This is a genomic window from Coprococcus sp. AM11-30B, assembly GCF_027674365.1.
Classification (GTDB): Bacteria; Bacillota; Clostridia; order Lachnospirales; family Lachnospiraceae; genus Allocoprococcus; species Allocoprococcus comes.
On sequence record NZ_JAQDVB010000001.1, the window covers coordinates 1 to 57,671 of the forward strand.

Annotated in this window: 57 protein-coding genes and 1 rRNA gene (1 of these 58 running past the window's edge); 10 read left to right on the forward strand and 48 right to left on the reverse strand. The window is 40.5% G+C overall.

Annotated elements, in window-relative coordinates; all coding sequences use genetic code 11:
- The 17 genes from PGU50_RS00005 to PGU50_RS00085 form a co-directional block, all read right to left on the reverse strand.
- Positions 1-77: ribosomal RNA gene (locus PGU50_RS00005) — 16S ribosomal RNA — on the reverse strand; the annotation flags it as partial.
- An 881-nt stretch (positions 78-958) separates the two neighbouring features.
- Positions 959-2,317, reverse strand: a complete 1,359-nt coding sequence (gene radA / locus PGU50_RS00010) for a DNA repair protein RadA (protein WP_117557034.1) — start codon at positions 2,315-2,317, stop codon at positions 959-961.
- A gap of 157 nt (positions 2,318-2,474) precedes the next feature.
- Positions 2,475-2,885 (reverse strand): hypothetical protein, encoded by a 411-nt coding sequence (locus tag PGU50_RS00015; protein WP_008368562.1) that lies wholly within the window; start codon positions 2,883-2,885, stop codon positions 2,475-2,477.
- 103 nt (positions 2,886-2,988) lie between these two features.
- Positions 2,989-5,436, reverse strand: coding sequence for an ATP-dependent Clp protease ATP-binding subunit (locus PGU50_RS00020; RefSeq protein WP_270245888.1), 2,448 nt, complete (start codon positions 5,434-5,436; stop codon positions 2,989-2,991).
- 25 nt (positions 5,437-5,461) lie between these two features.
- Positions 5,462-5,836, reverse strand: a complete 375-nt coding sequence (locus PGU50_RS00025) for a GntR family transcriptional regulator (protein WP_008368566.1) — start codon at positions 5,834-5,836, stop codon at positions 5,462-5,464.
- Positions 5,837-6,032: 196 nt separating this feature from the next.
- Positions 6,033-7,583 (reverse strand): hydroxylamine reductase, encoded by a 1,551-nt coding sequence (gene hcp / locus PGU50_RS00030; RefSeq protein WP_442872525.1) that lies wholly within the window; start codon positions 7,581-7,583, stop codon positions 6,033-6,035.
- Between the two features lie 198 nt (positions 7,584-7,781).
- The gene (gene glmM, locus PGU50_RS00035) at positions 7,782-9,128 is read right to left on the reverse strand and encodes a phosphoglucosamine mutase (protein ID WP_270245890.1); all 1,347 of its coding nucleotides are present in this window, start codon (positions 9,126-9,128) and stop codon (positions 7,782-7,784) included.
- Between the two features lie 34 nt (positions 9,129-9,162).
- Positions 9,163-10,248 carry a tryptophan--tRNA ligase gene (gene trpS, locus PGU50_RS00040; protein ID WP_270245891.1) on the reverse strand — a complete coding sequence of 362 codons (1,086 nt, stop codon included), beginning with the start codon at positions 10,246-10,248 and terminating at the stop codon, positions 9,163-9,165.
- Positions 10,249-10,290: 42 nt separating this feature from the next.
- Entirely contained in the window at positions 10,291-10,746 is a 456-nt protein-coding gene (gene mscL, locus PGU50_RS00045) for a large conductance mechanosensitive channel protein MscL (protein ID WP_270245892.1), read from the reverse strand.
- 56 nt (positions 10,747-10,802) lie between these two features.
- Positions 10,803-11,666, reverse strand: a complete 864-nt coding sequence (locus tag PGU50_RS00050; RefSeq protein ID WP_118219488.1) for an arsenic efflux protein — start codon at positions 11,664-11,666, stop codon at positions 10,803-10,805.
- Between the two features lie 166 nt (positions 11,667-11,832).
- Positions 11,833-13,713 (reverse strand): heavy metal translocating P-type ATPase, encoded by a 1,881-nt coding sequence (locus tag PGU50_RS00055; protein ID WP_118198696.1) that lies wholly within the window; start codon positions 13,711-13,713, stop codon positions 11,833-11,835.
- 32 nt (positions 13,714-13,745) lie between these two features.
- Positions 13,746-13,964: a cation transporter gene (locus PGU50_RS00060; RefSeq protein ID WP_117557045.1), complete on the reverse strand. Its 219-nt coding sequence runs from the start codon at positions 13,962-13,964 to the stop codon at positions 13,746-13,748.
- A 182-nt stretch (positions 13,965-14,146) separates the two neighbouring features.
- Positions 14,147-14,710 (reverse strand): TetR family transcriptional regulator, encoded by a 564-nt coding sequence (locus tag PGU50_RS00065; protein ID WP_117557046.1) that lies wholly within the window; start codon positions 14,708-14,710, stop codon positions 14,147-14,149.
- Positions 14,711-14,790: 80 nt separating this feature from the next.
- Positions 14,791-16,197, reverse strand: a complete 1,407-nt coding sequence (locus PGU50_RS00070; RefSeq protein WP_117557047.1) for a radical SAM protein — start codon at positions 16,195-16,197, stop codon at positions 14,791-14,793.
- A 19-nt stretch (positions 16,198-16,216) separates the two neighbouring features.
- Complete coding sequence (locus tag PGU50_RS00075; protein WP_117834638.1) at positions 16,217-16,807, reverse strand: manganese efflux pump MntP; 591 nt, start codon at positions 16,805-16,807, stop codon at positions 16,217-16,219.
- Between the two features lie 272 nt (positions 16,808-17,079).
- The gene (locus PGU50_RS00080) at positions 17,080-18,258 is read right to left on the reverse strand and encodes a phosphoribosylaminoimidazolecarboxamide formyltransferase (protein WP_008373294.1); all 1,179 of its coding nucleotides are present in this window, start codon (positions 18,256-18,258) and stop codon (positions 17,080-17,082) included.
- Positions 18,259-18,287: 29 nt separating this feature from the next.
- Positions 18,288-19,001 carry an IMP cyclohydrolase gene (locus PGU50_RS00085; protein ID WP_008373293.1) on the reverse strand — a complete coding sequence of 238 codons (714 nt, stop codon included), beginning with the start codon at positions 18,999-19,001 and terminating at the stop codon, positions 18,288-18,290.
- A gap of 214 nt (positions 19,002-19,215) precedes the next feature.
- Between PGU50_RS00085 and PGU50_RS00090 the strand changes: the two genes are divergently transcribed.
- The 5 genes from PGU50_RS00090 (at position 19,216) to PGU50_RS00110 (ending at position 23,732) form a co-directional block, all read left to right on the forward strand.
- The gene (locus PGU50_RS00090; RefSeq protein ID WP_270245893.1) at positions 19,216-19,962 is read left to right on the forward strand and encodes an AzlC family ABC transporter permease; all 747 of its coding nucleotides are present in this window, start codon (positions 19,216-19,218) and stop codon (positions 19,960-19,962) included.
- The gene (locus PGU50_RS00095; protein ID WP_117824547.1) at positions 19,952-20,263 is read left to right on the forward strand and encodes an AzlD domain-containing protein; all 312 of its coding nucleotides are present in this window, start codon (positions 19,952-19,954) and stop codon (positions 20,261-20,263) included. Before PGU50_RS00090 ends, PGU50_RS00095 begins: the two co-directional genes overlap by 11 nt.
- A 38-nt stretch (positions 20,264-20,301) precedes the next feature.
- A complete protein-coding gene (locus tag PGU50_RS00100; RefSeq protein ID WP_243002787.1) occupies positions 20,302-21,564 on the forward strand; it encodes a sensor histidine kinase in 1,263 nt (420 codons plus the stop codon).
- The gene (locus tag PGU50_RS00105) at positions 21,565-22,422 is read left to right on the forward strand and encodes a response regulator (RefSeq protein WP_117557052.1); all 858 of its coding nucleotides are present in this window, start codon (positions 21,565-21,567) and stop codon (positions 22,420-22,422) included.
- A 245-nt stretch (positions 22,423-22,667) separates the two neighbouring features.
- Complete coding sequence (locus PGU50_RS00110; protein WP_117834639.1) at positions 22,668-23,732, forward strand: PTS sugar transporter subunit IIC; 1,065 nt, start codon at positions 22,668-22,670, stop codon at positions 23,730-23,732.
- A 149-nt stretch (positions 23,733-23,881) separates the two neighbouring features.
- Here the strand turns inward: PGU50_RS00110 and PGU50_RS00115 are convergent, their stop codons facing one another.
- On the reverse strand, positions 23,882-24,016 hold the full coding sequence (locus tag PGU50_RS00115; RefSeq protein WP_243034477.1) for an AsnC family transcriptional regulator: 135 nt from the start codon (positions 24,014-24,016) through the stop codon (positions 23,882-23,884).
- 413 nt (positions 24,017-24,429) lie between these two features.
- On the opposite strand from PGU50_RS00115, the gene PGU50_RS00120 reads away from it, so the two are divergent.
- A complete protein-coding gene (locus tag PGU50_RS00120) occupies positions 24,430-24,633 on the forward strand; it encodes a cold-shock protein (RefSeq protein ID WP_008373270.1) in 204 nt (67 codons plus the stop codon).
- A gap of 88 nt (positions 24,634-24,721) precedes the next feature.
- Here PGU50_RS00120 and PGU50_RS00125 read toward each other — a convergent pair whose 3' ends face one another.
- From PGU50_RS00125 to PGU50_RS00175, 11 genes are all read right to left on the reverse strand, one after another.
- Positions 24,722-25,723 carry a dipeptidase gene (locus PGU50_RS00125; protein ID WP_270245894.1) on the reverse strand — a complete coding sequence of 334 codons (1,002 nt, stop codon included), beginning with the start codon at positions 25,721-25,723 and terminating at the stop codon, positions 24,722-24,724.
- Positions 25,698-26,522, reverse strand: a complete 825-nt coding sequence (locus PGU50_RS00130; RefSeq protein ID WP_270245895.1) for a class I SAM-dependent methyltransferase — start codon at positions 26,520-26,522, stop codon at positions 25,698-25,700. The genes PGU50_RS00125 and PGU50_RS00130 overlap by 26 nt, the downstream gene beginning before the upstream one ends.
- A 22-nt stretch (positions 26,523-26,544) precedes the next feature.
- On the reverse strand, positions 26,545-27,777 hold the full coding sequence (locus PGU50_RS00135; RefSeq protein WP_195251060.1) for an MFS transporter: 1,233 nt from the start codon (positions 27,775-27,777) through the stop codon (positions 26,545-26,547).
- Entirely contained in the window at positions 27,731-28,597 is an 867-nt protein-coding gene (locus PGU50_RS00140) for a zinc dependent phospholipase C family protein (RefSeq protein WP_270245896.1), read from the reverse strand. The genes PGU50_RS00135 and PGU50_RS00140 overlap by 47 nt, the downstream gene beginning before the upstream one ends.
- Positions 28,598-29,012: 415 nt before the next feature.
- Positions 29,013-30,569, reverse strand: coding sequence for an ABC-F family ATP-binding cassette domain-containing protein (locus PGU50_RS00145; RefSeq protein ID WP_270245897.1), 1,557 nt, complete (start codon positions 30,567-30,569; stop codon positions 29,013-29,015).
- A gap of 123 nt (positions 30,570-30,692) precedes the next feature.
- A complete protein-coding gene (locus PGU50_RS00150) occupies positions 30,693-33,191 on the reverse strand; it encodes an ABC transporter permease (RefSeq protein WP_270245898.1) in 2,499 nt (832 codons plus the stop codon).
- Positions 33,184-33,885 (reverse strand): ABC transporter ATP-binding protein, encoded by a 702-nt coding sequence (locus tag PGU50_RS00155; protein ID WP_117557068.1) that lies wholly within the window; start codon positions 33,883-33,885, stop codon positions 33,184-33,186. Before PGU50_RS00155 ends, PGU50_RS00150 begins: the two co-directional genes overlap by 8 nt.
- Positions 33,886-33,995: 110 nt before the next feature.
- Positions 33,996-34,925 carry a sensor histidine kinase gene (locus PGU50_RS00160; RefSeq protein WP_270245899.1) on the reverse strand — a complete coding sequence of 310 codons (930 nt, stop codon included), beginning with the start codon at positions 34,923-34,925 and terminating at the stop codon, positions 33,996-33,998.
- Positions 34,913-35,581, reverse strand: a complete 669-nt coding sequence (locus PGU50_RS00165; protein ID WP_117557072.1) for a response regulator transcription factor — start codon at positions 35,579-35,581, stop codon at positions 34,913-34,915. Before PGU50_RS00165 ends, PGU50_RS00160 begins: the two co-directional genes overlap by 13 nt.
- 163 nt (positions 35,582-35,744) lie before the next feature.
- Positions 35,745-35,894, reverse strand: a complete 150-nt coding sequence (locus PGU50_RS00170) for a hypothetical protein (RefSeq protein ID WP_270245900.1) — start codon at positions 35,892-35,894, stop codon at positions 35,745-35,747.
- A gap of 23 nt (positions 35,895-35,917) precedes the next feature.
- Positions 35,918-36,169 carry a hypothetical protein gene (locus PGU50_RS00175; RefSeq protein WP_270245901.1) on the reverse strand — a complete coding sequence of 84 codons (252 nt, stop codon included), beginning with the start codon at positions 36,167-36,169 and terminating at the stop codon, positions 35,918-35,920.
- A gap of 13 nt (positions 36,170-36,182) precedes the next feature.
- On the opposite strand from PGU50_RS00175, the gene PGU50_RS18050 reads away from it, so the two are divergent.
- Positions 36,183-36,329, forward strand: coding sequence for a hypothetical protein (locus PGU50_RS18050; RefSeq protein ID WP_271813960.1), 147 nt, complete (start codon positions 36,183-36,185; stop codon positions 36,327-36,329).
- Between the two features lie 301 nt (positions 36,330-36,630).
- On the opposite strand, the gene PGU50_RS00180 is transcribed toward PGU50_RS18050, so the two are convergent.
- From PGU50_RS00180 to PGU50_RS00240, 13 genes are all read right to left on the reverse strand, one after another.
- Positions 36,631-36,918, reverse strand: coding sequence for a hypothetical protein (locus PGU50_RS00180; protein WP_101883545.1), 288 nt, complete (start codon positions 36,916-36,918; stop codon positions 36,631-36,633).
- A complete protein-coding gene (locus tag PGU50_RS00185; RefSeq protein ID WP_270245902.1) occupies positions 36,896-39,265 on the reverse strand; it encodes a hypothetical protein in 2,370 nt (789 codons plus the stop codon). Before PGU50_RS00185 ends, PGU50_RS00180 begins: the two co-directional genes overlap by 23 nt.
- A 67-nt stretch (positions 39,266-39,332) precedes the next feature.
- Entirely contained in the window at positions 39,333-39,767 is a 435-nt protein-coding gene (locus PGU50_RS00190) for a very short patch repair endonuclease (RefSeq protein WP_270245903.1), read from the reverse strand.
- A gap of 1 nt (position 39,768) precedes the next feature.
- Positions 39,769-40,737, reverse strand: coding sequence for a DNA cytosine methyltransferase (locus tag PGU50_RS00195; RefSeq protein ID WP_270245904.1), 969 nt, complete (start codon positions 40,735-40,737; stop codon positions 39,769-39,771).
- Positions 40,725-42,188, reverse strand: coding sequence for a protein NO VEIN domain-containing protein (locus PGU50_RS00200; RefSeq protein WP_270245905.1), 1,464 nt, complete (start codon positions 42,186-42,188; stop codon positions 40,725-40,727). Before PGU50_RS00200 ends, PGU50_RS00195 begins: the two co-directional genes overlap by 13 nt.
- A 2-nt stretch (positions 42,189-42,190) precedes the next feature.
- Entirely contained in the window at positions 42,191-43,243 is a 1,053-nt protein-coding gene (locus tag PGU50_RS00205; protein ID WP_270245906.1) for a DNA cytosine methyltransferase, read from the reverse strand.
- The gene (locus tag PGU50_RS00210) at positions 43,233-43,415 is read right to left on the reverse strand and encodes a DNA-binding protein (protein WP_270245907.1); all 183 of its coding nucleotides are present in this window, start codon (positions 43,413-43,415) and stop codon (positions 43,233-43,235) included. The genes PGU50_RS00205 and PGU50_RS00210 overlap by 11 nt, the downstream gene beginning before the upstream one ends.
- A 102-nt stretch (positions 43,416-43,517) precedes the next feature.
- Positions 43,518-44,948, reverse strand: coding sequence for a MobA/MobL family protein (locus PGU50_RS00215; RefSeq protein ID WP_270245908.1), 1,431 nt, complete (start codon positions 44,946-44,948; stop codon positions 43,518-43,520).
- Between the two features lie 185 nt (positions 44,949-45,133).
- A complete protein-coding gene (locus tag PGU50_RS00220) occupies positions 45,134-45,394 on the reverse strand; it encodes a hypothetical protein (protein WP_270245909.1) in 261 nt (86 codons plus the stop codon).
- Between the two features lie 169 nt (positions 45,395-45,563).
- Positions 45,564-46,868 carry a DNA primase family protein gene (locus tag PGU50_RS00225; RefSeq protein WP_270245985.1) on the reverse strand — a complete coding sequence of 435 codons (1,305 nt, stop codon included), beginning with the start codon at positions 46,866-46,868 and terminating at the stop codon, positions 45,564-45,566.
- On the reverse strand, positions 46,858-47,511 hold the full coding sequence (locus tag PGU50_RS00230; RefSeq protein WP_270245910.1) for a CHC2 zinc finger domain-containing protein: 654 nt from the start codon (positions 47,509-47,511) through the stop codon (positions 46,858-46,860). The genes PGU50_RS00225 and PGU50_RS00230 overlap by 11 nt, the downstream gene beginning before the upstream one ends.
- A 99-nt stretch (positions 47,512-47,610) precedes the next feature.
- Entirely contained in the window at positions 47,611-47,871 is a 261-nt protein-coding gene (locus PGU50_RS00235; RefSeq protein ID WP_270245911.1) for a hypothetical protein, read from the reverse strand.
- On the reverse strand, positions 47,864-48,073 hold the full coding sequence (locus PGU50_RS00240; protein ID WP_270245912.1) for a helix-turn-helix transcriptional regulator: 210 nt from the start codon (positions 48,071-48,073) through the stop codon (positions 47,864-47,866). Before PGU50_RS00240 ends, PGU50_RS00235 begins: the two co-directional genes overlap by 8 nt.
- A 144-nt stretch (positions 48,074-48,217) precedes the next feature.
- Between PGU50_RS00240 and PGU50_RS00245 the strand changes: the two genes are divergently transcribed.
- The gene (locus tag PGU50_RS00245; protein ID WP_270245913.1) at positions 48,218-48,829 is read left to right on the forward strand and encodes a helix-turn-helix domain-containing protein; all 612 of its coding nucleotides are present in this window, start codon (positions 48,218-48,220) and stop codon (positions 48,827-48,829) included.
- A gap of 23 nt (positions 48,830-48,852) precedes the next feature.
- Complete coding sequence (locus PGU50_RS00250; RefSeq protein ID WP_270245914.1) at positions 48,853-49,950, forward strand: tyrosine-type recombinase/integrase; 1,098 nt, start codon at positions 48,853-48,855, stop codon at positions 49,948-49,950.
- Between the two features lie 202 nt (positions 49,951-50,152).
- Here the strand turns inward: PGU50_RS00250 and rpsI are convergent, their stop codons facing one another.
- The 5 genes from rpsI to PGU50_RS00275 form a co-directional block, all read right to left on the reverse strand.
- Positions 50,153-50,545: a 30S ribosomal protein S9 gene (gene rpsI / locus PGU50_RS00255; RefSeq protein WP_008373223.1), complete on the reverse strand. Its 393-nt coding sequence runs from the start codon at positions 50,543-50,545 to the stop codon at positions 50,153-50,155.
- Positions 50,546-50,572: 27 nt separating this feature from the next.
- Positions 50,573-51,001 (reverse strand): 50S ribosomal protein L13, encoded by a 429-nt coding sequence (gene rplM, locus PGU50_RS00260; RefSeq protein ID WP_022220779.1) that lies wholly within the window; start codon positions 50,999-51,001, stop codon positions 50,573-50,575.
- Between the two features lie 185 nt (positions 51,002-51,186).
- On the reverse strand, positions 51,187-53,730 hold the full coding sequence (locus PGU50_RS00265) for an HD domain-containing phosphohydrolase (protein ID WP_270245915.1): 2,544 nt from the start codon (positions 53,728-53,730) through the stop codon (positions 51,187-51,189).
- Between the two features lie 9 nt (positions 53,731-53,739).
- Entirely contained in the window at positions 53,740-55,356 is a 1,617-nt protein-coding gene (locus PGU50_RS00270) for a GH3 family domain-containing protein (protein WP_118198708.1), read from the reverse strand.
- A 17-nt stretch (positions 55,357-55,373) separates the two neighbouring features.
- Positions 55,374-55,946, reverse strand: a complete 573-nt coding sequence (locus PGU50_RS00275) for a hypothetical protein (RefSeq protein WP_270245916.1) — start codon at positions 55,944-55,946, stop codon at positions 55,374-55,376.
- A 253-nt stretch (positions 55,947-56,199) separates the two neighbouring features.
- Between PGU50_RS00275 and PGU50_RS00280 the strand changes: the two genes are divergently transcribed.
- On the forward strand, positions 56,200-57,504 hold the full coding sequence (locus tag PGU50_RS00280; RefSeq protein ID WP_270245917.1) for an alpha-amylase family glycosyl hydrolase: 1,305 nt from the start codon (positions 56,200-56,202) through the stop codon (positions 57,502-57,504).
- 67 nt (positions 57,505-57,571) lie between these two features.
- On the opposite strand, the gene PGU50_RS00285 is transcribed toward PGU50_RS00280, so the two are convergent.
- A protein-coding gene (locus PGU50_RS00285) for a Maf family protein (protein ID WP_270245918.1) crosses the window boundary here: on the reverse strand, positions 57,572-57,671 show its final stretch. The gene runs 503 nt beyond the window's last position; 100 of the gene's 603 nt are visible here — the last part of the coding sequence; its start codon lies off the right edge, out of view — the gene reads right to left on this strand; it ends in the stop codon at positions 57,572-57,574.

Here is a 57,671-nt window from a genome sequence, read left to right on the forward strand (position 1 = left end):
AAAGTGCTTCGTTCGACTTGCATGTGTTAAGCACGCCGCCAGCGTTCATCCTGAGCCAGGATCAAACTCTCGTTAAAAATGTTTGTATCCGGGTCAGAATCGCTTGGCAATTCTGTTCCTGTTTACTGTTCTGGTTTGACATCTTTCGATGTCCGTTCTTGAAAAATCTCTTGTAAGAATTTTCAGGGTTTGTTGTCTATTGTTCAGTTATCAATGTTCTTTATTCATGCGACAGCTTTTATATTATATCAAAGTGTTTCATGTTTGTCAACAACTTTTTTATTTCTTTTTTGCTGTTGTGAAGCAGTTCCTCACGCGACAGCTTATTTAGAATAGCATATTCATCAAGGCTTGTCAACAGCTTTTTGATTTCTTTTTGCAATTTACTTTTTTCAAAGTTTTCGTCTGAATATTCCCATACTCATGCTCGAATTTTTATGCAAAACTTTTTATTTTTCATCCGCTCTGCCTCTGCATGCCACTCCTTAGTCTCTGTCTCGACCAGCGAACGATGTTATCTTACCACGGCTTTCCTGAATTGTCAATGTTGTTTTTATATTTTGCGCAATTCAGAATATTCTGACATTTTTTGTGTCTCAGTTCAGTCCTCCGTTTAAGTAAGCTATTTCCTTACTCGCCAGAATCGGAATCTTTAAAGACCTTTAACTTTTATAATTTCGTAATTGCTATGATACCAGGGTCAAAAGGTCAGAAAGCCGATGCAAGCTTGCTTGCAAGAGGATTTTTGACCTCTTGACCCGCCAAAAACATGAGTAAGTAGCCATTTTTCAAAGAAAAATGAGCGGATTACGAATGTTTTTGAGGATTGCGAGAGTGCAAAGCACGTAGCAATCTGGTATCAAAGGGGTCAAAATACCTTTTGACTCCAACATCATTGCTATGTAAAAGAGGGAACAGAAATTATCACATCTATCCTGTTTCCTCTTTAGATGTTCTCCTACTCAATCAGTCCGATTGCCTCGTTAATGCTTTTCACTCCAATGATTTTGATCCCACCAATGCTCTTCACGCTATCCAAAGATACTTCTGGCACAATACACGTCTCAAATCCAAGCTTCTTCGCCTCTGCCACCCGCTGTTCCGGCATATTTACCGCGCGGACTTCTCCGCTTAATCCTACTTCCCCAAACACAATTGTCCGTTCATCAAATGGTCTGTTCTTATAGCTTGATACGATCGCCATCACGATTCCAAGGTCTATCGCCGGTTCATTGATCTTGATACCTCCGGCAATATTTACATAGGCATCGTAATTTCCAAGATGATATCCAATCCTTTTTTCCAAAACCGCCATCAGAAGGTTCACCCTGTTGTAATCTGTTCCTGCTGCTGTTCTTCTTGGCATTCCAAAATTGCTTTCGCATACCAGCGCCTGGATTTCCAGCAAGATCGGACGTGTTCCTTCCATCGAACATGCCACAACAGATCCAGATGCATTTTCCGGGCGCCCATTCAGCATAAATTCTGATGGATTTTCCACCTCCCGAAGACCATCTCTTCGCATTTCAAATACACCAATCTCATTCGTCGAACCAAAACGATTTTTCACTCCTCGAAGAATCCGGTAAGATGCATGCCTGTCTCCTTCAAAATACAGAACCGTATCTACCATATGTTCCAATACTCTTGGACCGGCGACAGTTCCTTCTTTTGTAACATGTCCGACAATAAAAATCGAAATCCCAAGCCCTTTCGCAAGCTGCATCAGCGTATTTGTTGCCTCTCTGACCTGCGACACACTTCCCGGTGCGGAACCGACTTCTTCACTGTACATTGTCTGAATCGAATCAATGATCACGGTATCTGGCTTTTCCTTTTCAATCACATTACGGATCAGTTCCAGATTAGTCTCACAAAGTAAAAGCAGATGATCATTAAATTCTCCCATCCTCTGTGCACGCAATTTGATCTGGCGAAGCGATTCTTCCCCTGATATATACAAAACCTTTCGTTCTTTTTTTGCCAGTTTCTGACACACCTGCAGGAGCAGCGTTGATTTACCGATTCCCGGATCACCACCTACTAAAATAAGGGAGCCCGGTACGATTCCGCCTCCCAGTACACGGTCCAGTTCTTTAATCTCGGTTGTCACACGCTCTTCATTCTCTGTCTTTACTTCGGACAATGGTACAATATGAATCTCTTTTGCCGCTTTAACCGCTGCCGTTTTCGACGTTGTCACACGCTCTTCCACGAAAGAGTTCCATTCCTTGCACATCGGGCACTGTCCCAGCCATTTTGATTCTTCATGCCCACAATTCTGGCAGAAAAAAACCGACTTTTTTGCCTTCGCCATATTCCAGCTCCTTATCTATCTTAAAAAATTACCAACTGCTTCTCTTGCCTGTTCCCAGTTTATATACTTTCGGTAAAGAAAGAGCCTGCCGAAGCAGACTCTTTTACTTTTCTTAAATACCTATGTACTTCAGACAACCCTTGTTATAATCATTGTCCTACTTTCTTACGACCTTGATCTCAACGCTTTCTTTTCCAAGTTCTGCACTTACACTGAGCTTTGCGCTTAAGTTTGTCTTCATATCACCAACATTCATATCATTCATATATACGATATAATCGGTATCCGGTTCAAGTTCCAATGTGATCTGTGCATCTCCTGTCCCTGATACTTTGAATGAGATCACATCCTCTGATACTTCAAAATGCTCTACTGCAGTTCCCGGAACAGATTCATATACGAACATTCCATTCTTCTCAAGCTTTGTAATCTCTTTGAATGTCTTTACTTTATATATATCTCCCTGAAATTCAAATCCATCCTTTTTTGTCTTTGTATCCAGAGTGTAATCACCGAAACTGAGTGTTCCGTCTAATTCACTTCTGATGAGCTCTTTGACTACTGTCATTGTTCAAATCCTCCTAATGGTCTTTCTCTTTCGACTTGCGGACTGTGAATTTTCCACACATCCGAACCGTTTTTCTTATTATATAATAAAACTTCTTCTTTTGCTAGTTGTTTATCTCTCTGACTGTAAATTTTATTTCCTTTTTAGAAATACCGGCTTCCACATGGTCTCCACGTTTGATCTCTCCATTCAGAAGTGCTTCTGCAAGTTTGTCTTCCAGCTGGCTCTGTACCGCCCTTCTCAGCGGTCTTGCACCATACTTCTTGTCACTTCCGGTCTCAACAATATGCTTCTTAACAGAATCACGCACAACCAGTGTAATTTCAAGCTGCTCTTTTGCTCTCTGCACAACTTCTTTACACATCAGCCCTACGATCTTCTTCATATTGTCCTCATTCAGCGGATGGAACACGATGATCTCATCAATACGGTTCAGGAACTCGGGACGGAATAACTGCTTTACTTCGTCCATCACATTTGCTTTCATACGCTTGTAATCCGCCTTCTGGTCTTCCTGCTGGGTAAATCCAAGCTTCTTCGGTTCAATGATCGCCTTGGCACCTGCATTGGACGTCATAATGATAACCGTATTGCGAAAATCTACTTTTCTTCCCTGCGAATCTGTAATATGCCCGTCATCCAGTACCTGAAGTAAAATATTAAACACATCCGGATGTGCTTTCTCAATCTCATCAAACAAAATGACAGAATATTGATTTCTGCGTACTTTCTCGCTGAGCTGTCCGCCATCCTCATGTCCCACATAACCCGGAGGCGATCCGATCATCTTGGATACACTGTGCTTCTCCATATATTCGGACATATCTACCCTGATCATGTCTTCTTCATTTCCAAAAAGTGCTTCTGCAAGAGCTTTGGAAAGCTCTGTCTTTCCAACACCGGTAGGTCCGAGGAATAAGAATGAACCGATCGGACGTGCCGGATCTTTTAATCCCACTCTTCCTCGTTTTACTGCTTTGGAAAGTGCCTGGATTGCCTCTTCCTGACCGATCACACGCTTTTCCAGTGTCTTATCCAGCTTTTTCAGGCGTTCGCTCTCAGATTCATTCAGTCTTGTTACCGGGATCCGTGTCCACATGGAAATTACATCCGCAACATCTTCTTCTGTTACCGGAACCTTTTTCTTTTCATTCTTTTTATTGAAACGCTTTTTCGCCTGCTCTAATTTCTTTTCTTCTTCCTTCTGTTCTCTGTGAAGCTCCGATGCCTTTTCAATATCTCCTGCTTTCAGCGCCGCTTCTTTTTCCTGTTCCAGCTTTCCGCAACGGATTTCTGTCCCAACAATATTCTCCGGCACTTTAAATCCGCGGAGTTTTACTTTTGAACAGCTTTCATCTAACACATCAATTGCCTTATCCGGAAGAAAACGGTCATTGATATAACGGCATGACATATGTACTGCCGCTTTCAACGCGTCCTCTTCGATCTCTACATCATGATGAGCCTCATATTTTTCTTTCAGACCTTCCAGGATCCGGATACACTCGTCTTCTGTCGGTTCTTCAACCGTAACCGGCTGGAATCTTCGTTCCAGAGCCGCATCCTTCTCAATATACTTGCGATATTCCGTAAGAGTTGTCGCACCGATCAGTTGCATCTCCCCTCTTGCCAGAGATGGTTTCAGAATATTGGATGCATCAATCGCACCCTCTGCACCACCGGCACCGATAATGGTGTGAAGTTCATCTAAGAAAAGGATAATATTGCCCGCCGTCTTTACCTCACGGATCAGTTTTTTCATGCGCTCTTCAAATTCACCACGATACTTGGAGCCTGCAATCATCCCCGGAAGATCCAGCACCATGATCCGCTTATCTTTCATGCTTTCCGGAACAATTCCTTCCGCGATCTGTCTTGCAAGTCCTTCCACGATTGCTGTCTTACCGACTCCCGGCTCTCCCACAAGGCACGGATTATTCTTGGTCCGTCTGCTCAGGATCTCCATGATACGTGCAATTTCTTTTTCACGTCCAATAACCGGATCCAGCTTTCCTTCTCTTGCTTCCTGTGTCAGATCCGTACTGTACTGGTCTATAATTCCGCCAACAGTTTCCCCATCCTTCTGATTTTCCATATACTCTTTCGGATCAATTCCCGCCGCAAGCAGAAGATCCTGAAAAAGTTTTTGAATATTTACATTCAGGGTCATCAACATACGGGTAGCCACACAATCTCCATCTTTGAGCATTGTAAGCAGAAGATGTTCGGTTCCGACTTTTTCAGATGCAAGCTGCGCTGCCTCATTCTGGCTTTCTTCCAGAATATATCGAAGTCTCGGACTGTACTCCAGATGCTTTCTTTCCTTCTTAGCTGCCTCAGGAGCAGATACAAGGATATCCATTGCTTTTTCCATCTGTTCTTCATCGACTTTATTCTTATCAAGCACCTGCCCTGCAACTCCGGTAAAAACCCTCTTAAGCCCGAAAAGAAGATGTTCTGTCCCAACATATGGATGCTTCAGTTCGGCTGCAATCTTCCGTGCCATATTCAGCGCTTCCTGCGCCTGCCTTGTATATTGCTTTTCTGCCATATAATTTTAGTCTCCTTTTTTCAATCTATCTCTGTTCATAATCTGCATAGATCTCGTCTACCAGTTCATGAACTTCTTCTTTCGTAATGTTTTTGCAACTTCCTTTTGCCAGAAGTACCCGAAGCTGCTCTTTCAGATCCTGCAAAGCTTCCAGCTTATCTTCATCAATACAGATCACCGCACCTCTTCGTCTGTCAAGCTGAAGGAAACCTTCCTGCCGCAGGACATTGTATGCCTTATTCACTGTATGCATATTGATTCCGATATTATCTGCCAGCTGTCTCACAGACGGCAAAGTATCTCCTTCATGAATCGTCGAAGTGGCAATTCCCATAATGATCTGATTCCTGAGCTGTATATAAATCGCCTCATCACTGTTAAAATCAATTTCAATCAGCATAAAACGCACTCCTTTTTCTATTGTACCGGCATCGCCATTGTTATATTCATGTTAGCACAGACGACACTTTTTGTAAAGGAAACAGTATGTAAAAAAGCACTACCTCTTCTTACTCACACTTTTTTGTGCTTTCCGTTTCAGAAGTAATGCTTTTCATTTCTTATTTCCGATTTCTTTTTCTCACGTTCAAACCTCTTCAACCTAAAATTTTCTTCAGATCCTCATCTACTGTACTGATCGGGGTAATCTGATACTCTTGTACCAGGTAATTCAGAACATTCGGTGACACAAACGCCGGAAGCGTCGGACCCAGGTAAATATTTTTGATTCCGAGCGCCAGAAGTGTCAGCAGAATCGCAACCGCTTTCTGTTCATACCATGACAGAATCATAGACAGTGGAAGTTCATTTACCTCACACCCAAACGCTTCTGCAAGAGCAATTGCAACTTTAATCGCACTGTACGCATCATTACACTGTCCCATATCTAAAATTCTTGGAATCCCCTCAATTTCTCCGAGCTTCAGATCATTCAATCTGTATTTTCCACATGCCAGCGTCAGGATGATCGTATCCATCGGTGTCTTTTTCGCAAATTCCGTGTAGTAGCTCCGGCCCGGTGCTGCGCCATCACAGCCTCCGATCAGAAAGAAATGCCTGATTTTCCCCTGCTTTACCAAATCCACGATCTTTCCTGCATTTTCCAGAACTGCGTTGTGTGCAAATCCGGTCATCACGGTTGTTCCTCCATTAATCCCTGTCATCGGATGATCTTCCGGATATCCACCGCATTCCAATGCTTTTGCAATAACCGGCGTAAAATCTTTGTCCGCACCAATATGAACCATCTCCGGATAAGACACCACCGAAGTTGTAAACACCCGGTCTGCATAGCTCTGTCTGACCGGCATCAGACAATTTGTCGTAAATAAAATTGGCGCAGGAATATTATGGAACTCAAATTGCTGACTCTGCCAGGCCGTTCCGAAATTACCTTTCAAATGCGGATATTCCTTTAATTTTGGATATCCGTGTGCCGGAAGCATTTCACTGTGCGTATAAATATTGATGCCTTTATCTTTTGTCTGCTCCAGAAGCAGCTTCATATCATGCAGATCATGACCACTGACTACAATAAACGGTCCCTTTTCTATCGTAAGCGGAACTTCTGTCGGAATTGGATCTCCATAGCTTTCCGTGTTTGCTTTATCCAGAAGTTCCATGCAGCGCAGGTTGATTTTACCGGTTTCTATGACTACCGGAAGCAGTTCTTCCATCCTTTTTTCTTCTCCCAGAATCCTCATTCCCTTATAAAAGAAATTCATAATCTCCGCATCCACATATCCCAGTGCCCATGCATGATAAGCATATGCCGCAGTCCCTCGTAAGCCAAACAAGATCAATGACTTTAACGAACGGATATCTTCCGGTGCCTCCCAGATCTTCTGTACATTATAAGCATCTTTTCCTGGTTTTCTGTTTTCTGCTTCTTCTCTGATCTCATCTGACAGTTTTTTCACTGTATCACTGTTGAAATTTACATTTGTAATCGTGGTAAACAGACCTTTTAACATCAGTTCATCCGAAGATCTGCTTCTTTCATTTTCTGTAACTGCCCTTGCCAGCCGGATCAGTTCACCAGTCAGTTCATCTTGAAGATTTGCTGTATCCGACTTTTTCCCACATACACCTGTATGTCCTTCGCAGCCCGTGTTATGAGCGGTCTGCTGACATTGAAAACAAAACATTTCCTCCATTTCTTTTTCCTCCATGTTTTTTTAATAGCATGTCAAAATATAGAAAATCTATACCGGAAGAACATTTTTCTTTATTATTCAAATAATATTTTTCAAACATCCAGACTATGGTTCGCAAACTAAAAAAGGATGGCCCACAGACTTTCATCTGCAAGCTATCCTTTTCTGCACGATTCTATTTCAGATTTTTTATTCTACGATGAGTCCTTCTTTTTCAATCACATCGATTACCTGAGTCACATACTTTTCGCAAAGCTCGTCCGTCGCCGCTTCAACCATGACACGGATTACCGGTTCCGTTCCACTTTCACGGACAAGGATTCTTCCGTCATCTCCAAGTGCTTCTGCAACTGCATCGACTGCTCTGACCACTTCCGGATTCTCCCTTGCTGTCTTCTTATCTGCCACACGCACATTTTTCAGAAGCTGTGGATAGATCTTCACTTCTTCTGTCAGCTGTCCGAGGGACTGTTTGGTCTCCATGATAACTTCCATCAGCATCAGAGAAGTCAGAATACCATCTCCTGTCGTCGCATGCTTACTGAAAATAATATGTCCGGACTGTTCACCGCCCAGCATGAATCCATTCTTAACCATGTTCTCATAGACATATTTGTCGCCGACCTGTGTCTTTTCGTACTTCATGCCAATCTTGTCGCATGCTTTATAAAGTCCAAGATTCGACATGATAGTAGTAACGATGGTATCGTCTTTTAACTGACCATGTTCTTTCATATATTTGCCACACACATAAAGGATCAGATCCCCGTCAACAACATTTCCATTCTCATCAACAGCGATGCAGCGGTCCGCATCTCCATCGTATGCAAATCCGACATCCAGACCATTTTCTTTTACATATTCCTGGAGCACGTTAATATGTGTAGAACCGCAATTTGTGTTGATATTGGTTCCATCCGGCTCATTATTGATCACATAAGTTTTTGCTCCAAGTGCATCAAATACGCTTTTGGCAATACTTGAAGAACTTCCGTTGGAACAATCCAGTCCGACTTTCACCTCTTTAAAAGAACGGGTTGCCAGACTGATCAAATGTCCGATATAACGGTTTCTTCCTGCTGCATAATCTACGGTTCTTCCGATCGCCTCTTTTTTAGCAAGCGGAATGTCTCCGGATTCCCCATCAATATAAGCTTCCACTTTGGCTTCTACTTCTGCTTCCAGCTTCTGACCTTTACTGTTGATCACTTTGATTCCATTATCATAGTACGGGTTATGGCTTGCAGAAATCATGATTCCGCAGTCAAAATCTTCGGTTCTTACCACGTAAGACACGCTTGGAGTCGTCGTCACATGAAGAAGATATGCATCTGCTCCTGACGCAGTAAGTCCTGCCGCCAGTGCATATTCAAACATATAGCTGCTTCTTCTGGTATCTTTACCAATCACGATTCTTGCCTTGTGTTCCTGTCCGTAATACCAGCCAAGATAACGTCCTACCTTAAACGCATGCTCTACCGTCAGTACTACATTAGCTTCTCCACGGAATCCATCTGTTCCGAAATATTTACCCATAATTATTATCTCTCCTCCGGCTTAAAGCCTTTCTTTATTCTGCAAATCTTACTGTCTGTTCCTGGATCAGCTGCTGATCTTCAAAATAGTTGATCTTCATCGCATCTTTTACTTCTTTTAAAGTCTGTGCTGCCACTTTTTCAGCTTCAATACTTCCTTTATGAAGGATCTCGTAGATCTCCGGAATCTTCTTCTCCAGTTCTTTTCTTCTTGCACGGATCGGTGCAAGCTCTTCCTGCATAACCGCATTCAGGAACTTCTTAACCTTAACGTCACCAAGTCCACCACGTCTGTAATGATCCTTCAATTCATCCAGATTCTTATAATCCGGCAGATATTTTTCAAAATGTTCATCTGTACAGAATGCATCCAGATAAGTGAAAACGGAATTCCCTTCTACCTGTCCCGGATCAGATACCTTCAAATGATTCGGATCTGTATACATTCCCATGATCTTCTGTCTTACTTCTTCCTCGGAATCAGACAGATAAATACAGTTACCAAGGGATTTACTCATCTTTGCTTTTCCATCCGTTCCAGGAAGACGGCAACAGCTTTCGTTCTCCGGAATCAGCGCTTTCGGCATAACCAATGCTTCTCCATATACACTGTTGAATTTGTGTACGATCTCACGGCACTGTTCGATCATCGGAAGCTGATCCTCACCTACCGGTACAGTCGTTGCCTTAAACGCTGTGATATCTGCTGCCTGGCTGATCGGATAAGTAAAGAATCCTACCGGAATACTTGCTTCAAAATTACGCATCTGGATCTCCGATTTAACCGTTGGGTTTCTCTGAAGACGGGATACCGTAACCAGATTCATATAATAAAAAGAAAGTTCTGTCAATTCCGGTACCTGTGACTGGATGAAAATCGTGGATTTCTCCGGATCCAGTCCGCATGACAGATAATCCAGTGCAACCTCAATAATATTCTGACGTACCTTTTCCGGGTTATCTGCATTATCAGTCAGTGCCTGTGCATCTGCGATCATGATAAAGATCTTGTCGTATTCTCCGGAATTCTGCAGTTCTACTCTCCGCTTTAAGGATCCAACATAATGTCCGACATGAAGCCGTCCGGTTGGTCTGTCACCTGTTAAAATAATTTTCTCCATTGTTTTTATGTTCCTCTCTGTCGTATTATTCCTGTCTTTTCTTTATTCTTCTTTGTCCGTATCCTCAGCCGGAAGCTCAGATGTACAGTATGCACATCTGGTTGCCGCGATCGGGATTTCTGACATGCAGTACGGGCAGATCTTCGTAGCCGGTGCTTCTTCCTCCTTCTTAAGCAGCTTTTCTGTTCTTGAAGCAAGATTGTTCATCACTTTTACAAAACAAAAAATAACAAGTGCCATCAGAAGAAAGTTGATCACCGCGGTAATAAAATTGCCATATTTGATCGTGTCATTCTCACCAGATCCGATCCGGATCACCCAGTTGGAAAAATTGACCCCACCAGTCAGAAGACTGATCACCGGCATGATCATATCATTTACAAGAGAATTCACAATCGACTGGAATGCACCACCAATAATAACGCCGACTGCAAGATCCATTACATTTCCCCTTGCAATAAACTCTTTGAATTCTGCAATAAATCCTTTTTTAGCCATCTCAAATCCTCTTCTTTCGTTCCTTTTAGTCTTCTGCGCCATATAAGGATATTGTACTACATTCCAAACAAGATTTCCACTATAATTCCGCACACTACACTGATTCCGTAAAGTGTTGCGACGATCATCACATTCTTCTTCCAACTATGGTTCGTCTTAAAAAGCACGATCAGTCCGATTCCGGCACATGACAAAAGTCCGGCAAACATACTGCCGACATTTAAGACTCCCTCAAGATAAAATTTCGTAATTGTAATAGAAGCTGCGCAGTTCGGAATCAGACCGACAAGACCAGCCAGAAAAATTCCGGCAATTGGATAATGCGTCACCACGTTCATGACCTGTTCCATTCCAATCAACTCCACAACTGCATTTAACGCAAAAGAAATTACATATATAAATACCAGAATCTGTACCGAATGGATGAGTGCTGATTTTACAATGCTTCCTTCTTCACAGTGACAGTGGTCATGCTCACAGATATCATGAATGTGCAGTCCTCTCTGGTATCCTTTGCCTAGCACCCGCACTCCGATATCAACCAGAATCCCTGCAACAATACCAACGATAATCTTTCCGATTAAAATTGCCATGATCTTACGGACATCCGCCTGCTCTGAGATCAGGATCGGAAGCATCTCATCTGATGTAGACAGAAAAACAGCGATCATCGTTCCAACTGTGATGACTCCGCCGGAATACAGATTTGCTGCTGCTGCCGAAAATCCGCACTGCGGAACAACGCCAAGGATTCCACCGATCACAGGTCCTTTTTTCCCTGCTCCAAGAAGCATCCGCACCGTCTTCTGACCGGCTTTATTCTCCAGATATTCCATCGCAAGGTATGTCAGGAAAAGGAAAGGTATCAGTTTCACAGTGTCAATTGTTGTATCTTTTAGTATATCTATAAACAGTTCCATCTTGTATCTCCCTTCTTGGTTTCACTATTCTAATCCGTTTTGTCATTTTACACTGTCGCTGACAAAAATGCAAGTAGAATAAATTAGTGTGGCAAAGCAACAAAAAAGAATTATCCCCATCACGTTAAGGATAATTCTTTCTTGTTTTACATTATGCTTTTGACATCTATTTTACTTTCAGTGTTCTCATGGAGTTCAGGATTGCGATTACGGATACTCCTACATCGGCAAAGACGGCTTCCCACATATTGGCCATGCCGAGGGCTCCCAGGATGAGGACCAGAACTTTGACACCGAGGGCAAAGACGATATTCTGATGTACGATCTGGAGAGTTTTTCCTGCAATTCTCATAATGGAGGATATCTTAAGGATATTATCATCCATCAGAACAACATCTGCGGCTTCGATTGCTGCATCGGATCCCATGCTTCCCATTGCGATTCCGATATCAGCTCTGGAGAGTACCGGTGCATCATTGATACCATCACCAACAAAACCAAGCTTTTCTTTCTCACTGAGTTCTCCGAGAAGTGCTTCAACCTTATCTACCTTATCCCCCGGAAGGAGATCTGTGTAGACTTCATCGATTCCAAGGCTTTCTGCTACTGCTTCACCGACATCTTTTCTGTCACCGGTAAGCATAACTGTCTTTTTGACACCGCTTTGTTTGAGCTGCGCGATCGCACGTTTGGCTTCCGGTTTGACCGTATCAGAAATTACGATGGTCCCGAGGAATTCTTTTTCAGCCGCCAGATATACGACCGTACCAGGGACTGTGCATGGCTCATATTCCACGCCTTTTTCTTCCATCAGCTTTGCATTTCCGGCATAGACAACTCTTCCGTCGATCTTTGCCTTGATTCCGTGGCCGGCGATTTCTTCAGCCTGTTCCACCCTGTCCATAGACAACTCACCAAGCTCCGCTTCTTCGTACGCTTTCTTGAGTGCTGCTGAGATTGGATGATCGGAATAGCCTTCCGCAAGGGCTGCCACTTCAAGAAGTCCTTCTTTTTCCCATCCGTTCGGAATAACTTCTGATACAACGAATTCACCTTTTGTCAGTGTACCAGTCTTATCAAATACAATCGTTTTCATCTCAGAGAGTGCTTCCAGATAATTGCTTCCCTTTACCAGAACGCCCTGTTTGGATGCTGCTCCGATTCCTCCAAAAAAACCAAGTGGAACAGAGATCACCAGTGCACATGGGCAGGAGATTACAAGGAAAATACATGCTCTCTGAATCCATTCTGCAAATCCACCGCCAAGAATGATTGGTGGAAGGAATGCAAGTACAACTGCCGCACAAACCACGATCGGCGTATAGTATTTTGCAAACTTTGTAATGAAGTTCTCTACATGTGCCTTTTTGCTGCTGGCATTTTCAACCAGTTCCAGAATCTTCGCAACTGTAGAATCATCAAACTCTTTCGTTGTGCGCACCTTAAGAAGTCCGCTTCCATTTACACAACCGCTGATAATCTCGGAACCTTCTGTTACTTCTCGCGGAACCGACTCTCCGGTCAGTGCAGAAGTATCTACAAAGGATGTTCCCGATACAACCACACCATCGAGAGGAACTCTCTCTCCTGCTTTGATGACGATCTCTGTACCAATCTCTACATCATCCGGATCAACCTGTTTGAGCTTTCCGTCTTCTTCAATATTCGCATATTCCGGACAGATATCCATCATTGCACTGATTGACTGGCGGGAACGGTTGACTGCATAACTCTGGAATAACTCCCCGATCTGATAGAACAACATAACCGCTACCGCTTCCGAATATTCCTTTACTCCAAGTGCACCAAACGTTGCTATACACATCAGAAAGTTCTCATCAAATACCTGACCATGACTGATATTGCGCACAGCCCGGTAAATGATGTCCCATCCCACGATCAGATAAGGTATCATAAATAACAAAAACTGCACCGGAATTTCGGACTTAAATTCCAGTTTTCCCATATGTTCCAGTACAAAAAGAGGAACATAAATAACTGCCGCTGCGATAATACGGTACAGCATTATTTTCTGTTTTTTCATCATAGAAGACTCTCCCCTTTCATACCTTTCCGATTTTACAGCTGAATCTGGCAATCCGGCTCTACCTTCTTGCATACAGCAACGACTTCCTGCATAATTTCATCAAACCTTACATCATCTGCATCGATCGTAAGCTTCTGCATCATAAAACTTACCGTTGCATCATTTACACCATCAATTTTTTTGATTGCATCTTCCATTTTTGCTGCACAGTTTGCGCAATCAAGGTCTACCATTTTAAATTTTTTCTTCATCTCTTTTTCCTCCTGAAAAATATTTTTCTCACTGAACATATGAGCAACTGTTCATATGTTCATAATAACTCTGTAATAGAAATCCGTCAAGCAATTTAAATAACATTTTTTATTTTCTGACAGTAAAACAAAAAGAAGAACCCGGAATATCCCAGATTCTTCTCAAATTTATATTTTGTTCTTTACTTTTCAAGTAGCTCCAAAATAGGATGCGACATCAGAAACAGATAATACTCCATCGCTTCATCCGCTGTCAGGTGAATCTCCCGGCTGGTCAGCCAGTATTTAAGCCCGTTTACAACGGTAATCGTATGAAACTCCAGAAAGATCTTTTTATCTTTGATACCCTGAAGCTTTTCGATCTTGATCTTATGCCTGCTTACCAGTTCTTCAATCAGCTGGCGAATTTTTTTTTCAAGAATCTCTTCAAATCCATTCTGACCGGTAACTTCAAACGCTTTCAGATAATAGATCCGGTCTTTTTCCATCTTCCGGAACAGCAGATAGATCGCTTCTTTTTCCATCCCGTCTTCCATCATCTCACGGGCATGTCGGAATACCTCTGTCTCCAGAAGCCACTCCATCACTTCATATTTATCCTGAAAGTAATTATAAAATGTCGGTCTGATAACTCCCGCCTGATCTGTGATCATCTTAATTGTTATCTTATCAAAAGATCCTTTGATTAGAAGCTCCTTGAAGCTCTCTGCAAGCAGGTTCTTTGTCAATTCTCTTTTTCTCTCCATGTATCGTCCTCTTTTTCCTGCCCATTTCTCTTGACGAACATTCTATCACAACCGAAACGCTTTTTCAAACCGATTTTCTTTTAGTTTTCTGTGCGTTTTTTATAGTTTGTGTAACCTTTCTGCTGATGCGGATGCTCTTTCCAAAGTCTGTCTGCCGTTTCTTTCCATTCACAGGCATATGCTTCACATTTGCTGCATAAATGCTCTGCACTCTCCGGTGACTGCAGATCTGTTGATTTTGCACCAGTCTCCTTTATCATCTCCTGAAGGATTTCCGGATTCTCAAGCATCGGACATGGCCGCAGATGATTATCATTAAATGGCTGCCGGTCTCTGTATGCCATAAAGAGTGGCTGTTTGAGAGCTTCCAGGAGCGTAACTTCCCGGATATTTGCAGAAGAGTAATGAATAAATACACATGGTTCTACATCTCCATTTGCATTGATATGGCAATAATTTCTTCCTCCTGCGATACATCCTCCGACAAACTCTCCATCATTCTGGAAATCCATCGCATAAATTGGCTTTCCGCCTGTCATACTGCGGATCTCTCTTACCCGGTGATACATATATTCTCTCTGTTCTTTTGTCGGCAGCAGATCCGGTGCTGCATCATTTCCAACCGGCATATAATGAAAATACCAGGTGAAACGACATCCCTTTCCAATGATCATATCCAGGAATTCATCCGATGTAACCGTTTCAATGTTCTTTCTGGTATAACAGATAGACGTACCAAAGATCAGTCCATATTTCTTTAACCGATCCATGGTTGCCATAACCTTGTTGAATACACCCTCTCCACGGCGCATGTCATTGACCTCTTCAAATCCTTCCAGACTAATTGAAAGGGACAGGTTGCCGACTCTTCTCATCTCTTCGCAAAATTCATCATCTACCAGTGTTCCATTTGTAAATGCATGGAATTCGCAGTCATAATGCTTTTCACAAAGTCTGATAATATCTTTTTTTCTTACTAACGGCTCCCCGCCTGTATACATATAGAAATAAATTCCAAGTTCTTTTCCTTGCGTAATGATGCTGTCCATCTCTTCATATGTAAGATTCAGTTTATGCCCATATTCTGCCGCCCAGCATCCGGTACAATGAAGATTACATGCACTTGTCGGATCCATCAGGATCAGCCATGGAATATTACACTGATGTACCTCTCTCATGCTGCGGATCATTTTTGTTCCGTGAAATGCTGCTTCAAATCCAAGGTTTAATGCGGTCTGTTTCACAACATGCGGTTCGATCTCGTCCAGTGCACGGTTCAGATAACGCATCCATTTGGAATCTGGATCCTGTATCAGTTTTCTTGCACCCTCATAGGCACTTTTCTGAAAATTATCTCCCATGAAACGCTCAGTCAGATCCACAATATCAAGCAGACCTTTTTCTCTGTCTTTATCCATTTTTCGCATTGCAAAATCAATTGCTCCACCAAAGGCTGCCCTTGCTGCCTTATGTGTCAGTTCGCCCATACTCTTTTCCTCCTGCTATCTAAAATAGAAAATGTGTAACCGCCATATCTGCTCCTGCGATCAGGAACAGCATCCCGCCAATCCAATAAGCTCTGCGGTTATATTCACAGCCCAGTCTGTATCCAACCTCCACGCCAAGAAAACACTGAATGATCGTAACCGGAAGCAGTACCATCCCCTGTTCCAGAATCTCTACACTCCAAAAACCAATTCCCATTCCGGCAAAAAGCGCATCTACGCTGGTAAGTACTGCCAGTTTTCTAAGCCGTTTCCAATTTATCTCATCGTTTCTACGCTCAAAGATCTGTTTATTATTTCTTGCTTTACAGATCATATAGATACCAAGTCCGATAAATATCAGCACCGACAAAATTTCCCAACCGCTTGCCGCTGTTGAAATCGTTTCATTCATCTTCCTGTCCGGCTTCAGAATATCTGCAACAACATTTCCCAGGATCAATGCAAGGAGTTGTGCCCCTCCAAAAAGCAGACTGGATAAGAGTATGTCTTTTCCGTGCTTTCTTGAAAATCCTGCTCCGACACAGATATGTACGACAAATACGTCAAACGAAAGCCCGATTGAAATTAAAAGAATTTCAAGAATACCCATAGATTCGCCTCCTCCTGCTGGCTGTTATATATATTATGTGATTTCCTTCCGAATAATAAATCTTCAGATTACCGGTTCTGTTTATTTTTTAACGACATTTTTCCACATTTGTCGCATATCTTTTTATTTTTCAATAGATTCGTGCGAGTGCGCATCTCCGGCACGCAGTGCCTTTTGTTTCCTAGGAAGTTCTTTCGGAATTTCCTAGGAAATAAAAAATTCCCGCAAAGGTAGATCTTCTACCTCTGCAGGAACTTTGCTTTTTTATTATCTTAGTGATGGAATAAACGGATTCCGGTAAATGCCATCGCCATGTTGTATTTGTTGCAGGTATCGATTACATTGTCATCACGGATTGATCCACCCGGTTCTGCAATATATGTAACACCGCTCTTATGTGCACGTTCGATGTTATCTCCAAACGGAAAGAATGCGTCTGATCCAAGTGCCACACCCGTCAGCTTATCAAGCCATGCTCTCTTTTCTTCTCTGGTAAATACTTCCGGTTTTTCAGTGAAAATATTTTCCCAGGTTCCGTCAGCCAGTACGTCCATATATTCTTCACCAATATACAGATCAATTGCATTATCTCGGTCTGCACGCTTGATTCCTTCTTTAAATGGAAGAGCAAGTACTTTCGGGCACTGTCTCAGCCACCAGTTATCTGCCTTCTGTCCTGCAAGACGGGTACAGTGGATACGGGACTGCTGTCCGGCTCCGATTCCGATTGCCTGTCCGTCTTTTACATAGCATACAGAATTTGACTGTGTATATTTTAAAGTAATCATGGAAATTGCAAGATCTCTCTTTGCGTGATCCGGAATTTCTTTGTTCTCAGTCACTATATTTGAGAAGAAATCATCATCGATCTTCAGTTCATTTCTTCCCTGCTCAAAGGTAATACCAAAAACATCCTTGTGTTCTGTAGGTGCCGGAACATAATTCGGATCGATCTGGATCACATTGTAATTACCTTTCTTTTTCTGTGCAAGAATCTCCAGTGCTTCCGGTTCATATCCAGGTGCGATCACTCCATCCGACACTTCTCTCTTGATCAGTCTTGCCGTATCAACATCGCAGACATCAGAAAGCGCAATAAAATCACCGAATGAAGACATACGGTCTGCGCCTCTTGCACGTGCATAAGCACTTGCAAGCGGAGAAAGTTCTCCAAGGTCATCTACCCAGTAAATTTTTGCAAGAGTTTCATCCAGTGGAAGTCCGACTGCAGCACCTGCCGGTGACACATGCTTAAAGGAAGTTGCTGCCGGAAGTCCGGTTGCTTTTTTTAATTCCGATACCAGCTGCCATCCGTTAAATGCATCCAGAAAGTTGATATATCCCGGACGGCCCATCAGAACTTTGATCGGGAGATCACTTCCGTCTTTCATATAGATACGTGACGGCTTCTGATTTGGGTTACATCCATATTTGAGTTCTAATTCATTCATGATTCCTGCTCCTTCTTCACCTTTGTATACTATTTATTCTTATTGATGATCTTGCTTTCGTATGTTCCTGTCTCAATATCAATATATCTTACAAACAGAGATACTTTATTATCTGCATTCAGACTGTTCCAGAGTGTGTCTGCAAATGTGTCCATATCATCCGGAATTGCAACAAGCTTTGGTTCTCCTTCAAAACTCGGAAGCGGATTTCCATCACACTTGTATGTGTGGATAAAATGTCCTTCTCCGGCTACCGGATTCTCATATGCAAAGGTGTAACGGTTGCATGCATCCGGATTTCCGTTATTGCTCTTCAAAATGGACATTGCATAGTTATATTTTCCGTTCTCAATGTGCATGATACCGGAAATACGAGGTGTGTAGTTTGGTCCATCCGGTTCAAATTCACGGCTTCGAAGGGACTGTTCAAACGTCATCTGTCTGTCCATACCTTCATAAATTGTATCAGTCTGATCTCCGTTTGTAACGATCGTCTTATTGCCGAGTACACGCACCGGTGCGTAGATAATTAAGCTTGGGTCTGTCAGCTTTGACTCGTCAAATGCCTGTGTGCGGATTCCTTCTCCTTCTTCTACAAAGACACGATTACGGCTGTTCTCACTTCTTCCCATGATAAAATAAGCTGTGACCGCTTTGCTTCCGTCGGCAGACTTTCCGATGATGATCCCTCTTCCAGGATAAGAATTGCTCTGCAGTTCTTTTTCAATAGATAACATTTCCATGCTTCAATCTCCTTTTATAACTTGTACTTATGTTTGCACATTTATTTATCACTATTTATTATAACTCATAATACCACTATATTTCCAGTCTTTCTGTAAATTTTTTTTCAAGTTCTTTTAAAACATCATTTTCAAGACCACCGTTCCATGGTAAAATGTTAGTAAAATAACAATTCAAATTTGGGGATTATTTACAAAAGAGAGGTTTTACTTCATGAGTAGAAACAGAAAAATGGATTTTGCAGCCGGGATACAGGATGGCATTCCCATCTGTCTCGGCTATATTGCAGTATCATTTACCTTTGGTATCATGGCAAAAAATGCAGGACTTTCCACTTGGAAAGCCGTTTTGCTTTCCCTTACAAACCTGACCAGCGCCGGGCAATTTGCTGGTCTGTCATTGATTACGGCATCCGCATCCTATTTTGAAATGGCATTCACCCAGCTCATCATCAATCTCAGATATTCGCTGATGTCCTGTGCCCTTTCACAGAAAATTGATAACCACTATCCTTCTTTCCACCGTTTTCTTATCGCATACGGTGTAACGGATGAAGTCTTCGGCGTATCCATATCCCGCCCCGGAAGGATTACTCCATGGTATTCTTACGGTGTGATGGCACTTGCCGCACCTGGCTGGACACTTGGCACTTTCCTCGGAGTAGTATCAGGAAGTATCCTGCCTGACCGGATCGTCAGCGCACTGAGCGTTGCATTGTATGGAATGTTTATCGCAATCATTATTCCTCCGGCACGTGATAACAGGATCATCGGAACCATTGTCGTGATTTCCATGGCAACAAGCTTCCTTTTCACAAAGGCTCCTGTGCTATGCCAGATTTCTTCTGGCTTCAGAATCATTATCCTTACGATTCTGATTGCCGGAATCGCAGCGTATTTCTTCCCTGTAAAAGAAGAAACAAATCCAGAAGATAAGGAGGATTCTTCCGTTGAAGCATAATCTATATATGTATATCTTCGTCATGGCAGCCGTCACCTATCTGATCCGTATGCTGCCACTGACGCTGATCCAAAAAGAGATCAAAAATACTTTTATAAAATCTTTTTTATATTATGTACCTTATGTAACTCTGGCTGTTATGACCTTTCCGGCCATTCTGACAGCCACCGCCAATATCTGGTCTGCCGCCATTGGTTTTGCGATTGCACTGATTCTTGCATGGAACAGAAAAAGTCTGATCTGTGTTTCCCTTTTTTCATGTGCCGGCGTATTTCTTGTTGAATTATTAACCGGACTGTAGACTGTAAGACAGATGATCTGAATAAAGGAGGCTTTCTTATGTGGACTAAAAGTTTTTCACGTTATACCCGCATTTTGCTGGTCAGCGCTGCTGTTATCATTGGCGCACAGATCAGCATCTCACTTTTCGAAAGCGATTTTCGTGTTTCCATCGGAATTTTTGGCATTTTCATGTCTCTGATCCTTTTTGGGAAATATCCGGTTCTTCCGGTCACAGTGATAAGTGCCCTCTGTGTTTTCTTTTCCCGTACACTGATGCACTGGCTTCGCTTTGGCAGTTGGAATCCACAGAGCTATTTTCCGGAAATGTTTTTCTATCTGGTCTACGGAATCCTTTTTTTCCTCTACTGCCGTAAAAATGACTATGAACTTTCGACGTATTCCCTACCCTGGATGTTTCTTTTTGACTATCTGGCAAATATAACAGAACTGCTGTCCCGTATGGGTATGGACGCTTTTTCTTTTCAGTCCCAGGCAGGTGTCCTTCTGGTTGCGCTTCTGCGTACTGCACTTGCAGGTCTTCTCCTGTTCTGTCTCAGCCATTACAAGTTCAGTCTTCTGAGTGCTGAACATGCACGGAGATACCAGAATCTTCTTCTTTTGATCTCTGAGCTTAACGGCGAAGTTGTTCTGATGCAGAAAGGCACACATATGATAGAGGACACCATGAGCACCGCATACCGCCTTTACCACGATATGAGTGAACGGAATATAGACGAATCCCTCACCCGCACTGCACTTCAGATCGCACGGGATGTCCACGAGATCAAAAAAGACTACAATTTGATCGTAAGAGGACTTTCCTCTTCAATGAAAGTAAATTCTGAAAATGACGGAATGAGCCTGGATGATATCCTCACCATTCTGAAAAGCAGCCTGGATGCATCCCTTCCAAAAGGGAAACGACTTTCTTTTAATATACAGCTGGAAGAAAATCTTTATACACAGAACCATTATCTTCTGCTCTCAATCTTCCGCAATCTTTTCAACAATGCAATTGAAGCAACAAACGGAAATCTGGTCGAGCTTTCTGTCCGTCAATCCTCCACGGATTCTTCTTATGTTATTGAAGTTGAAGATCATGGGCCCGGAATCGATCCGGAGGATATGGAACAAATTTTTGAACCTGGTTTTTCCACAAAGATCAATTACGAAACCGGCGAAGTCAATCGGGGACTTGGCCTTAGCCTGGTAAAGGATTTTATCGAATTCCGCCTAGGCGGAACCATCCGGGTAACTTCCGTTCCCGGAAAAACAGTTTTCACACTTACTATACCAAAAGAGAAATGGAGCGGTTTATAAATGAAATTCTATCTCATTGATGATGATAAAAATGTACTGCATATATTAAAACGTATTATACGGGACCGGGGACTTGGAGAGATTGCCGGAACTGCAGAAAACGGTGTGGATGCACTCACGGATCTTCCTCTTATAAATCCAGACATCGTAATTGTTGATCTTCTGATGCCGGAAATAGACGGAATCACTTTCGTAAAACGTGCCCGCTCTTATGCACCGGATCTTACTTTTATTATGCTTTCCCAGGTTGCATCCAAAGATATGATCGCAGACGCCTATTCTGCGGGCATTGAATTTTATATTCATAAGCCGATCAACAGTATCGAAGTAGAATCCATCCTCCGGAAGGTCAGTGAATCCCTGACCGCCCGCCGGACATTGCAGCAGGTACAGACGATTTTCCAAGCCCAGCAGAATTTTGTACAGCCACAGGGATTTATAAATGATACAGCTGAAAAACCTTATATTATCCGGTTAAAAGGAATTCTCCAAAAGCTTGGCATCACCGGCGAACGTGGCAGCAAGGATATCATTTCCCTTGTCGATTATCTGATCCAGCATAACCAGAAAGTTGACAATGTCACTTTAAGCGAACTTTGCAGCCGGTTCAGTGACAATCCGAAATCCATGGAACAAAGGATCCGTCGGACAGCCAACATGGGAATGGTCAACCTTGCCAACCTTGGTCTTGAGGATTACGCCAATGACACGTTTACAACCTACTCCAACTCCCTGTATAACTTTGAACAAGTCCGAAGGGAAATGGATTTCATCCGTGGAAAAAGTGTACGGCACGGCAATGTGAAAATTAAAAATTTCCTGAATGCACTGATTCAGGAATGCACCGAGAGGGCCTGATTTTCAGGTCCCCTCCTGCTTCTTATTTCATCTCTTTACGTAATTTTTTTATTTATATATTTTCCCTATAATTCATTATCACTTATAGTTACCGTCATTATATACAATAAATCCTTCCCGTATTTGTAGTTTTTTCCAAAAATAAATTTCATTTTGATACTTTTTGTATCTTTTTGTAACTTTCATTTTATTATGTTATCACGATAACTGATGCGAATAAATATAAATTTTAAGGAGGATATCATATGTTAACAATCGTAAAAGGTATTGGTTTACTGCTTCTCACTTTAGCCTGTTTCTCTGTATTCAGCCTGAAGTTTCCAAAAGGATCAGAAGCAATGTCTGGAATGGCTAATGCAGCTGTTGCTTCGTTCCTGGTTGAAGCTGTTCACCATTACATCACAGGTGATTTATTAGGAATTGCATTTTTCTCAGAACTCGGAACCGTATCCGGCAGCTTCGGGGGAATCGCTGCAGCTACTTTAGTTCCGATCAGTATGGGATGTAATCCGGTACTTGCAGTCGTTGCAGGTGTCGCAGTTGGAGGATACGGAATCCTTCCTGGTTTTGTAGCAGGTTATATTGTAGGCTTTGTAGCTCCGTTCCTGGAAAAGAAACTTCCAGAGGGTCTGAATCTGATCGTTGGTGCTCTTGCAATCGCACCGCTCGCAAGAATTATCGCCATCGCAGTTGATCCGGTCGTTAATTCAACACTGCTCAACATCGGACGTATGATTTCTGCCGCTGCTGAACAGTCTCCAATTATCATGGGATTCCTGCTCGGTGGTATTATGAAGATGATCTGTACCTCACCACTCAGTTCTATGGCCCTGACTGCTATGCTCGGACTTGATGGACTTGCAATGGGTATTGCAGCAATTGCATGTGTTGGTGGTTCTTTCACAAACGGTATCATTTTCGACCGTTTAAAACTTGGCGAACGCAGTAATGTTATCGCGGTAATGCTTGAACCTCTTACACAGGCTGATATTATTACACAGAATCCGATCCCGATTTACGGATCAAACTTCTTTGGCGGCGGACTTGCCGGACTTGCAGCAGCTATGCTCGGCATCATCAATAACGCCCCTGGAACAGCATCTCCGATTCCTGGGCTTTTAGCTCCATTCGGATTCAACCCACCGCTTAAGGTTGTAGCTGCAATCGTACTTGCTGCGATCGGTGGATCTTTAGCTGGATTTGTTGGTTCAGTCGTATTTAAAGGTTTTGCAAAAACACCTGCAGATATCAAAGCATCTGAAAAAGTTACTGAAACAATTGCTCCAGAAGTTGCTATCGCTGCTGAATAATCAAAATGACTATTTCAAACTGCTTGTTTATATAGCCCTTAAAGAAGAAAAAGACTCGAAAACTTTTGTTTCCGGGTCTTTTTCGATTTACGGAAAATTATATTTCTCACTCCAGTGTTTCTTCTATATCTGCGTTGATTCCTCTGTGTTCAATCGGAGTTGAAAATACGATCAGTGTCTTTGTCCTTCCAAATCGCTGCAATCTCTTTCAATGGGCATTTGGCATTTCTCTGTAAAATATTCAAAATTGTACGATCCACTGCATCCAGTTCATGATTTTTCATTTGCACTACCTCTTTCTGACATCCCATTTATACTTTTGACACTCACATCAAAGAATGCACCTCACAAAGTATTTTCGTTTTACAAAAAACACTCCTGCAAGTCAAAAAAAGAGGTACTCTCTGCGTTCTTCTCCGCAGTAAAGTACCTCTTTGTACAAATATTTTCACTCTTTAAATATGTTAAAAATAATAGCATTCCTTTTTCTTCCTGTCAATAAAAAGACATTTATTTTTTCCTATTTTTCCTATTTTGATTTGACATTTGTCCTACCACGTGATATTCTGAAATTGTGTTTTAGATAAGATTTAGATTTCACATATTTTTGTAAATCATTAACATCTGTCTGATGACTTACAAAAATATGTGATTTTTATTTTTATCGGCATCATCAATTTTTTAGGAGGTACTACTAATGAACAAGGGTACAGTTAAGTGGTTCAACGCACAGAAAGGCTACGGATTCATCACAAACGAAAGCACCGGAGAAGATGTATTCGTACATTTTTCAGGAATCGCGGGAGAAGGATACAAATCTCTTGAAGAAGGACAGAACGTTACTTTCGATATCACAGAAGGAAACCGCGGACTTCAGGCTGTTAATGTAACAGTTGCGTAATCGCTGCAAAAGATGCTAGAGTAAAAAACCCGGCTTGTGGATCACTCCACAGCCGGGTTTTCTATGTTATAAATGTGCTTTGCTGGAATTACCCAAGCATTTCTCTATATATCCGCATTACATTCTTATAGAAGATCTTCTCGATCTCGCTCTCTGCAAATCCATTCTTTTTAAATACCTCTTCCAGCTTTTCCATATCTGCCGGGGATGCAATCTCCAGTTCTCCATTCATACCATCAAAGTCTGAACCAAGTCCTAAAGCCTCTATTCCCGCCATATCACGGATATATTTTGCATGTGCCACAATATCCTCCGCTCTGCTCACAACCGTCTCTCCATCTTTCCAGTCGCGCAGGAAATATGCATAATAATTCAGCCCGATCACACCGCCTCTTTCCCCGATCGCTTTCAGAAGTTCATCATTCAGGTTTCTCGGATGACTGCACAAATGTCGCGCGTTGGAATGGCTCGCTACAAAAGGCTTCTTTGTGAACTTTAATACATCCCGGATTCCTGCATCGTTTAAATGTGCCACATCGATGATCATTCCCAGTTTCTCCATCTCTTCCAGGAACTCAATCCCACGCGCTGTAAGCCCATATCCGGCTTCTGAATAGGCTTTTCCGGCAAATTCTCCGCCAGTCGCTTTTGCCGGATATCCAAGCTGATTCGGATAGTTCCAGGTCAGAGTCATCATCCTTGCCCCCATCCGGTAAAAGTCTCTTAAAAGGGAAGGATCGCCCTCACAGATTTCTCCTTCTTCCAATGTCAGCAACGCTGACATCTTTCCATTTTTCCGGTTTTCTTCAATCTCTTCATACTTCGTGACCGGTCGGATCCAGTCTTTATTTTTCTCCATTTCCTGATAAAATACATCCGCCATTTTCATTGCATAACGGAATGGACTTCCTGCAAGTATCGGATCCTCCAGATCCAGAAAAAGGGCAAAATTCTGAATCAGATAATCCCCCTTTTTCATCCGTTCAAGATCCACATTTAAATTATTTTTACGAAGTGAAATCTCTTTTCCCTGTTCCTTTCCTCTCTGAATCGCTAAAATCGTATCACAATGCATATCTGCTACTTTCATTTTCTATTCCCCCATCTTTTTTCTTTCTTATAATATCTACCGTATGTGATCCCGCACCAACCAGTTCCGGGCGTTCACACGTAGTCAGATGATAGTCAATAAACGTCTGGAAGGTCTTTTCATCCATCGTATTTAACACCTGACGCATATAATCGGATGGTCCATCCGCCGAAATAATCTGGATCCGTTCCATTTCTGCTGCTTCATTGTAGCTGTCAATATCTTCCAGGCGCACATAATCATACAAATCTTCCGGTGAAGGACATACCCTGTAATTCGCATCCAGCTTGCCATTTTCCAGGCACTCCTGAATATGGTTCTCCCGGAATCCATACACCAGAACACTGTACTCATTCATTGTATAAGCCACCAGGATCGTGCCCTCATCCTTCAGAACACGCTTCGCCTCCATCAGCGCCTTCACCTTATCTTCCTTTGTATAAAGATGATACATCGGCCCAAACAGGATGATCAGGTCAAATTCCTTATCTGGAAAACGTGACAGCTTCAGTGCATTTCCCTGATATGCTTTCACAGAGCTGTTCTTCTTTTTCAGAATTCCCAGATTGTATTTTACCAACTCTACCGCCGTCACATCGTACCCTTCTTCGGCAAGCGCAACACTGTAGCGCCCGGTTCCGGCTCCTACATCCAGAATCTTTACCTGTCCATGCTCCCGCTTAGGAAGATATTTGTGAATGTACTTCATTGAGGTGATAAATTCTACCTGTCCGTGGCGGCTCTTAAGCCGCTTCTCTTCGTTGAATTTGTTATAATATTTTTCAAGCTCTGTCATCATAAATCTATTGTATCCTTTATTTTTATTCTAGCGCTGCCGCTCTCCGGAATAAAATAATTCCGATCACGAACAAGACAGCGATCATCCCCACACCAATATTGATATTGCCGGTAAGCTGCGAGATCAGGCTCACGATCGTTGTTCCCATAAAGGACGCGCCTTTTCCGCAAATATCCATTAAGCCGAAAAATTCACCTGACTGGTTCGCCGGTATAATTTTCGTAAAGTAAGATCTTGAAAGCGCCTGCACACCTCCCTGGAACATGCCTACCCAGACAGCAAGAACCCAGAACTGCCACTGGTAATGCAGAAAAATCGCAAAAATTGCCACTCCAAGGTATGCCACGATGCATACTGTGATCAGCTTTTCTGCAGAATATTTCTTCGCAAGTCTTCCGAAAATAATCGCAAATGGGAAAGCTACGATCTGCGTAAGCAACAATGCAAGAAGAAGTCCTGTACTGCTAAGTCCAAGTGCTGATCCATATGCAGTTGCCATATCAATAATCGTATAAACCCCGTCAATATAAAAGAAAAACGCCAGAAGAAACAGAAAAACCTTCTTCTCCTTCTTTACATTTTTCAGAGTAATGCCGATTCTTTTGAAGCTTTCTGAAAAAGCATGCTGCTTCTTTTCTACATAATACTTCTGGTGATAAGTTTTCAGAAGTGGTAATGTCATAATTACCCACCATACCGTGATGATCACAAAGGAAACCATCATTGCTATCTCCATTGTAATCCCAATCTTCCCTGCATTTAACACAACCAGAAGACAGATTACAAACGGTACACAGCTTCCGATATATCCCCACGCATACCCCTGGGAAGAGACTTCATCCATCCGGTCTTCCGATGTCACATCGACAAGCATGGAATCATAAAATACCAGTGTTACGGAATATCCGACCTTTGCAATGACAAAAACTACCAGAAAGGCCAGCCAGTACTTCGCAAATCCCAGAGCAACTGAAGCAATTGCCCCGATTCCAAGTGCAATTGTAAAAACTGGTTTTTTATAGCCTTTTGTATCTGCAACGGTTCCAAATACCGGTCCTGCAAGTGCCGTAAGCAAGGTTGCAATGGATACTGCATATCCCCAGTATGCCAGATACTGTACATCCGAAAGTCCCTGCTTTCCTGCAATATAGTTGAAATAAATCGGTAAAATGGTTGCTGCCAGAAGTGTAAATGCAGAATTTCCGACATCATAAAGTATCCAGTTTTTCTCCTGTTTTGTCAGTTTTGTTTTCATTTAACGTATCCTCCTTGCCCGGAAGCTGAGAACCAAATGTGTAGGCATATACAGAATCTAATGTAGCGCTTCCTTCCAGAAACGGTTTGTATTCACAGATCAGTTTGTCTGCCAGTGGAACTGCTTTTTCATAAAGATGAAGCAGTCTTCTTATCTGTTCTCTGCAGAATCCATTCTCATGATACTTGATAATAAACCCATGAAAATCATAATAAAGTCCTGCCACTTTAAGTGCTGCATAAAGTGCCATCCGCTTTATTTTAGATGGACAGACAAGAATCCTGTCATAAAATACCATTCCATTCAGTGCTTTTTTAACTTCCTTTGCTGTAATTCCGCGATAAAAATCTTTTATAATTACCGCATTTTTCATAGAAGGAACAATATGTCCGGTCAGTCTCCTGCTCACTGGATTTTCTCCATTCATAATCATCAGCTTACGGTCCAGCTCGCCCTCCACTGCAATATGTGCAAGACCAGTCTCTTTTACTGTCTGTTCCACGTAACCATGGCAGATCACATCCAGCGCAAAATGGCAGAGCACTCCATATACATAAGCCAGATGCTTCTCATACTGGTCGTGTGTATGTAAAACCTTTGCTGCATGAACGAAGAACTTTGCTCCGCTCTCGCTATGCATACGGCTTCCCAACTGATTGACCTTGTTCTTGCAGAGTGGTCTGTAATAAAAAAGAATATCCGGTCCATGAAGTCCAATATTAAAAAGCTCCGGGTATTTATCAATAACTTTTCTCTCATATCCGCTTAATCTGCCCCTGATCTGCTGTCCGAAAATGTAATGTGCATAGGTTGACGGCATATTATCCCATCCTTCCTCTTCTGAAACATATTTTATGATGATGTCAGGGCAAAAGGTCAGAAAGCCGATGCAGGCTTGCTTGCAAGAGGATTTTTGACCTCTTGACCCTGGTATCATTATTTTATTATAGACGTTGCGCTTTGCAGGCTCTATCTTACTTCTGTAAAGCTTATATAACAGTTTTGTAAAAAAGAATGTGCCTTGGCACATTCTCGCGCCGAGCGCAGTCGCTTGCGACATTCTTCATCTTCGTGCGAGTGCGCATCTCCGGCACGTAGTGCCTTTTATTTCATAGGAAGTTCCTTCGGAATTTCCTATAAAATAAAAAGTAATGACTAAAATGATACGTTCTGAATAAATAGTAACACAAAAAGGCCTTTCAGGATAGTCCCGAAAGGTCTTCTGCACGACACTTTTAAAATACTTTCATCGTCCACTTGCTCATATCCCACACCTCATTTACCACATCCTGATAGAATTCCGGCTCATGGCAAATCAGAAGAATACTTCCTTTGTATTCCTGAAGCGCTTTTTTCAGAGAATCCTTTGCATCCACGTCTAGATGATTGGTCGGCTCATCCAGGATCAGCAGATTCGTGTCCTTGTTGACCAGCTTACAGAGTCTTACCTTTGCCTGTTCACCACCACTCAGTACCCTTACCTGGCTCTCAATATGCTTGGTAGTGAGTCCGCATTTTGCAAGGGCAGAACGCACCTCATACTGGGTATATGACGGAAATTCCTGCCACAGCTCTTCAATACAGGTTGTCTTGTTTTCTCCTTTAACTTCCTGTTCAAAATAGCCGATCTGAAGATTTTCCCCAAGCTCACACTCGCCGGAAATTGCCGGGATCAGACCAAGTACACTCTTCAAAAATGTAGTCTTTCCGATACCATTGGTTCCGACAATCGCAATCTTGTGTCCTCTTTCCATCTGGAAATTCAGCGGCTTGGAAAGTGGTTCATCATAACCGATTACAAGATCCTTTGTTTCGAATAACATTTTCCCCGGAGTCCGTCCGTAACGGAACTTAAATTCCGGTTTCGGCTTTTCCGCTGCCAGCTCAATTACATCCATTTTATCCAGCTTCTTCTGTCTGGACATCGCCATATTTCTTGTAGAAACACGGGCTTTATTTCTTGCCACAAAGTCCTTCAGTTCACTGATTTCCTGCTGCTGTCTGCGGTATGCTGCCTCAAGCTGTGCTTTCTTAACTGCATAGACCTCCTGGAAATGATCATAGTCTCCCACATAACGATTCAGTTCCTGGTTCTCCATATGATAGATGATATTTACCACTTCATTCAGGAACGGAATATCATGGGAAATCAGAATGAATGCATTCTCATAATCCTGCAGATACCGCTTCAGCCACGTAATATGTTCTTCATCCAGATAGTTTGTCGGCTCGTCCAGAAGCAGGATGTCCGGCTTCTCAAGCAGAAGCTTTGCCAGAAGAACCTTTGTTCTCTGACCTCCGCTTAGATCTGTAACATCACGGTCAAGTCCCAGATCCAGAAGTCCCAGTGCTCTTGCGACCTCTTCTACCTTTGCATCGATCGTGTAAAAATCATGCAGTGTCAACTCGTCCTGGATCGTTCCAAGCTCTTCCATCAGAAGATTCATCTCATCCTCATCTACTTCGCCAAGCTTCTCACAGATCTCGTTCATCCGCTGCTCCTTCTGTAAAAGCGGATCAAATGCACTTTTCAGCACGTCCTGGATCGTCATTCCACTCTGAAGGACTGCATGCTGGTCCAGATAACCTGCGCGCACATTCTTTGCCCATTCTACCTTTCCCTCATCTGGCGTAAGTTTCCCGGTAACAATACTCATAAAGGTGGATTTCCCCTCTCCGTTTGCTCCTACAAGACCAATGTGCTCCCCTTTTAAAAGGCGGAACGATACATCATCAAAAATGGCACGGTCACCAAAACCGTGTGTCAGATGTTCTACATTTAATATACTCATATTTTATTATTCTCCCTGCTTCATTTTTTTACACATTGTCTTTTATTATATGTGGAAATTGGGGTTCTTTCAATATAAACAGACAAAAAACCCCAGTTCTATATCTATATCTAAAATCCAAAATCACTCAACTCCTTTAATCCTCTCGACAACAGTTCCATTCTTTTCCAAAATAATCCAAGCAAGCACTGGAACCATAGTACAAACTAGCAAACTGATTCCCACTGCAAATAAAAGTGGAAGTAATGGCACTGAAAACGCAATCCCACGATAATTCATTGATTCATAAAGAAGATACGTTGCTCCCATTCCAACTGTTAGCGTAACAAGCCATGCGCCGCCTGCATAGAGAACTCCTTCCCTGACCAGTATTCCAAGAATCTGCTTCGGGGTCATCCCGATACTCTCCATAACCGAAAGCTCCATCATCCGGCTCTGCACATTTACTACAAAGGTGTTCATGTAGTTCATGATTCCGATAAAAGCCAGAATCAACACAATCCCGATTCCCACTTGCGGCATATTACCTTGTGCTTTTTCAATCTCATCTGCATCTTCGATTTTGGATTCCCAGGAAAAGTCTTTTGCATTGTCATTTTCTTCTAATAACGACATGATTTCTTGCTCTGTATCTCTATCATATTCTTTGTGATATTTTATGCTGGTCTTTAATATAATTGGATGATTGGCAAATGTTTTCACCACCTGATCACTGGCTATAATCGTCGGTGGGTATCCAAGGAGTGCCGTATAATAATTCTCGTCCGTAACTCCTTCTATGATAAAAGTTTTTGTCGTTTGTTGATCTTCATACAAAGCACATGTCACATTTTTTCCTATTACGTCAGCATCTGTGAAATCCAAACCATTTCGATAAACAATACATGCTTTTCCCGAAAGGAAGTCCTCTTTATTGATCGGATGCTCAAGACTGTTATTTAAATAATCAAATTCCTGTTCATCAATTCCGATCAGAGAGGATCCAAAATTCTCAGGATGATTCTGATACTCGTCCTTGTCCTTACTATATGGAGTACTCATCCACTTTGCATAAAATTCTTTCATCCACATCTCAGCAAAATCCGGTTCCCATGGAACTGTAATCTCGGCAAATATCATAGAATGTACTTCAGAGACTCCGGCATTTTCTTTGATTGACTTCACGAAAGCTTCATCCAGAATATCTCTTCTGTCTTCTGATTTTTCTTTGCATGCCGTATCATTTTTAATAACCATATCCGTATCCATATAATTTGACACTATGGTTCTTGCTGCCTGACTGTCCAGCATGGTCACAATACAAAGGTACACAGACAGACTGGCTGCCAAGGACAACAGTACCACCGCAGTTCTTTTCTTATCCTTTGTAAACTGCTCCATAGAAAGTCTTGCTATTACTTTCCCCTTTCCTGCTCTTCTTACTTTTACGGTTTTGTGGGTCGGACAATAACCAAGCGCTTCTATTGGAGAGATATCTGCTGCCATTTTTGCTGGTTTTCGGCTGGCCAGAAAAATAGTAACTCCAACCAGTAAGATGGTTGCCAGCAGAACTACCGGATGAAAACGAACCATATCTGCTCCTACATAACCACTTTTGATTCCAAGTGATTTTACTACAACAGGAATCAGGAAAAAGGATACCATCCCACCTGACAGACATCCAAGTACTGTCCCTGCAGATCCGATCAGAAGCATCTGTTTTTTCATCATCCTTTTTATCTGCTTTTCCGTCATTCCGACCGTCTGAAGCAAACCATAATAACGAACTTTTCCAGCTACGGAAAGATACATAATATTATAAATAAGCAGATATGCACACAAACAGGTAACTGCAATCAAGCCAATAAGACCTGCCAATATCTGAACCGATGCGCCAAGATCTTCCATAAAGAAAAGATTCTGCTGCTTTCCAAGGTTCATACTTTCGATAAAAGCATTCTGCTCTGTTTTTGTCATTATTTTTTGCTTAAAATCCATAAGGTAACGACCTGAAGCTGCCTGCGAAAGCTTCCACCCCGATTGATCATAGAATTCTTTCGAAACATAAAACTGCTTCTTGGGTCCATATCCGTCCCAGATCCCACAGATTCGAAAAGTCCCTGTAAAGATCCCCTCATTTGTTCCATAAGACATAGCAAGGGTATCGCCTACATCAAGATCTTCGTAACCACATTCTTTTAAAGCGGATTGTGTTACCATTATCTCATCCAAAGCTGTCGGATATCTTCCTTCCAGCTTTTCTCTGACCGGCTCCATCATCTGTGTCCAATATCCATCATCTGCCCAGATCAGTCCCACATTCGGGGTGGAATCCTGATCTGTTTTTTCTACCCATCCACATACTCCCACTGTACCTGTCAGAACGATATCCGGGTTGTTCTCACACATTTGCCTCTGTTCATCCGTCACTCCATACATGATTGCATCAAATTCTGCTCCTGACATACGGATGTTCTGAATTTTCTGAAGCCTAAAATAAGAATCTCCAACTGTGAATATTGTAAATACCAAAAAGGAAGAAAGAAGAACCGCAAGGAGCAAAGTAATGGTCTTTCTCCTGTTTACTTTTAAAGCGTTCCATGCCATCCTTTTGATCACTTTCTGATTCGGATTCTTAAGCATAGGAATCACTTCCCTTCCCGGTATCTCCTACAATCTTTCCGTCCTCAATATGTACGATACGATCTGCAAGCTGTGCAATGTCTCTGTCATGCGTGATAAGAATCAAGGTCTGGCTGAACTGTTTTGCTGCCATTTTCAAAAGTCCAAGTACATCATGGCTGGTAACCGAATCCAGATTTCCCGTCGGTTCATCAGCCAAAATAATGGCAGGCTTCGACGCAAGCGCCCTGGCAATCGCAGCCCTCTGCTGCTGTCCACCAGATAATGTCCCAGGAAGAGCTTCCCTCTTCTCTGACAGCCCTAAAAGTTCGAGTATCCCATCCACATACTCCACATCAACCTTTCTTCCATCCAGTTCCACCGGAAGAATGACATTCTCATATACATTAAGATCCGGGACAAGATTATAATTCTGAAAAATAAACCCGATCTTTCTTCTGCGGAATATGGCAAGCTGTTCTTTTTTCAATCCCAGAAGGCACTTCCCCTCTACCAACACTTCCCCTTCTGTTGGCACATCCAGTCCACCCAGCATATGCAAAAGTGTACTTTTCCCGGATCCGCTTTTTCCGATAATGGCAACAAATTCCTGATCTTTCACACGAAAATCTACGCCATCCAATGCCTTTACCGTATTTTCACCCATTTGATAGTATTTTTTTAAGCTTCTTGTCTCTACAATGTATTCTTTCATTGGTTTGCCTCCTTCTTTTGATATTCTATAGAATATCTCCTAAAAATCACAAACCTGTCTCAATTTTCAATTATCACAAGATTGTGACAATCCCCGATCGGTTGGTTATGTTACGATTCATTCACCGGTAAATACAAGCGAAAACACGCTCCTTTTCCCACTTCAGACTGTACTTCTATGTAGCCCTTCTGAAGTTCCATGATTGTTCTTGCAAGATATAATCCGATCCCAACCCCTGGTTTATCATGCACCTCCGGCTCACGGTAAAATCTTGTAAAGATCTCTGCCTGCCTCTCCGGGGCAATCCCTTTTCCAGTATCAGAAATGCTGATCTTTAAAAATAATTCCTGTCTTTCTGTCTGAATATGGATCTTCCCACCTGGTTCGGTATACTTGAGTGCATTATCCAGAATATTATAAATTGCTTCCTCCGTCCATTTGCTGTCATGACGAATCATCATATTTTCTTCGCAGTTCACATATAGATCAATCCCCTTTGACGCCGCCTCCGGAACCACACCGGCAACTGCGTGGCGGATTGTTTCGTATAGATTTTTGTCTTCCTTATGTATTTGCAGAATTCCCGTTTCAAGCCTTGACATTTTTACCATGCTCTGCATTAAAAAATCAATTTTTTCCATCTGCCCTTTGATTTTTCCCAAAAACTCCTGACCGCTTTGCGAAAACTCCTCGTCCTCAAGAAGTTCCAGGTATAGTTTAATATTGGCAATGGGCGTCCTTGTCTGATGGGATATATCAGAAATCAATCCCTTTACTCTTTCTTTCTCACGAAAACCGTCTTCTTCTTTTTTCCGAAATACATGCTCGGCTTTCTCTAATTGTGTTCCTGTTCTTCCCCAGAGGCTATCCTCCAATTCCTCTTCTATATTCCATTCTTTTCCTGTTACGATAGCATCCAGAGCATCTTCCACCTTTTCAGCAAACAACTTCGCTTCTTTTTTTATCCGGTAGTTTTTCCATAACAATACCAGTACTGCTGCAAATAAAATTATCATCATGATACACATCAGCCAATCCATTGATATCCCATCCCATATACATTTGAAATATACCTGTGATTCTTATCTTCAATCTTTCCTCTCAGACGATTCACATTTACTGCCAGTGTGTGCTTGTCCACAAACTGTCCTCCACTATCCCACAACCGCTCCAATAACAGATCATAAGTCAGAAGCTGTCCTCGGTTCATAAGAAATTGACGAAGCAGACGGCACTCTGTCGGTGTGACGGGGCATTCCTGACCTTTTACCGTTACTCGTGCATGATCCAAATCTATATATAAATACTCATCTGCAAAAATCAGACGATTGACCGAAGCAGTTCTTTTTAAAATGACTTCTATTTTTCTAAGTAAAATCTTCATTGAAAATGGTTTAGTAACGTAATCTTCTGCCCCGGATTCATATCCTGCCAGAGCATCCTCCTCCATATCCCTGGCTGTCAGGTAAATGACCGGAACTTCTCTTTGCTTTTTTACCCACTGGCAAAAAGAGAAGCCCTCGCCATCTGGAAGATTCACATCCAAAAGGACCATATCTATCTGATTCTCAAAAAAAATCTGCTTCCCTTTTTCCATAAAAGTCACACCATAAACTCCATATCCTGACTTTTTCAAAGAATAACAGATCGCCTGATTCAAATCAAAATCATCTTCTACAACTAATATATACTGCATATCCTAATTCCTCCGATACAGATTCTCACAAAGAAATCTCTGCATAGCAATGATACCTTTCAATATTGTACCACAGACTTTTCCTGGGTATGAAAAAAAAAGAAAGAATCTCAATTTTGTGATTATTCAGTGCGCAAAAAAAGAAAATATTTTATAAGTCTTTTCATATATCGTTTGTTTTTTTGTTTACCTTATTAATTTCCTCTCTGAAATTCTTTTTTGCCATGAAAGTTTTCTGTCTTTCTTCTGCCACCTGATTCAAAGCATCATCTCTTTCTCTTCTCATCTTTTCGTATGCAGTTACGTTCGACATATTTGTTTTCCTTTTTGTCTCAATCACTTATAAAAAGTTGCTCTACAAATCAGCAAATAGCCCAGATATTCCTGAATGGTTGGGATATCCTCTTCCTCAACCAGATCCTTTAAATACTTCAACCACATTTCGGGTTTAGGAGCTTCCGGATTATAATTGACATTTAACCGGTTTCTACAGAACTGTTTTTCTTCTTCAAACTTCCCATTCAGATAATAGACTCCATTTACAACATGAATTGGAATTAAGTGGTCGCCACACTGTACGCGCCACACTACAATTTCCATGATGAAAGAACACAGCATTGATGAAACTACCATCAAGAAGATTGTTGGACATTCTGGAGCTATGACGCTTACAGAACGTGTCTACACTCATCTTGATGTCCAGGTTCTGATCGATGCCATAAACAAAATTGTGGGAGACATTCCATAAAGATTCGAGGGTAAAGAAAAACCCCAGAAACACATGGTTTCTGAGGTTTTGTATGCATTTTTTCGTCCCAAACGATTATCTCTTTGTGAACAGAAATTAACGTTTGCGTAACTGGGAACGCTTGATTCTACTGGATTCTTGGAATATGGTGTTGCAAACACGTTACAAACGCAGGACTTCTCATTGCTCCTCACCACACCTCTGAGTTATCAAAGCGGGGGATGAATCAAGCAAATGTGTGTCTCCCTCTTTTTCTCGCAACATCATTCAAACTCAATAATATAATTTTGTTCTCCTCATTCTATTCCTCTAAAAAACACTTTTCTCTCATTTTAGAAATTACTCCTTGGCATATTTCATCTACTGTAGAATACGTTCTTTTATCCGCTTTATCTGGGTTTGAAATCAAATTCACAACCTCAATCTCCATATCTTTATCTATATCAGCAAACACATACTCGTAAAAATCCATCGTTCTAAATTCCATTGTTTTCTTATCAATTTTAAATGGTTCTTTTTTCTCATTCGGATTCGTATTTTCCACAATATACTCTTCATCAGTACATTTAAAGTTCAATGTTTTTTTCATATCGTTTCATCCTTCCTAAAATAGTTTGTAAACCACCATCAATATTATCAGCAACAATTTGTAAAATACTATACTCATCATTTTCGTATTCTAATGCTCCAGACTTTATCGCAAATTGACCGTTTTCTTTGCAAAGGAAAATAACATTATCAACATCAAGATTTACAATAAATTGAGGATTATGTGTAACCATAATCACTTGGCGATTCTGCCCCATATTTCTAAATTGATCTAATACTTTTTCCTTAATTGCTTTTTGAGAAATATGATCTTCTGGCTGATCAATCAAATAAATCCCTTTATCCCTTGTTTCACCACAAATAAGTGTAAAATACATTTGTGCATCAAAACCAGAGGATACTTCCTCAAAAACATCCATTGTTTCTTCAATAATTGTATTTCCAATTTTAAAATCTTTGTCTAATTTAGTATTTATTTTCGTTTTAAGAGCCTCTAATGGAGTAATCGATTCATCATCTGATGGATAATTTTTAATAAACTCCTTCAGTTCTTTTTCTGTTATACTTCCCGTATCTAATACTTTCCCTTTCTTTAATACAGTTCTAAAAATTTCTTCAATATATTCTTGTCCAATTTGCTCTATCTGCACCTTTGATATGAATTTATATTTATCAACTGGATTACACTCCGGTTCAATAACTACTGTTTTCACATTTGGTTCATATTTTTCAACCGTTTCTTTTTTCTCTATCAGTTTACAAATATCTTGTATAGCCTCATTCTTCGACTCAACAAAATCAGAGTAAACAGCTTGTTCATCAGTGATTTTTTTACTATATCTTTGTTTAAAATGTGTCATAAAAGTATTATATACATTTATTCTCTCATTTTCTCGTTTATGCGACTTTAAAGTTTCCTCATATTTTTCCAACATAAGTCCAAAAACTTCTACTGTATTCTCGATAGATTGTTTATCTCTATCACGCAATACTTTATTGCACAAAATCTCCTTTAATTCTGAAATAACTGTTTCAAAATGTCCTATTAATTTCTGGATTTCTGTTATTTTTATCTTTTTTACTGTTCCAACAAACGTAAGACTTTTATCCAGAATTTCATCTACCGTAATATTAAACGATGGAAGTTCCTCCACCTTTTTATCATAGTCAAATTTGTTTTCTAAACACTCATATAAATTTTGTAAATCTTTCTCAACAAGACTTCGATATTTGCTAGCATTTATTTGTTCTGGATAAAACTGTGTCAAATACTTATTTGGTTTCATTCCATCTGAGTCAAATATTTCTCGTATTTCCCCTTGCTGATTAAACATAAATATATTTTCTTCTGGAACTTTCGTTTTTATTGATGTGTTATTTTTCTCCAAATATTTTTCGTACCCTTTTTTCAGTTTCCCATCATTTATTTTAGTATTATTTGTAATTGCATGAAGAAACAACGATTTCCCAATAGAATTATCTCCTATAATTACATTCAATCCCTTTGACATTGGTACACATACTTGATTCCCAGAAATATCCAATTCAATTTCTGAAATACTCTTTTCAACAGGATTAAAAAATTTATCCACTAAACTAATCCTGTGTCTATCCGTAACTGCCATTGCCAAACCTTTAAATGTAGGTAACGATTTAATATAAGTAAAAGCAAATTGAGTTTTCTCTTGTTTTTCAGTATTGGGGTAATACTCCCAATTATGGCAATCTGATCCTGTAATGAACCTTAAATTTTCTCCCAAATCATTATCTGCCAAAAAAGCTTTATTATATATTTCATTCTTTTTATTTCTGAACTCATACGCATCAAAATAATCTAGAAAAATCAACTCGTTAAAAGTATCTTTTCCTAATACCATAACATCATTTGCATGTGCTTTATGTTGTGAAGAAACCGTCTTTTTTTGATGTGCAATCATCACAAAATCAATATTTATTGCATTCAAAACTTCAAAATAATCACTTTTAGAATAAGCCCCTCTAGTTTTTTTATAGGTTGTCTTTCCTATTCCATTCGTCATTACTTGCTCAATGTTTTTAACTTTATCATCATCTCTATCATCAAAAATAGTTACTATATGTATAACTTTTCCCTCTGCAAATTCAACTGAAAATTCAATTCCGGGCAATACTTTCTTTATGCAATTATCCTTCATTTCTTCGCATTTTAATTCTTTATATATTTCATAATTGAACTCATCATGATCTGTAATCGCACATAATTCTATTTCATTTTCAATCAATCTCTGAATTAACACAGGTAAATTTTCCAATGTATTGTTTGCAACTTTGTCCTTATCTTTGCTTCTTGAATATACCGAGTGAATGTGCAAATCTATTTTTACACCTTTCCTTACTACTTTATCCATACTTGCTCTCTCCTAATCTATCATTTGCTTCTGGTATGCCATTCCCCTTGATTCCCTATTTCTTTGTTTATTTCCCTTCGACAATGGTATCAAAAATAGTTTCTTCAACAACCCTTACACATTCATCAAGATTTTTCTGGATATCTTTCCCCCAAAATCTAATTACAGTCCACCCTCTAAATAAAAGCTGCTTATTCACTTCATCATCACGTCTCCTATTATTGGATATTTTTTTGAGCCAATAATCACTGTTAGAACCTCTCTCGATTCTAGGCTTCAAAATTTCCCAATCTTTTCCATGAAAAAATTCACTATCGCAGAAAATAGCAATTTTATATTTGGTTAAGACAATATCTGGTTTCCCCGGCAAATTCTTATCATTTTTTCGATAACGATATCCTTTATGCCACAATGCCTTTCTTAATCTCAATTCTATGCTAGTATCTTTTGCTCGAATACGCTGCATATTTTTCCTGCGCTGTTCTTTCGTTAAATTATCCATTCTAACTCTTCTTCAATTCTTTACTTACCGCTTTTGCAACATACCAAAACATTACTGGAGGAATAGCATTTCCCAATGCTCTATACTGCGCAGCTTCACTTCCGACCAATTCAAAATCATCTGGAAAAGATTGAATTCTTGCGACCTCTCTTGGAGTAAAACGTCTATATCTTTCACCTTCCATTAATACCGGATCTGTACTATTTAAAGATACTTTCGCTAAATGAGCTCCTACTGTATTACAAGGTTTATTGATATTCTGTGCTCTTCCCTTATTCATACTCTCACGTTTTTTCATCATTCCTGCAACCGCTCGCTCACTAAAAAAATACTTTTCATCTACACGTTTTTCAATTACAGTCTTTAATGGTATATATTTAGTTTCATCATCTATCTCTGCTTCAGGAAATGAAAATGTTATGTTCAAATCTTTTCTGAATCCAATAATTATAACACGTTCCCTTTTTTGTGGAACACCATAATCTGCCGAATTCAAAATCTGATATTGTACCTCATAACCGCTTTCTTCAAATTCTTTCAAAATCAGCGGAAATGCACTTCTCTTATTCGCTGTAAGTATTCCTTTTACATTTTCTGCAATAAAACATTTAGGCTGCCGCTCTCTTAAAATCCTACACATTTCAAAGAAAAGTTTTCCTCGTTCATCTTTTACTCCCAATCGTTTCGGATTTTGTGCCACAATAGAAAACGATTGACATGGAAACCCCCCTGTTAAAATGTCAAACTCTGGTATTTCTTCTGTTTTCACTGCTCTTATATCTCGATTGTCTGGTGTTATCCCAAAATTCTCTTTAAAAATCTTGCATGCATTATCATCTATATCGTTAGCGTACACAATTTCCATACTATTCGAATTATAATATTTACCCAAAAAATCAAAACCACCGAGCAATCCAACATCGGTTCCTCCACATCCACAAAACAGCGACGCAACTTTTAATTTTTCCATGTCAATAACTCCTCAAATTGTCCTACTTCTTTAGGATCGAATGTTATATCCGCCCCATCAGAAGGTATCATATTAATCTTATCCTTTTTGTAAAGCCCAACGGGGTCTTGTAATAAAAATAGTTTTCGTTCATTCTTACTTAACATCAACCGGTATACATAATATCTGTCATGTGTACTGCTTGCAGTATTCCATTCATTCTTTGTAAGATGTATTCGATTGAAATGTAATGGTTTTGAACTAATCGTTGTTTTTACCTCTATATATCGTTTTCTTTCATCCAATTCTACTGAGCTAATATCATATCCAACCGCAAACTGCGTAGGTATTCGTTTAATCAGGTGTAACAAGTCTTCACGTCCACCTAATTTAATTCTCATACATTCATGCCCATGCACTAAATTTTCTCCAATATCACCAATATCTTTTGTTGTCAGCTGATCAAAATATTGTATAATGCGTTTTTCTAATATGTTATCTCTTTGAATTAAATCCGATAAACTACTTGTTTCTACATTTGTTGTATTTTCCTTTAACTGTCTTAATTCTTCCTCATCACTTGCAATATATGCTAAAATATCAGTAGAAAAATCTGTATCTTCCATATCTCTATTGACATAAGAAAACCAACTGTTGATACATGCTTTGACATCTTCCATAGTTCCGCTTTTTTGGCGAATCATTTTATCATACCCATTAAACCATTCGTTAGATTCGCAAAATTTTACTATAGATTCCTCTTCTAAAGTATTCAAATAATAAGTTCTGCTATCATAGGTTTTTAAAAGATTTGCAATTTCCATATAATCAACAATATCACCAGCATATCTTATAACATCGCCAGTTTGATCATATGCGACTCCATTTTTCCTATTCTGAGAAATTCTGTCCCATGTTTTCTCTACTCCTTCACAATCTCTTGTAACTCGCAAATCATTGAATATACAATGGCATACTTCAAATTTAGTAATACCAATAGAATTTCCACCATCACGATTAGCATATCTCAATAATTTTAAAATATATTGAGCTGGTTTAAAATGAATTCCTTCTTCAATTTGTTCCAAAACTCTGTTTGGTTTTATATGTGCTCCCGGATACTGAAAATTATAAAGAAATGTTTTAAAGCATTCTACTAAATCTCCACTCTTAGCAAGTTCTATCGCACGTCTTCCCGGTTTATCTGTTGTATTCGTATGCTCTATAAAACCAAATAATGCTGATATCTCTGTTCTCCAATTATTTATAGTCTTTAATTCTCTATGTGCATTTCCCGGATAACGGAATAATGCTGCGTTTACTTCCTCTACAAACTTATCTACTTCTTTTTCACCAACACGAGAAATTTCTTCAGCAACATAAATCAATACATTTTCTATGTCCCCTTTAAATCTAGGACGAACATGATGTACTCTAAAAAAATATTCTTCTGGAACTTTATACTCTTCCACTATTATTCATCTCCTAATGCTTTTTTCAACTGTTCTGCAATGCATTGTGCCATTAGTGGAGGAACTGCATTGCCTACTTGCCTAAACTGTTGTGTCTTATTTCCCAAGAAAATAAAATCATCTGGAAATGACTGTAGTCTTGCACACTCCCTAACAGTAGGTACACGATTATACTTATAATGAAAATGGTGTCGATGGCCTGTATCGATTGTTGGTGCTGGTTTATCACTCGCAAATCTTGTCCACGCAACATGAAAATTTCTACTATTTATGTATTCATCCGGCAGGTCTTTATAATTTCCTCCATCTGGGACTAAAGAAATTATTTTTTTTACTCGGTCAGAGTGATTAGCCGCAATGTGATTTTTAACCACTTCAGAATTTTTACGCATTATTTTCTGATACTCATTTTGTGGCTGCATCAAATAATCTAAAACCTCTTCTCCAAGTTCGTCCTCCAATGTTGGCAAGTCTGACAATGCCATACTGCAACTCACCTTATTTTCGTGTATTTCAGGGTATACAAATTCTCCCTTTTTGATTCCTACAAATACCACTCTCTTTCTATTTTGTGGAACACCATAATCCGCCGCACATAATATCTTATATTGAATCTGGTATCCCATCTCTGTAAACTTTTCTATAATGCTATCTTTAATCTGCCCACCAAATAATCCTACTAATCCCGGTACATTTTCTATTACAAACGCTTTAGGCTGTATTTCTTTAACTAATCTAATATATGATAAATATAATTTATTCCTAGGATCGTCAAACTTTCTTGGTCCCGAAAGCGACATTCCCTGACATGGCGGTCCTCCAATAATCACATCAATTTTTTGGTCACCTATTAGTGGTTTAATATCCTCTTCATATGTTACTTCTGTTATATCTCCGCAGATCGATTTAGCACCATAATGATTCAGTTCAAATGTTTCTAAAGCCTTCGAATCATTGTCTATTCCTAGTAAAATATTATATCCTGCCTTTTCAAATCCATAAGACAGTCCTCCGCAGCCGCAGAATAAATCTATTGCATTTAACTTATTTTTCATTATGTTTCTTTGCCTTTCTATTATCATCAGGTTTTTCCGCATTTTCTGGAATTGCCCATGCCTCCCCCAATTTAAATGTGCCCTCTATCCTATTTTCAGCACACAATATTTGCACACGTCTCTGTGAAATTTCCCATTTCTTTGCCGCTTGACCTGCTGTTATATATCCCATAACTTTACCTCACCTTCTTCATTCATTATATTCTACGGGACGAACAAACGCAAGAAAATCCTATCGAATATTTGTTCTTTTTATCATCTTTTCACCGCTTTCTTATCGTTCTCTATCCATAGATTTTTTCTTGACTGACCGTTTCGGCTGCTGTCTGCCTTCCTGCTGATAGCGGTGCAGTTTTTCCAGTACGCTTGCTTTTTTCGGTTGTTCTAATGGATTTTCTTTCTTCTGCTCCGTCTGATTTTTCCATGCTCGCAGTTCTTCATTGTATTCCATGATTAGTGCTTCTGCCTTGTTATAAACCTTCTGAAAGTCTTGCACATTGGGATACCCTTCTCGCTTTACGATCTGCTCCATACTCTTGTGCAGACGCTTTTCCAAATCCTCTAACAGTTCAATTTTCCCTTCCAGAGATTTTCGTTCTTTGCTTTTAAAGAATCCTCGCAGTTCTGACAGTTGCTTTTTCAAAGAAGAAATATCCTGCTGTGTGCGTTTTATCTCCCTTGACTGTCCCTGCAAGTCATACATGACCTTCTGCATATCTTTCCACTCTTGCAAATCAATCTTTGGTACCGGTTTAGGCGGCAGTTTAAATTTGAAAATCACTTCCTGTAAAAAGTCTTTTGCCCCTCGGATAATCTGTCGAAACATATACGGCAGCCAACCGTGTGTCCTGATAGATTGCAGCGTTTCATCTGTGATTTTTTCCTGCTTGATTTTCAAAATATCTTCTTCAGGAACACCCTCGACTAATGCCACATCAACTTTCCGATTCCATTCCTGCCTTGCCGCATTGTCTGCCTTTATCTCCTCTGCTTTCGGATTGTTCTTTCCGATTTTCTTCGTTGCCAGATAAACACCGCCCTGTTTGAATACCGATAGTTTTTCTGATTCTTCTTTTACATAGCAGTTAATTGTATCTGTAAACAGTTCTTTCACTTCTTTGGTAAAGGCTTTGTTCTTAAACCATTCCTCTTTTTTTGTGAAGATATGACTTTCATATACTTCCCCTTTCTGGATAATACTGCATCCGGCTCTGATATTTCCCTGCTCGTCTAAAATCTCTTTTTTCGTGCGTCTATGCTTTCCCTGCTCATCATAAAACATATTTCGGGTGGCAATCTTCACTTCGGGCTGTTCCAACATTTTCCGTTCGCTGAATACCAAATGAATATGATAATTCGTCTTTGTCTTGTTGTGATGAAGGGCTGCGCTGCACTCTACACCATATCTTTTATGAAAAGTCTCTGTAAAAAGTCTTACCACATCACCTGCCCTGTACTGAACAAAACTTTCGGGAAGTGCTATGATGAACTCACGCCCTTCGATACATTTCCCTGCTGAGCCGCTTGCCTTAAAATCCAACTGATTTTCTCTTGCAAGATTTTTCCAAAATTCAGGCGTTGCCCCTTCTGTCTGATAGGTCGCATAGAGATACTCCTGTCTTTTCGGATTGGAGATATAATCAATCCTTCCTGCCACGTCGGACAGCTTACTTTGTCTGATAAATGAATGTCTGCCTATAAGCATTCTCCTTTCCGGCTCTCGCCTGCTTTGCTGTGAGTAGGTGCATAGGCACCTGTTTACGACCTTATCCGCCTGTCGGCGGAACAGCTCCCGGCAGGGCGAAATACACAGAGCATAAACGAAGTTTGTGCGATGGGTGTATTTCGCTCTCAATCGCCGAGGGCTTGTTTTTGTTTAACACAATCTGATTACTTCTCGGACTTACATTTAGATTTATGGGCGTATCCGCCCTTTTTATCTGCCCGTATCCGGGCTACTTTTTCTATGACTGACAGCAGATGATCTACGGTACTTTCTTCCCATCCGACAAGCCATATCAGAGTTTTTTCCTCTGCTTTTGTCAGTTCCACTCCTGCCAATACCTTGTTCATTTTTTGTATCTGTCTGCCCTCCATCTCATAAAAGAAATCATTCACATTTCTGCTTTCTCTTTCCGGCTGTTTCAACATCTGCCACACTCCCTTCTGCTAAAAAATAAAATAAATTTAAAAATAACACGTATAAGCGTATAAACGTATCTTCCATACTTTTCAGAAACCTGTAATCCCTTGATTTTCCTGAGAATATACGCATATACGCTTCTTTGAAAAATTCTTTTTTATCGGTTTTTCATCCGTATCAACGATAGCTGTCTATGCGTATCTGCGTATGGATTCCCTGAAATCCTCTGGCATTTTTCCCATTGTCTGAGGGAATGTTGGTAGAATAATGAATGTGATACTTTTTTTCATTTTCTTTTAAGTACCCCGAAAAACTTTTTGCACTCATAGGCTTTTCCGTATTATCTTCACACCAGCGGCAGTATGCCTGGTAAAGATTCTTGGAAGTCGCTGTTGTGTTTTCTTCCAGCCGGATATACCCGGATGACTGCATAAAAGCGATAATGTTATTCCCAGATTCCATAGCTTCGTGCAGATTCTTCTTTGCACGTTCGCTGATGGTAAAGCGGTATTTATTTTTCAGTAATCGTTTCAATCCCTCCAGACACCAGAGAAAAATATCGTCTGCTTCTCTTTGCAATTTCTCGATTAGATAGGGATCATCTACTCTGTCCGACGGCACATCTTTCACTGTAAGGATAATCTGTCTGCGGTAAAATCCATAGGAACGGTCATGCAAGGCACTGAGACTTCCGTTTCCGAAGCAGAGGAACCTGACATATAAATTCCCCTGTACGCTCTGCTTTGACTTCCGTTCCAAATCCATCTTATCCTCCAGCGTGACAATAGTTTTAATATAGTTGGTGTCTTTCAATGCTTCCAGTTTCATATCATCATCCACCATCAAAAGCCTGTATTCCAAATCTGCCCTTGCAAAACGGTTATGCTCTACCTTTTGAATATTGCTTACATTCATATTCGTTCCGAGAATTTTTCTCATCACCAGACCAATACGGGATTTTCCCTCCCCGCCTTTTCCTAAGATAATCAATAACTTCTGTGCCTTGTTGGATGGGATTAAGCAATATCCCATATATTCCTGCAAGGTTGGAATATCATCTTCCTCCAACAGTTCCGAAAGAAATTTTAACCACCGTTCTGCCTTTGCTTCTTTCATTTCATAATTTACAGGCAAGCGGTTCAGGCAAAACTCCTTATTTTCTGTAAAATCTCCATTCAAAAAATAAGTTCCATTATTCACATGGATGCGATCCATCTGCACTGGAAGTTCCTCCGAATAGGCTTCCAGTTTTAGAACCTCCGAAAGCTGTTTTACTTTCTTGGAAATCCCTTTCGTAAGAACCGGCTTTACCATTCTGTAAATTTCTTTTTCCACTTCGCCGTCTGACAACATTCCGTCATAGCTGAAAAAGATACCGTTGATACACTTCAATGGCATTCTTTGCAGGAAATTTTCACAAAATGATACTTCATCAATCTGCCCATCCTCAAACCATTCCTGAGAGTACGGCTTAGAGTTCAGTTCCCTCTGATCCAATGCTTCTTCCAGTCTGTTCCTTGTTGTTTCGTCTATATTCTTCCATTCGTTCTTCAATTCTTTTCACATCCTTTCCACTATCCAATAAAAATTCAATTCTGTCCTGTAACTCTCCAAACACCAGTAAATCCAGATCGTAATTTATCTTTTCTGTCTGCTGACAGGCTTCTATAAATTCTGCTTTCCATTCTTCCTCTGGTGTTTTTGGTGCATATCTTATTTTCCATTCTTCCAGCAAATGAAGATAATCCGATAAAATGCGGATACTTTCCCGTTCCCATTCTTCAAATTTCTTTTCGGTCTGGTACAATGTTCTTTTCGGTTTTTCTTTTTTCTTACTGGCATTCCTTTTCTTTGCGTCATCTGTAAAAACAGGTATCTGAAAATCTTCTGCCAGTTTCTTTGCTGCTTCCAATGGTGCAAGATGAAAGAAATCTGCCACAAACGTGATTACATCCCCTTTCGCACCACAGGCAAAGCAGCAAAAGCCTTTGTCTACTTTCATACTGGGATGCCTGTCATCGTGAAAGGGGCAACAGACCATCCCATTTTTATTTACTTTTAATCCGTACTGTTCGGCAGCCTGCCTTGCAGTTACGTTTTCTTTTACTACTTGAAAAATATTCAATTCGACTCCTTTAAAATTTTCGTTGTATTCTCTCAGAGCCTTTGATATACTGAACTTGCGAGATAGAGTTATCAAAAGCTCTGAGAAGTTGTCCTTGTGTTACGCAAGGGCTTTTTCTTTTCCCTGCTTTTTTGCCTCTCCATTGAAATATCCAGTTTCCTCCCATACTTTACGATCAGAACAGTAATAACTGAATTCATCGGAATCGCCCATCTTCATTGCCACTCCAAATTTCAAAATTCCCTGCTGTATTCCGATACGAACGTAATGAGCATCTTTTCCGATTGCTTTTGCAATTTCCGTAATCGGCACATTTCTTCCCGTAAATGGCGGCAATTCTACATATAATCTTTTATCCATTTTCCATATCCTCCTTTACAATCTGACTAAGTTCTTGATCTAAAGCTGTAGCAATTTTATATGCTACCTGCGGTGTACAGCCCTTTCCTGATATAATGCAGGAAATCGTCTGCCTTGACACTCCACTTAACTCAGCCAATTTCTTAATTGTTAATCCTCTTTCTCCCATCAAAATCTGCATTTTAAATACGTTTATCTTCATTTTATTTCTCCTTTCTTTTTTAATATGCACTTTTAATGCGCATTTTTATTATATGCACTTATTCTGCACATGTCAATACTATTTTATATAAATATGTACTTGTAATTCGTATTTTTCTATGATATGATAAGCGTGAGGTGAATAATGATGAGTAATGAGAAGTTACATAACAATCAAATCGGACTTAGAATCCGTACTGCTCGAAAAGAAAAAGGTATCAACCAAACAGAGCTTGCAAATTTGTTGGGGAAATCGCTTCGCACAATCCAAAAATATGAAAGCGGAGAAATCGAAGTTTCCATTGCTATGCTCAATGAAATAGCAAAAGTTTTAGACTGCGAATCCACATATCTTATAGGGTATGATGCTGAGAGAAAACCTTTAGAAAATCTTTCTGATATTATGAATTTCTTATTTCAGTTAGATAAGATAAAGGAACTTGGCTTCAATATCGAAGTCAAACGCCCGCCACATTATGATGGATGGGAATGTGCTATTACTTTTAATGGCAAAGATGTTTCTACGGAGTTAAATCAGGATCTCTGTCTATTCTTGGAAGAATTTAAGGATAAAAGAAATGAAGTCAAGGACTATCAGACAAGTCTTGAATCTTATCAGAAGTGGCAGGATAAAACACTTGCTTATTACGCAAATGCAAAACTGACCGAAAAAGAAACAGAAGAAATCTCAAACGAAGAACGAATCCAAAGATTTCAAAAAATTATGAACGAGCGGTACGGTAAGAAAGAGTCCTAATTTTTAAGGAGGATTTTTAGAATATGAAATTACCGAACGGCTACGGAAGTGTAGTAAAACTATCTGGAAAAAGAAGAAAACCTTGGATGGTTCGTAAAACCACAGGCTATCGCATTGATCCAGTCAAAGAAAAGAAAGTAAATGAATATATCATTATTGGATATGCCGCCACAAAAACTGAGGGGTTACAAATGCTGGCTGATTATAACCGGAATCCTTATGATACGAAAGCAGCCAAAATGACTTTTGAGGATGTGTATGAGGAATGGTCTAAGAAAAAATTTCCTACGGTATCCGAAAGCAATATCAAAGGATACAAGGCATCTTACAAAACATGTGGCATTCTTTACAATCGAGTTTTTAAGGATTTAAAACTGGCAGACTTACAACAGGTTATTGACATCTGCGGAAAGAATTTTCCCACATTGAAGAAAATCAAAATCCTGTTTAACCAGTTATATGAATTTGCATTAAAGAATGACATCTGCAACAAAGATTATTCTACTTTTGTTGAAATCGCCCAGTACAAAGACCGCAATCCAAACAAGCATACACGTACAAAATTCACGAAAGAAGAAGTTGCAAAAGTCTGGACAATGAAAGAGGACAAATACTATCAGATCATCCTCATGCTGCTCTATAATGGCACACGTATCTCCGAATTTCTTGATTTGAAGAAAGAAAATGTGCATTTGGAAGAACAGTATTTTGATGTAATTGACAGTAAAACAGAAAACGGAATCCGAAAAGTTCCGATTGCTGATAAGCTCCTGCCTTACTATAAAGACTGGTATAATTCTTGTCCTGATTGCGAATATCTTCTTCATACAGAGGATGGCAAAAGATTTCTTTATCGCAATTACTATGACAGCTATTGGACTCCTCTTGTGGAACAGATTGGAATTGACCGTACACCACATTGTACTCGACATACCTGTATTTCCATGTTATCGGAAGCTGGTGTTCAGGATACAACAATCAAGAAAATTGTGGGGCACTCCGGTGCTATGACTTTGACAGAAAAAGTTTATACTCACTTAGATATGCAGGTTCTTGTAGACGCAATCAACAAAACCTTAGAAAATGAGGACAGCGTAACTGCCGATACAAAATCTGCATAGCAAAAAGGACACTCTCCAGTGCCTATCACCGAAAAGTGTCCTATATTTTTTAGATATTTTTGTTGCAAACGTGTTGCAAATGCGTTGCGAACTGAGTAAATTCCACCGCTTTTCACCACATCTGACAACTCCACAAACCCTTGTAAAACAAGGCTTTGAACGTAAATCCGAGTTCCGAAGATTATCTCTTTGTGAACCGAAATTAACGTTTAGAGAACTGCGGAGCGCGACGAGCTGCTTTGAGACCGTATTTCTTACGTTCTTTCATACGTGGGTCACGTGTAAGGTATCCGGCTTTCTTAAGTACCGGTCTATAATCAGAATCTGCTTCAAGAAGTGCTCTTGCGATTCCGTGACGGATTGCTCCTGCCTGTCCTGTGTATCCACCACCACGTACGTTAACGAGAACGTCAAATTTATCAACTGTTTCAGTTGCAACTAATGGCTGACGAACTACAACTTTAAGAGTTTCAAGTCCTAAATATTCGTCGATATCTCTTTTATTGATTGTGATCTTACCTGTACCTGGTACAAGGTATACTCTTGCGATAGATTTTTTTCTTCTTCCTGTTCCGTAGAATTTAGCTGTTGCCACTTTTATTTCCTCCTTTCAAACCTCTGACTAAAATGTTAAAACTTCTGGTTTCTGTGCCTGATGAGCATGTTCTGCTCCAGCATATACGTGAAGCTTCTTGATCATTGTTCTTCCCAAAGGTCCTTTTGGAAGCATACCTTTAACAGCAAGTTCGATAACCTGTTCCGGTTTCTTTGCCATCATTTCTCTTAATGTAGTTTCTTTCATTCCTCCTACATAATCTGAGTGATGATAGTATACTTTCTGATCTAATTTCTTTCCTGTAACTTTGATCTTTTCAGCGTTGATAACAATTACGTTGTCACCTGTATCAATGTGCGGTGTAAATTCCGGTTTATTTTTTCCTCTTAAAACTTTAGCGACTTCTGCTGCAAGACGTCCAAGTGTCTGTCCTTCAGCGTCAACTACATACCATTTTCTTTCAATCTTATCTGGATTAGCCATGTAAGTTTTCATTGGTTGACCTCCTATGAATTTCAGTTTACTAATTATTTTCATTGTAGATTCTATAGAAAACAAGTTCACTCCGGGGCTTTGGTGCAAACTGTTTCTTCTCACGTCATACTTGCATATTATATTATACCAACAGGCTTTTGTCAACTGTTTCTTGCTGATTTTCATCACTTTTTTGTGGGAATTTTCTACAGTATTTCTTTCAGATTGTCCACAGTTTCTTCTGCCTTCACCAGTGTAATACTGCCATTATCCAGGCATTCAACAAACTTATATACCAGGTCAGGATCAAACTGTCTGCCTGCATCCTGAAGAAGCTTCTCCCGTGCCACTTCAATAGGAAATGCTTTTTTATAACATCGTTTGGATGTCATGGCATCAAAAGAATCTGCCACGCACAAAATCCGCGCAGTCAGTGGAATATCTTCTCCTGCGATCCGGCGTGGATATCCTTTTCCATCATACCGCTCATGATGACCGATGACTGCCGGAATTACATAATCCAGCGATGGAAGGTGACGGATAATATCGATTGATGCCTCTACATGCCCTTTGATGATCTCATATTCTTCATCTGTCAGTTTTCCCTCTTTATTGAGTATATACTCCGGAATACCGATTTTACCGACATCATGCAGAAGTGCTGCCTGCCGGATAATCTCTATCATATCTTCGTTCATTCCAAGGGTCGTCGCCAGTGACGTTGCATAATAAGCTACGTTGTTGGAATGGCTGAACGTATAGTGATCCTTCGCATCAATTGCCGCCGTCAGCGCATAAATCGTAGACTCATACTCCTGATAAATATGGGTGTGATTCCTTGTATTGTTCCCCTCACTGTTGTTCCGAAACATCATATCAAAGACCTGGATCCCATTTTTTCCATTATGTTTCACATGATAAACTGCCAGATCTACATTTTCCATCAGCTCTTTCACGTTCCTTGCCGCATAAGGAGCCGCACTGATACCGGCACTCACAGTTACCGCTTTCAGCTTCATATCCGTTCTGCGGTTATTCATAACATAAATCTGTTTTGCAATAGATTCCACCATATTTCTGGCGGAAAAAAGATCATATCCCGGTAAAAGAACCGCAAATTCCTTTCCTCCATAGCGGGCCGTGTATCCACTTTCTCCGACACTGCTTCTGATAATATCTGCAATCCGCTGCAGACACAGATCTCCTTCTTTCACCCCATACAACTGATTATACAATTTAAAATCATCTACATTGATGATCGCAAGTGCCAGCGATGCCTCCCTGTTTTTCTCAAGCTCTTCATTCAGCACTTCATAGAAATATTTCCGGTTCAGTAATCCGGTCATCTCATCTGTTCTGGCTTCCTGGCGGGCTCTCTCGTACAATCTTGAATTCTTAATCGCAATCGATGCAACCGACGTAACAGATGAGATCAGCTGCACCTCATCATATACCAGCCGTTTTTTTGCCGAAGCATCTGTGATCAGGATCACACCAACCAGACATTCTCCATCTTTCAGCCCTGCACAGTAACGGATATGCGTCTTATCCAGCCGGTGTTTTTCACTCTCCCACATCGACCTATACTCCACGGTATAACGGAAATCCCGGTAAATGATCGGCTCTTCATGTTCTTTCAGCCACTGGATCATCGGGTTTTCTTCTTCCATCGTAAATGTCAGATCATTCAGTGGCTGATCACTTGCCACTCCCCGATATGGCTGTCCCGGTGCATCCTGCATACAAATATAGATATTTCCAACATCCATCAGTTCTTTCATGACACTGATCGTTTTGTCCAGAATTTCATTTAAATCCAGCGTCTTCGAAATCGCAGAGCTGAACTCCCTGATTTTTTCTGTCTGATAATTTTCTTCCCGGACAAACACACTGCGTACCAGAAGCTTCCACAAAAAAGTAAACAGCGCATAAATCACCAGAAACACAATTGCAAAAGCAAGGGCATAAAGCGTTGTATTCTTATTCATCTGTATATGGAAGATTTTCTGCAGATATGGAATTACATTCAAAAATACAATAACAGAAAACAAAAATCCCACACCGTAACACAGACTGGGCGATGCCAGCATCTGCAGCCGGAACAGACGTCTGCGGATCAGTGCATAAAACAGGAAAAATACATTTACAACACCACTTAAAATATCAATCGGAAATCCACTGAAAAATGGTATTCCAAGCAACATATTCCCTGCAAACAACACCAGAACCCCTGCCATGACCGGTTCATACTGTACTTTCATATTGGGATTTGCTTTGCAGATCCGCACAAGGATAAGGAAAAGATAAATCAAAAAAATCCCAGCCGGGAAAAAGAGTACTAATATAGTAGGTTTAATCTCATACACAAAAGTAGGAAGCCCATTCTTTTCCACCACATTCGGGCATCCCAGGAATACCCCATGCCGGATATTTACCACAAAACAGATCAGCATAACAGCCAGATATATTTTCCCTGGCAGACCTTTTTTCACCCCGCCAAATGCCAGAATAAAACAATAATATGCATACGGCAGTAGTAAAATTCCAAGCAGGGAAACCTGATACCAGAATTCATAACTTGGCCACAGATGAACACGCATAAATGCCGATCCTCCAGCCCAGAAAAGCAGTCCAACCAACACTACCAGAAAGCTATTTACAATTTTATTTCGCTTCGCTGTCAGAAACATCAGCAGCATAAATCCATAGCACACCATTGCTATGATTGAAATATATCCATAGGTTCCCATAATTCCCTCTTATCTCACTTTGTTCAAACATTCCTGCACTTCCAGCAACGCCTTCAAATCATAATAGGAAGGATTCATCTGATGCAGTTTTTTTCCAGTCTGTTTTTCATAAGTTTCAAATGTTCCGCACGTAAAAATTGTAACCTGCAAAGGATCCATTCCCAATATTTTCTTCAAGTCACGGTAATCCTGATCAATATATTTGAAATATGTACTCAGTAACTCTTTTAAAATATCGGCGCTCATGGCACTGTTCAGCAAGGATTCCCGTTCCAGTTCTACATACATATGCAGATATGGGCGCTTCTGTTCATTATATTCCTTTGCCGCAACCCAGTTTGTGATCGGAAGCTTTGACAGACGAATCACATTTCGGATCCCATTTTCTGAAATCCTTGTAAATCCTGCAATATCAATGATCCATGGTACCCGGTCCACATATTCAAAACGGGGGATCTGCGTTTCATCTTCCCTGTTTTGCAGTCCGACGCACCGGTACATATCACCACAGCGATATCTCGCGAATGCACCGCCTTTCAAAATCGTAAATACGAGCTCATATTTTTCTCCCGGCCGGACTTCATCCATCAGATATGTCGGTGGAATATAAGACGGATCCTCATGATTTTTCAACATATCCTTCTCTGTGATAAATTCATAAAATGCCGTATCCGGGAAGAAATACATTCCTTTTCTCGTCCAGGTCTCTGTCCCCATTATAGATGGTTCCGTACCGGCAAACAATTCCATCGGCCGGATTCCCCAGAGTTCTTCCAGATCATCTTTATAGCACTGATTATCCGTCCCTGCTACCATGAACCCTTTTAAATGGAATAAATCCTTTGGAAGTAATTTCCGATTCTCCTTTTTGCAGCGGTACTTTGCCTGTATCAGGCGGAAAATCATATGTGGTCTGCATTTCAGAATACTTGATAGTTGGATACCACCGCCACCGGTCAGCGAAGAAAGGCTCAGGCTTACTGCATAAGCCACACTTCCAAGGCCAAAGAAAAATCCCAGATCTTTTTTCATCGCCATTTTAAATCCCAGCTTGTTTCGTTCGCTGAAACTCATATTCACAGCATCTTTTACTGCCGGAAGGAACTCGATATCGATTTCTTCCCCGAGTGCCAGTGGAAAAAGTCCGGTAGCATACGGAAGCGGTGCCAACGCATACAGAAATTTGTCCGTAGATGCAACATCAAAAGATCCCTTTTTCCTGCTGGTCGATAAAATCAGACATGCTGTCACATTATTCCGGTAGGTATCCAGCATACTTCTTGTATACGGCGCAACCTTAATCGGATGTTTCCCGCCTTCCCAGGTTGTCTGAATCCAGATCACCGGATTCCCAGGAAGCATATCAGGCTGCTTGGTCAAAAGAATATCTGCATAATCTTCATACTCCGTCAGTGGTACCATTTTACGGAATTCATCCAGATTTCGGGGATGTTTTCCTTTCAAAATCGACTGTCCAAGTCCACAGTTACTCCACAGCTGGATCTGTTCTTCCATCAGCCGCCGCTGGATTTTCATGTAGCCGTCCATCGACAGATCCAGAAATCCACAGTATTGCTGCCATATTTCATTATACTGTTGTTTTTTTAATTTTTCTTTTAAATTCATAGACTGTCCGCTCCAGATCAATCATTTTTTCTGATAGTACGCAGGCACACCAGTATGCTTTTTCTGTTCGGTATCAGAAACGGCGTACTTTGCTGATATTCTTTATAGTTAAAAAATGTCCGTGGGAATGTCCACAGATCCTGAAAAATAATATACAGATAATTCCAGAAAATCATAAGTAAAAAATAAATCCCATGCTTCCATTCACCGACCATTCCCCACATGCACAGATATGCTCCCGCAAACCATAAAACACCAGGATGGCGGCACAATCCATACATACCTTCCGTATAAGCCGCACGCAGTTTATTTTCTTCACAATAGGTTTCTTCAAAGGGAAGCGCAAAAAACAACGTATAAATGAGCAGACAAAGGAAAAGGAGTCCTCCTAATCCAAATCCGGTCATTGTTCCGATCTTCCGATGGCAGCTCCCCCATGCTGCATAAAGCTCTGCAATCAGCGATACTACAACGAGAATACTCCCAACTGCAAAAAATTTTTGTAATACGGCATTCTTCATACGAACACTGTTAATATCATAAATAAAATACAGAATAAATCCTGTACTTCCTAGTATAAACTGCCACATTTTTCTCTCCATGATTTGTGCATTATTATGCACAAATACCTTTTCACGCACTATAAATTATAATAAAAGCAACTATAAATTGCAACAAAAAAAATAGCTTCCCTTTCTCCTTTTTTCAAAAACATTACCATATCATTACATTTTTACAAATTCCACTTTTGCTTTAAATAGTATACCATCATTTGACTCTATCTGATACAATAGATATATGGGATTTTTATCCAAATTTTGACTAAAAGGCAGGTACTAGAATATGTGGGCTTATGAAGGAATTTTTTATCAGATCTATCCAATTGGATTCTGTGGCGCTCCGACCGCAAATGACGGCAAAACCGTATCCCGGATTTTAAAATTAAAGGACTGGAGCAGTTATCTGGAATCCTTAGGTATCTCTTCTATATTATTAAATCCAATTTTCGAATCAGACAATCATGGTTATGACACCAGGGATTATAAAAAAATCGACTGCCGTCTCGGAACCAATGAAGATTTCGAAGAAGTATGCAAAGATCTCCATGCACACAATGTAAAAATCGTTCTTGACGGTGTGTTTAATCACGTAGGACGTGGCTTCTGGGCATTTAAAGATGTACTGGAAAAGAAATGGGATTCTCCATACAAGGACTGGTTCTGCATCAATTTTGACAGTAATTCCTGCTACAATGACGGTTTCTGGTATGAAGGATGGGAAGGACATTTTGAACTGGTCAAACTGAATCTTGCCAATCCTGCTGTTGTAGATTATCTTCTGGAATGTGTAAAGGGTTGGATCGATGAATTTGACATCGACGGTCTCCGGCTTGATGTTGCATACTGCCTGGACCGCAATTTCATGAAACGTCTGCGCAGTTTCTGTCAGGAATTAAAACCTGACTTTGCACTGATCGGAGAGGTTCTCTTCGGGGATTACAATCAGATCGTCAATGACGAAATGTTGCACAGCTGTACCAACTATGAATGCTATAAAGGCATTTATTCCAGCTTCAACAGCATGAACATGTTTGAGATCGCGCACTCTCTGAACCGTCAGTACGGACCGGAACAGTGGTGCATTTACCGTGGAAAACATCTGATGTCTTTTGTTGACAACCACGATGTGACCCGAATTGCAAGTATCCTGACCAACAAGAACCACCTGCCGCTGACTTACGGTCTTCTTCTTGGTATGCCGGGTGTTCCTTGCATTTATTATGGAAGTGAATGGGGTGTGGAAGGAGTAAAAGCTCCGGACAATGACTATGCTCTCCGCCCATGCTTCGATGCGCCAAAACCGAATGCACTGACTGAACAGATCAAAAAAATGATCCATGTCAGAACCGGAAGCAATGCTCTTTGCCATGGAAGTTATCGCAATGTTGTCCTTACTAATCATCAGCTCATCTTTGAGCGCAAAACAGATGATGAACGGATGCTGGTTGCAATTAATGCATCGGATGCACCATTTACCGCACACAACGGCGAACTCGGGGGAACTATGACTGATCTGCTCACCGGAAATGAAATCCAGATGAACGGCCAGCTCGAAATGCCACCATACAGTGTGCAGTATCTGAAATAAAACTTTTTCTTCCTAAAAAACTGGGAGAGATGACTTTTCCAACAAGTCAGCTCTCCCAGTTTCTTTTTTAATAAATATATTCCTTCATTTCCTGATAAACTCTCGCAAGAGGAAGACCCACGATCGTATTATAATCGCCTTCAATCCCACGGATATACATGCCAAAT

What these genes read in the sequence shown, in the direction of transcription:
- PGU50_RS00145 (WP_270245897.1), bottom strand. Translation starts at nt 30,569, where the DNA reads ATGAGTATATTAAATGTAGAACATCTGACACACGGTTTTGGTGACCGT.
- PGU50_RS00280 (WP_270245917.1), top strand. Translation starts at nt 56,200, where the DNA reads ATGTGGGCTTATGAAGGAATTTTTTATCAGATCTATCCAATTGGATTC.
- PGU50_RS00190 (WP_270245903.1), bottom strand. Translation starts at nt 39,767, where the DNA reads ATGGATAATTTAACGAAAGAACAGCGCAGGAAAAATATGCAGCGTATT.
- radA (WP_117557034.1), bottom strand. Translation starts at nt 2,317, where the DNA reads ATGGCGAAGGCAAAAAAGTCGGTTTTTTTCTGCCAGAATTGTGGGCAT.
- PGU50_RS00120 (WP_008373270.1), top strand. Translation starts at nt 24,430, where the DNA reads ATGAACAAGGGTACAGTTAAGTGGTTCAACGCACAGAAAGGCTACGGA.
- PGU50_RS00025 (WP_008368566.1), bottom strand. Translation starts at nt 5,836, where the DNA reads ATGCTGATTGAAATTGATTTTAACAGTGATGAGGCGATTTATATACAG.
- PGU50_RS00265 (WP_270245915.1), bottom strand. Translation starts at nt 53,730, where the DNA reads ATGGGAACCTATGGATATATTTCAATCATAGCAATGGTGTGCTATGGA.
- PGU50_RS00065 (WP_117557046.1), bottom strand. Translation starts at nt 14,710, where the DNA reads ATGGAGAGAAAAAGAGAATTGACAAAGAACCTGCTTGCAGAGAGCTTC.
- PGU50_RS00240 (WP_270245912.1), bottom strand. Translation starts at nt 48,073, where the DNA reads ATGAAGATAAACGTATTTAAAATGCAGATTTTGATGGGAGAAAGAGGA.
- PGU50_RS00270 (WP_118198708.1), bottom strand. Translation starts at nt 55,356, where the DNA reads ATGAATTTAAAAGAAAAATTAAAAAAACAACAGTATAATGAAATATGG.
- PGU50_RS00060 (WP_117557045.1), bottom strand. Translation starts at nt 13,964, where the DNA reads ATGAAGAAAAAATTTAAAATGGTAGACCTTGATTGCGCAAACTGTGCA.
- PGU50_RS00180 (WP_101883545.1), bottom strand. Translation starts at nt 36,918, where the DNA reads ATGAAAAAAACATTGAACTTTAAATGTACTGATGAAGAGTATATTGTG.
- PGU50_RS00210 (WP_270245907.1), bottom strand. Translation starts at nt 43,415, where the DNA reads ATGGGATATATAACAGCAGGTCAAGCGGCAAAGAAATGGGAAATTTCA.
- PGU50_RS00085 (WP_008373293.1), bottom strand. Translation starts at nt 19,001, where the DNA reads ATGGAAATGTTATCTATTGAAAAAGAACTGCAGAGCAATTCTTATCCT.
- PGU50_RS00220 (WP_270245909.1), bottom strand. Translation starts at nt 45,394, where the DNA reads ATGTTGAAACAGCCGGAAAGAGAAAGCAGAAATGTGAATGATTTCTTT.
- PGU50_RS00105 (WP_117557052.1), top strand. Translation starts at nt 21,565, where the DNA reads ATGAAATTCTATCTCATTGATGATGATAAAAATGTACTGCATATATTA.
- trpS (WP_270245891.1), bottom strand. Translation starts at nt 10,248, where the DNA reads ATGGAGAAAATTATTTTAACAGGTGACAGACCAACCGGACGGCTTCAT.
- PGU50_RS00245 (WP_270245913.1), top strand. Translation starts at nt 48,218, where the DNA reads ATGATGAGTAATGAGAAGTTACATAACAATCAAATCGGACTTAGAATC.
- PGU50_RS00020 (WP_270245888.1), bottom strand. Translation starts at nt 5,436, where the DNA reads ATGGCAGAAAAGCAATATACAAGGCAGGCGCAGGAAGCGCTGAATATG.
- rplM (WP_022220779.1), bottom strand. Translation starts at nt 51,001, where the DNA reads ATGAAAACTTACATGGCTAATCCAGATAAGATTGAAAGAAAATGGTAT.
- PGU50_RS00170 (WP_270245900.1), bottom strand. Translation starts at nt 35,894, where the DNA reads ATGTCGAACGTAACTGCATACGAAAAGATGAGAAGAGAAAGAGATGAT.
- PGU50_RS00050 (WP_118219488.1), bottom strand. Translation starts at nt 11,666, where the DNA reads ATGGAACTGTTTATAGATATACTAAAAGATACAACAATTGACACTGTG.
- PGU50_RS00185 (WP_270245902.1), bottom strand. Translation starts at nt 39,265, where the DNA reads ATGGATAAAGTAGTAAGGAAAGGTGTAAAAATAGATTTGCACATTCAC.
- PGU50_RS00090 (WP_270245893.1), top strand. Translation starts at nt 19,216, where the DNA reads ATGAGTAGAAACAGAAAAATGGATTTTGCAGCCGGGATACAGGATGGC.
- PGU50_RS00075 (WP_117834638.1), bottom strand. Translation starts at nt 16,807, where the DNA reads ATGGGTATTCTTGAAATTCTTTTAATTTCAATCGGGCTTTCGTTTGAC.
- PGU50_RS00155 (WP_117557068.1), bottom strand. Translation starts at nt 33,885, where the DNA reads ATGAAAGAATACATTGTAGAGACAAGAAGCTTAAAAAAATACTATCAA.
- PGU50_RS00135 (WP_195251060.1), bottom strand. Translation starts at nt 27,777, where the DNA reads ATGAAAACAAAACTGACAAAACAGGAGAAAAACTGGATACTTTATGAT.
- hcp (WP_442872525.1), bottom strand. Translation starts at nt 7,583, where the DNA reads ATGTTTTGTTTTCAATGTCAGCAGACCGCTCATAACACGGGCTGCGAA.
- PGU50_RS00110 (WP_117834639.1), top strand. Translation starts at nt 22,668, where the DNA reads ATGTTAACAATCGTAAAAGGTATTGGTTTACTGCTTCTCACTTTAGCC.
- mscL (WP_270245892.1), bottom strand. Translation starts at nt 10,746, where the DNA reads ATGGCTAAAAAAGGATTTATTGCAGAATTCAAAGAGTTTATTGCAAGG.
- PGU50_RS00150 (WP_270245898.1), bottom strand. Translation starts at nt 33,191, where the DNA reads ATGCTTAAGAATCCGAATCAGAAAGTGATCAAAAGGATGGCATGGAAC.
- PGU50_RS00140 (WP_270245896.1), bottom strand. Translation starts at nt 28,597, where the DNA reads ATGCCGTCAACCTATGCACATTACATTTTCGGACAGCAGATCAGGGGC.
- glmM (WP_270245890.1), bottom strand. Translation starts at nt 9,128, where the DNA reads ATGGGTAAATATTTCGGAACAGATGGATTCCGTGGAGAAGCTAATGTA.
- PGU50_RS00125 (WP_270245894.1), bottom strand. Translation starts at nt 25,723, where the DNA reads ATGAAAGTAGCAGATATGCATTGTGATACGATTTTAGCGATTCAGAGA.
- PGU50_RS00055 (WP_118198696.1), bottom strand. Translation starts at nt 13,713, where the DNA reads ATGATGAAAAAACAGAAAATAATGCTGTACCGTATTATCGCAGCGGCA.
- PGU50_RS00195 (WP_270245904.1), bottom strand. Translation starts at nt 40,737, where the DNA reads ATGGAAAAATTAAAAGTTGCGTCGCTGTTTTGTGGATGTGGAGGAACC.
- PGU50_RS00015 (WP_008368562.1), bottom strand. Translation starts at nt 2,885, where the DNA reads ATGACAGTAGTCAAAGAGCTCATCAGAAGTGAATTAGACGGAACACTC.
- PGU50_RS00165 (WP_117557072.1), bottom strand. Translation starts at nt 35,581, where the DNA reads ATGCAGTATATATTAGTTGTAGAAGATGATTTTGATTTGAATCAGGCG.
- PGU50_RS00205 (WP_270245906.1), bottom strand. Translation starts at nt 43,243, where the DNA reads ATGAAAAATAAGTTAAATGCAATAGATTTATTCTGCGGCTGCGGAGGA.
- PGU50_RS00070 (WP_117557047.1), bottom strand. Translation starts at nt 16,197, where the DNA reads ATGGGCGAACTGACACATAAGGCAGCAAGGGCAGCCTTTGGTGGAGCA.
- PGU50_RS18050 (WP_271813960.1), top strand. Translation starts at nt 36,183, where the DNA reads ATGAAAGAACACAGCATTGATGAAACTACCATCAAGAAGATTGTTGGA.
- PGU50_RS00130 (WP_270245895.1), bottom strand. Translation starts at nt 26,522, where the DNA reads ATGATGACAGAGCTTGAAAAATATTATAACAAATTCAACGAAGAGAAG.
- PGU50_RS00100 (WP_243002787.1), top strand. Translation starts at nt 20,302, where the DNA reads ATGTGGACTAAAAGTTTTTCACGTTATACCCGCATTTTGCTGGTCAGC.
- PGU50_RS00115 (WP_243034477.1), bottom strand. Translation starts at nt 24,016, where the DNA reads ATGAAAAATCATGAACTGGATGCAGTGGATCGTACAATTTTGAATATT.
- PGU50_RS00080 (WP_008373294.1), bottom strand. Translation starts at nt 18,258, where the DNA reads ATGAATGAATTAGAACTCAAATATGGATGTAACCCAAATCAGAAGCCG.
- PGU50_RS00275 (WP_270245916.1), bottom strand. Translation starts at nt 55,946, where the DNA reads ATGTGGCAGTTTATACTAGGAAGTACAGGATTTATTCTGTATTTTATT.
- PGU50_RS00250 (WP_270245914.1), top strand. Translation starts at nt 48,853, where the DNA reads ATGAAATTACCGAACGGCTACGGAAGTGTAGTAAAACTATCTGGAAAA.
- PGU50_RS00160 (WP_270245899.1), bottom strand. Translation starts at nt 34,925, where the DNA reads ATGGATTGGCTGATGTGTATCATGATGATAATTTTATTTGCAGCAGTA.
- PGU50_RS00215 (WP_270245908.1), bottom strand. Translation starts at nt 44,948, where the DNA reads ATGCTTATAGGCAGACATTCATTTATCAGACAAAGTAAGCTGTCCGAC.
- PGU50_RS00235 (WP_270245911.1), bottom strand. Translation starts at nt 47,871, where the DNA reads ATGGATAAAAGATTATATGTAGAATTGCCGCCATTTACGGGAAGAAAT.